This is a genomic window from Pseudomonas sp. S36 (assembly GCF_016647875.1).
GTDB lineage: Bacteria > Pseudomonadota > Gammaproteobacteria > Pseudomonadales > Pseudomonadaceae > Aquipseudomonas > Aquipseudomonas parafulva.
Genome location: NZ_JACVVG010000024.1, coordinates 1 through 57,671, shown reverse-complemented (window position 1 = coordinate 57,671; position 57,671 = coordinate 1). Strand labels below are relative to the sequence as shown.

The following is a 57,671-nucleotide window of genomic DNA, read 5'->3' as shown; positions in this document are numbered from 1 at the left end:
TGCGCTGGAGCCGCTGCGGGTAGCCAACCGCTTCCGCGGGCCGTTGTACCGGTGGCAGGTGCTGAGCCTGGATGGCGGGCCAGTGCAGGCCAGCAACGGCATGTCGGTGAACGCCGACGCAGCACTGGGGGCAGGTGAGCCCTGCACCATGCTGTTGATCGTGGCCGGGTTCGAACCCCTGGCCCGCTATGGCACGGCGCTGCAGCAGGCGCTACGCCGCCTGGACCACGGCGGGGTAGTGTTGGGCGGCATTGATACCGGCGCCGTGGTGCTGGCCCAGGCGGGCTTGCTCGACGGGCATCGCGCCACGGTGCACTGGGAGGCGCTGGATGCGTTTCGCGAGAATTACCCAGACCTGCAAGCCACCCAGGAGCTGTTCGAGATCGACCGGCGGCGCATCACCTGCGCTGGCGGCACGGCGTCGATCGACATGATGCTCGATCTGATCGCACAGGCTCATGGTGCCGAACTGGCGGTGGAGGTTTCTGAACAGTTCGTGCTCGGGCGTATCCGTCAGCGACAGGACCACCAGCGTATGCAGATTGCCAGCCGCTATGGCATCAGCAACCGCAAGCTGGTGAAGGTGATCGGCGAAATGGAGCGCAACACCGAACAGCCGCTCAACACCCAGGTGCTGGCTGAAAGCGTCCAGGTGACGCGTCGGCAACTGGAGCGGTTGTTTCGCTTGCATCTGGGCGATACCCCCAGCGGTTTCTACCTGCGTTTGCGTTTGGAAAAAGCGCGGCAGTTATTGCGCCAGACCGACATGAGCGTGCTGGAGGTGGGGGTGGCTTGCGGGTTTGAGTCGGCTTCGTACTTTACCCGCTGTTACCGGGCGCGGTACCAGCGTTGCCCGCGCACGGATCGGGCGGGCAGGGCAGTGTGATTTCCGCCTGAGGGCCGCATCGCGGATTTATCCACAATGAGGCCAGACCCGCTTCACTGCTGACCAATGGACTGCAGGTACTCCGAGCGGTCATCGCTGCGTTGTGCCACACAGGTATCCCACGCCGCCTGGAACGCCTTGCTGCCTTTCTTCTCGGCAAAGGTTTCCACCTTGCAGTCGGCATCGCGCAATTGGGCCCACAACTTCTGCGCCGCGTCCAGTTGCCCTACCAGGGCGCTCACCTGGCTGCCCTGGTCGGCGTACTGGTCGCGCACACGTTGGATCAGGTCATCGTAAGCCGCTTGCAGTTCCCGCTCGGCGGCCTGCTTGCTGAAGGCTGCACAGGCATAGGTCTGCTGGTCGGTTTCGACGTTGTCGCAAGGGGTGCTTTCTTCTTCCGCTGCGTGGGCGCCAGACACCGCCGCCAGCAGTACCATCCATGCCATTGCTTTCATCCGTATTCTCCTCGCCAAACTGATGAATGGCCGGATTCTCCCTCAGCCGCTCGCCCGGCGATAGCTCTTCGGCAAAATGTTCATCAACAGGGCTGCCGAGGTTGTTATCGAGACTGTCTCTCATTGCCGAAAACCCCGCCAGAGGGCGGCTGGTCGCGCATTGACGCTTTCGGCAAACCCCCTGTCGTTTTTGCATCGGGGCGCCTCGGGCCGCAGGCATATGCTGGCCCCAAAGCGCCGGCACAAGGTTTGGCGCCACCCATTCAATAAAAGGGGACGCCTGATGAGCCCAGCCGAATTACACGCCGACAGCATCGTCATCGATGGCCTGATCATCGCCAAGTGGAACCGCGAGCTGTTCGAGGACATGCGCAAAGGTGGCCTGACCGCCGCCAACTGCACCGTGTCGGTCTGGGAAGGCTTCAAGGCGACCGTCGACCAGATTGCCGCCAGCCAGAAGCTCATCCGCGAGAACAGCGACCTGGTGATGCCCGTGCGTACCACCGCCGACATTCGCAAGGCCAAGGAACTGGGCAAGACCGGCATCCTCTTCGGCTTCCAGAACGCCCATGCGTTCGAAGACCAGATTGGCTACGTCGAGATCTTCAAGCAGCTGGGCGTGGGCATCGTGCAGATGTGCTACAACACCCAGAACCTGGTAGGCACCGGCTGCTACGAGCGTGACGGCGGGTTGTCTGGTTTTGGCCGCGAGATCGTTGCCGAAATGAACCGCGTGGGCATCATGTGCGACCTGTCCCACGTTGGCTCGAAAACCTCCGAAGAAGTCATCCTCGAATCGAAAAAGCCGGTGTGCTACTCCCACTGTCTGCCGTCCGGGCTCAAGGAGCACCCGCGCAACAAGTCCGATGAAGAGCTGAAGTTCATCGCCGACCACGGCGGCTTCGTGGGCGTGACCATGTTTGCACCGTTCCTGGCCAAGGGTATCGATTCCACCATCGACGACTACGCCGAGGCCATCGAGTACACCATGAACATCGTCGGTGAAGATGCCATTGGTATCGGTACCGACTTCACCCAAGGTCATGGCAAGGAATTCTTCGAATACCTCACCCACGACAAGGGCTACGCCCGCCGGCTGACCAACTTCGGCAAGATCATCAACCCGCTGGGCATCCGTACCGTGGGCGAGTTCCCCAACCTCACCGAAACCTTGCTCAAGCGCGGCCATTCCGAGCGCGTGGTCCGCAAGATCATGGGCGAGAACTGGGTCAACGTATTGAAAGACGTCTGGGGCGAATAAGCCGCTCTCCAAGCCTGAAGCCCCAGCCAGCAACGCCGGGGCAACCCAATAAAAATTTTTCTGGAGTTGAGTTTCCATGGCCAAGATCGCCCCGCAATTGCCAATTGAAGTCGACAGCGAAACCGGTGTGTGGACCAGCGACGCCCTGCCGATGCTGTACGTACCGCGGCATTTCTTCGTCAACAACCACAAGGGTATCGAGGAAGTCCTGGGCGCCGACAAGTACGCCGAGATCCTCTACAAGGCCGGCTATAAATCTGCCTGGCACTGGTGCGAGAAAGAGGCCGAGTGCCACGGCCTGGAAGGCGTCGCGGTATTCGAGCACTACATGAAACGCCTGAGCCAGCGTGGCTGGGGCCTGTTCGAGATCCAGGACATCGACCTGGACAAGGGCACCTGCAGCGTCAAGCTCAAGCACTCTGCATTCGTGTACGTCTATGGCAAATGTGGCCGCAAGGTCGACTACATGTTCACCGGCTGGTTCGCCGGCGCCATGGACCAGATTCTCGCTGCCCGCGGCAGCTCGATCCGCACCGTTGCCGAACAGGTGTACGGCGGGTCGGAAGAAGGCCACGAAGATGGCCTGTTCGTAACGAAGCCGTTGTAAGCCGGAGATAGCGTCATGGCATTCGAAGCAATGTTCCAGCCGATTCAGATCGGCAAACTGACCATTCGCAACCGCGTGCTCAGCACCGCGCACGCCGAGGTCTACGCCACTGACGGCGGCATGACGACCGACCGCTATGTGAAGTACTACGAAGAAAAGGCCAAGGGCGGCATTGGCCTGGCCATCTGCGGCGGCTCGTCGGTGGTGGCCATCGACAGCCCGCAGGAATGGTGGGCGTCGGTCAACCTGTCTACCGACCGCATCATCCCGCACTTCCAGAACCTGGCCGATGCCATGCACAAGCATGGCGCCAAGATCATGATCCAGATTACCCACATGGGCCGTCGCTCGCGCTGGGACGGTTTCAACTGGCCCACCCTGATGTCGCCCTCGGGTATCCGTGAACCCGTACACCGCGCCACCTGCAAAACCATCGAGGTGGAAGAGATCTGGCGTGTGATCGGCAACTACGCGCAGGCTGCGCGCCGCGCCAAAGAGGGCGGCCTGGACGGCGTGGAGCTGTCGGCGGTGCACCAGCACATGATCGACCAGTTCTGGAGCCCGCGCGTTAACAAGCGTACCGACGAGTGGGGCGGCAGCTTCGAAGGCCGCATGAAGTTCGGCATGGAAGTGCTCAAGGCCGTGCGTGCCGAGGTCGGTGACGACTTCTGCGTGGGTATGCGTATCTGTGGTGACGAGTTCCACCCCGATGGCCTCAGCCACGAGGACATGAAGCAGATCGCTGCGTACTACGATGCCACCGGCATGCTCGACTTCATCGGCGTGGTAGGTTCGGGTTGCGACACCCACAACACCCTGGCCAACGTCATCCCGAACATGAGCTACCCGCCGGAGCCGTTCCTGCACCTGGCCGCAGGTATCAAGGAAGTGGTCAAGGTACCGGTGCTGCACGCACAGAACATCAAGGACCCGAACCAGGCCACGCGCATTCTCGAAGGCGGCTACGTGGACATGGTCGGCATGACCCGTGCGCACATGGCCGACCCGCACCTGATCGCCAAGATCAAGATGGGCCAGATCGACCAGATCAAGCAGTGCGTGGGTGCCAACTACTGCATCGACCGCCAGTACCAGGGCCTGGACGTGCTGTGCATCCAGAACGCCGCCACCTCCCGTGAATACATGGGTGTGCCGCACATCATCGAGAAAACCACGGGCGCCAAGCGCAAGGTGGTGGTTGTAGGTGCTGGCCCTGCCGGCATGGAGGCGGCCCGCGTGGCCGCTGAACGTGGCCATGATGTGACCCTGTTCGAGAAGAAAGACCAGATTGGTGGCCAGATCACCATCGCCGCCAAAGCGCCGCAGCGCGACCAGATTGCCGGCATCACCCGCTGGTACCAGCTGGAGCTGGCGCGCCTGAAAGTGGACCTGCGCCTGGGTACCGCCGCCGACGTGGACACCATCCAGGACCTGCGCCCGGACATCATCGTACTGGCCGTGGGCGGGCACTCGTTCCTGGAGCAGAACGACCACTGGGGCGCTGCCGAAGGGCTGGTGGTCAGCAGCTGGGACGTCCTGGATGGCAAGGTTGCGCCGGGCAAGAACGTGCTGGTGTACGACACCATTTGCGAGTTCACCGGCATGTCGGTCGCGGACTTCATCGCCGACAAGGGCTGCCAGGTGGAAATCGTCACCGACGATATCAAGCCGGGTGTGGCCATGGGCGGTACCACTTTCCCCACCTACTACCGCAGCATGTACCCCAAAGAAGTGATCATGACCGGCGACATGATGCTGGAAAAGGTCTACCGCGAGGGCGACAAGCTGGTGGCGGTGCTGGAAAACGAATACACCGGTGCCAAGGAAGAGCGCGTGGTGGACCAAGTGGTGGTGGAGAACGGCGTGCGTCCTGACGAGCAGCTGTACTACGCCCTGAAGGACGGCTCGCGCAACAAAGGCCAGATCGATGTGGAGGCGCTGTTTGCCATCAAGCCACAGCCGATCCTCAGCCAGCCAGGCGAGGGCTACCTGCTGTTCCGCATTGGCGACTGTGTAGCCCAGCGCAACGTGCATGCGGCGATCTACGACGCCTTGCGCCTGTGCAAGGACTTCTGAGGCAGCGGCAAGCTTCAAGTTGCAAGCTGCAAGGGAAGCGATCGATGTTGGCTTCACTTGCAGCTTTGGGCTTGAGAGTTGCTTGGGAATGATTCTGTAACGCAGCGGTGGGCTGCAAGATACAAGTAGGGGGCAGGGGCGACGCAGCTTCTTCTTGCCGCTTGTACCTTGCAGCTTGCAGCTCAAAGGTGCCTGCCATGTTGAACACCCTTCTACCCATCCTGCTGTTCGCTGCCCTTGGTCTGGCGGTGCTCGGCGCCCTGCGCCGGGTGCGCATGTGGCGCCGGGGCCGGGCCTCCAAGGTCGACCTGATCGGCGGCCTGCTGGCCATGCCGCGCCGCTACCTGGTGGACCTGCACCATGTGGTCGAGCGCGACAAGTACATGTCCAAGACCCACGTGGCCACGGCTGGCGGCTTCGTGCTATCAGCTGCTTTGGCGATCCTGGTGCATGGTTTTGGCCTGCAGAGCAAAATCCTCGGCTACGCGCTGCTGGTGGCCACCGTGATCATGTTCACTGGCGCCATCTTTGTCTTCAAGCGCCGCCTCAACCCGCCTGCGCGCCTGTCGAAAGGCCCGTGGATGCGCTTGCCGAAGAGCCTGCTGGTATTCGCCGCAAGCTTCTTCATTGCCACCCTGCCGGTCGCCGGCATCCTGCCCGCCAACACGGGTGGCTGGGTGATGGTCGGCATTCTGGGCCTGGGCGTGCTGTGGGGCGTGTCCGAGCTGTTCTTCGGCATGACCTGGGGCGGGCCGATGAAGCACGCCTTCGCCGGTGCCCTGCACCTGGCCTGGCACCGCCGCGCCGAACGTTTCGGGGGCGGCCGCAGCACTGGCCTCAAGCCACTGGACCTGGAAGACCCGAACGCGCCGCTGGGTGTGGAAAAACCAGTAGACTTCACCTGGAACCAGCTGCTGGGCTTCGACGCCTGCGTGCAGTGCGGCAAGTGTGAAGCGATGTGCCCGGCCTTTGCTGCCGGCCAGCCGCTGAACCCGAAAAAACTCATCCAGGACATGGTCATCGGCCTGGCCGGTGGTACCGATGCCAAGTTCGCCGGCAGCCCTTACCCGGGTAAGCCGATCGGCGAGCACGGCGGCCACCCGCACCAGCCGATCGTCAATGGCCTGGTGGATGCCGAGACACTTTGGTCGTGCACCACCTGCCGCGCCTGCGTTGAAGAGTGCCCGATGATGATCGAGCACGTGGACGCCATCGTCGACATGCGCCGCCACCTCACACTGGAAAAGGGCGCTACCCCGAACAAGGGCGCCGAGGTGCTCGACAACCTGATCGCCACTGACAACCCTGGCGGCTTCGCCCCAGGTGGCCGCATGAACTGGGCTGCCGACCTGAACCTGAAGCTGCTGTCCGAGGTGAAGAGCACCGAGGTGCTGTTCTGGGTGGGCGATGGCGCGTTCGACATGCGCAACCAGCGCACGCTGCGTTCGTTCGTCAAGGTGCTCAAGGCTTCGGGTGTGGACTTCGCCGTGCTGGGCCTGGAAGAGCGCGACAGCGGTGACGTGGCCCGTCGCCTGGGTGATGAAGCCACGTTCCAGCAACTGGCCAAGCGCAATATCAAGACCCTGGCCAAATACACGTTCCAGCGCATCGTTACCTGCGACCCGCACAGCTTCCACGTACTGAAAAACGAGTACGGGGCGCTGGGCGGCAACTATCAGGTGCAGCACCACAGCACCTACATTGCCGAGCTGATTGGCGCCAACAAGCTCAACCTCGGCCAGCACAAAGGTGGCAGCGTCACCTACCACGACCCGTGCTACCTGGGCCGTTACAACGGTGAATACGAAGCCCCGCGTGAAGTGCTCAAAGCGCTTGGCATCGAGGTTCGTGAAATGGAGCGCTCAGGCTTCCGTTCGCGCTGCTGCGGCGGTGGCGGCGGTGCGCCGATCACCGACATCCCTGGCAAGCAGCGCATCCCCGACATGCGCATGGACGACATCCGCACCACCGAGGCCGAAGTGGTGGCTGTGGGTTGCCCGCAGTGCACGGCGATGCTCGAAGGTGTGGTGGAACCGCGCCCACTGATCAAGGACCTGGCCGAACTGGTGGCTGACGTGTTGATCGAGGAAGACGCCCAGGCGACGGCGAGCAAACCAGCCAAGACCAAATGTGAACCTGCGGAGGTGCATTGATGAGCGACATCATCCGCCGTGACCCTCGCGCCGAGTGGATCGCCCGTAACCGTCTGCACCCGCTGCACGCAGCCATGCAGACCCAACAGACCAGCTGGATGGGGCCCAACGGCCTCATCCGCAAGAACCCGCACGCCAGCGCCGCAGGCTTCATCGGCCCGAACGGGCTCAAGCGCATCGACCGCAGTGGCGCCCAGCAGGGCACTGCCGGCGGGGCGCGGCGCACGGCGGCGGCCGAAGTGCAGTTGCCGCTGCATCAGGTGGCCGACCCTGCGTTCTACATTGCCGTGGTGCCGGACATGGTCGGTGGCCGCCTTGGCAGCCACGACCGCGACTTGCTGGGCCTGGCCCACAGCCTGGCCGGCAACGACGGTGCGGTGTTGGCAATCGTGTTCGGCGAGCACAAGGAAAGCAGCTTCGCCAATGCCGGCGTAGACCGCCTGCTGGTGATCGACGGTGATGAATACCAGGGGTATGCGCCAGAGCAACTGGTGCAGGGCCTGCGCGCGGTGGACAACCAGTTTGCCCCACGCCACTGGCTGCTGCCAGACAGCCGCACCGGCGGTGGTGAGCTGGGCCGGCGCCTGGGTGCGGCGTTGGGTGAACGCCCGGCTACCCGTGTGTGGCAAATCAAGGACGGCCAGTGCATCGGCCGTGCTGGTGCTGGCCAGCAAGACATGCAGCGTGCACTGCCGCGGTTGATCCTGGCCGCGGCCGAGTGTGCCGAGCCGGTCAGCGAGACGCGCCACGAAGCGTTGCCGGTCGAGCTGTCTGCCAACGTTGCCCGCAGCATTTCGCGTATCGAAGACCTGGGCTCGGTGGCGGTTGACCCAGCCAAGATCGCCATGGCGGAGGCCGAGTTCATTGTCTCTGGCGGCAACGGCGTCAAGGACTGGCCACTGTTCCACAAGGCCACCACCGCGCTAGGTGCTACCCAGGGCGCGTCCCGCGTGGCGGTGGACGACGGCCACATGCCGCGTGATCGTCAGGTGGGCGCCACGGGTACGTGGGTAACTGCACGGGTGTACATGGCGGTGGGTATCTCCGGCGCCATCCAGCACCTGCAGGGCATCGGCGCCTGCGACAAGGTGGTGGCGATCAACATGGACCCTGGTTGCGACATGATCAAACGCGCCGACCTGTCGGTCATTGGCGACAGTGCGGCGATTCTCCAGGCACTGATCGACGCTGTGGACAACTACCGCAACGGCGCCCAGCGCGACGCGGCATAAGGGCACGAGCATGAGTACGAAAGTCATCAGCCTGGTCTCGATCGGCGCCCACCCAAGCTCGGGTCGTGCGCGCCGCGCCGAGCAGGATTCACGTGCAGTGGAGCTGGGCCTGCAACTGGCCGGCGGGGATCTGCAGGTTGTGCATGCAGGCGACCCTCACGAGGAAGCCCTGCGCGGTTACCTGGGGATGGGCCTGGAACACCTGGATGTGCTTGAGCAACCCGATGGCGCCGATGTGCTGGGGGTGCTGGGTGATTACCTGCGCGGTGCCGGTGCACAACTGGTGCTTACCGGCAGCCAGGCCGAAACGGGGGAGGGGTCTGGCATGCTGCCGTTCCTGCTCGCCGAAAAGCTGGGCTGGCCGCTGGTGGTGGGGCTAGCCGAGGTGGAGTCCATCGAAAACGGCACAGCACAGGTGTTGCAAGCACTGCCACGCGGCCAGCGTCGGCGTTTGAAGGTACGCCTGCCGCTGTTGGCCACGGTCGACAACGCCGCGCCCAAACCGCGCCAAAGCGCCTTCGGGCCCGCACGCCGCGGTGTACTGGCGGCGCAGGACGTGCAGGTGGTGGACGATGAACTGCTGGGCGAAGAGGCCCTGCAGCCGGCGCGCCCACGGCCCAAGCGGTTGAAGGTGATCAAGGCCAAAAGCGGCGCCGACCGCATGAAGGCTGCAACGGCCAAGGCCAGTGGTGGTGGGGGCAAGGTGCTGAAGGACGTCACCCCGCAGGAAGGTGCCGAGGCCATTCTGAAGTTGTTGGTGGAGGAAGGTGTGCTGCGCTGATTGGCGTGGCTTGCCACTGAACCCGCGAGGCATCCAGCGCAGTGGCTGGCACCGGCTTTGCCGGTGATCGCGGGTAAACCCGCTCCCACAGGGAACAATTGCAGCTCGGGATGCGCCCCCTGCGCGACCTGTTATTTCTGCCAGTACGCGAACTTGCACACCCTCATTACGCTGTCCACATGGCCCTGAAAACTGTGGACGACATAACGTGAAAAACTGGCGTTGCACCGACAAGCAACAATCACTGGCAAATAGGCGACATTTCCAATCGGTGACCTACACACCCTATGGTGCTGTCAGTGCCAACCGATCGCCGACCCTTGCTTTCTGCGGTCAGGCTCTGGATCCGATTACACGTAGTTATCCGCTAGGGAATGGTCATCGCTTCTACAGCCCAACGCTGATGCGGTTCATAAGTCCCGACTCGCTAAGCCCATTTGGCAAGGGTGGAATCAGCACGTATGCCTACTGCAAAGGCGACCCGATAAATCATGTTGACCCTACCGGCCAGTACCCGGCAATCATTACGCCCATCAGAAGCATCGTTGCAGGTGTTGTCAACCTGACCATAAGCATAGTGAAAGTGTTCCGAAACTACCGTATGGAGCGAAACTTCGCGCCAAGTACCGGTTACCCGGCAAGCCGCTCTGGGGTCGTCACGTACGGCACGCCGGAAGAGAATATCTCAACATGGACTATTAAAGATAAGGTGTTGTCTGGCGTTGGTGTGGTCAGCGCCTCGGTGAGTATTGGCACTTCCATTGCGCGGTTGACGCCGCCGACGACTGAAGCATTGATGTGGGTCGACTTCGGAATGGCTACAGTTGCCACGACGCTGTCTGTGTATGAGCTCTATAACATGGCCACCTCACCAATCCCGCAACGCTATCCCATACAGCCGGTTGCTTATCAAGTGCGAGGAGGAACACCCCAAGGAGAGCTACGGGTGTGAAGAGGCCACGCTCCGGTCTGTTGCCGAAGCATGGCGGATGCAACAAATCTTACTGGGCCAACACTTCCTTCAGATACGGCGCAGGCTCTGCCCCCAGGTTGTTCAGCAAGCGCCCGCTGTACCAGTCGATGAAGTTCACCACACCAAACTCGTAGGTTTTGGAGTAAGGGCCCGGCTGGTAGGCCGTGGAGTTGATACCGCGCTGGTTCTCTTCGGCCAGGCGGCGGTCCTGGTCGTTGGTGGCGTCCCACACCTTGCGCATGTTCTCTGGGTTGTAGTCCACACCTTCTACGGCATCCTTGTGCACCAGCCACTTGGTGGTGACCATGGTTTCCTGGGCGCTGATCGGCCACACGGTGAACACGATCATGTGGTCGCCCATGCAGTGGTTCCAGGAGTGGGGCAGGTGCAGGATGCGCATCGAGCCCAGGTCTGGGTTCTTGATGCGGCCCATCAGTTTCTGGCAGGCCTGCTTGCCATCCATGGTCATCGACACGGTGCCCTTGAGCAGCGGCATGCGCACGATACGGTTACGCAGGCCATGGCTCTTGTGCAGGTACGGGATTTTCTCGGCTTCCCAGGCAGCGGCAGAGGCAGCCACGTGGTCCTTGAACTCCTGGCTGGCGCGTGGGTCGTTGGTGTCGTCCCATTCCAGCAGGGTTTGCAGCAGTTCTGGGTGCGAACCGTTGCAGTGGTAGCACTCACGGTTGTTTTCCAGCACCAGCTTCCAGTTGGCTTTTTCCATCAAGGTGGTTTGCACCGCCACCTTGGTGTTTTCCATGTCGTACGGTTCCATGTAGTGGTCCAGCGTGGCCAGGAACTCGTCGATGGCTGGCGGGTTTTCCGCCAGGCTGATGAAGATGTAGCCGCCAGCCACTTTCACATTGACCGGCTTGAGGCCGTACTGCTTCATGTCGAAGTCGGCGCCCATCTCGGTGCCGGCGAACAGCAGGCGGCCGTCGAGCTCGTAGGTCCACTGGTGGTAAGGGCACACCAGTTTCGCCACCTTGCCCTTTTCGCTGACGCACAGGCGCGAGCCGCGGTGGCGGCAAACGTTGTGGAAGGCATGCACCTTGCCCTCGGTACCCCGCACCACGATGATCGGGTTCTTGCCGATCTGCAGGGTGAGGTAGTTACCCTTGGCCGGGATCTCGCAGGTCATGCCAGCGATCAGCCACTCTTTGTGGAAGATCTCCTGCATGTCGATCTGGAACAGACGCTCGTCGGTGTAGAAAGGCTGGGGCAGCGAGTAGGTGCGCTCGCGGGTCTGCAGCATCTCGGCGGTGGCCTTGCGTGCAGGTTCCAGTGGATCGCCCAGGCTCAGGGTTGCGGTGACGTCCATCGTGTATTCCTCGGGGCCGTTTGCGGCCGGCAAAAGGTGGCTAATCGTTGTTGTGGTGCCGCAAGGCTGTTAACCATGAACAGCGTGTTGTTTTGCGGTGGAGTGTGCGTCCGAAGGCGGCGTGAACCGTATCCATGGGCGACATGGCCGAATTGAATTACGACGCCGCAGCCCTTGCAGTGCGGGGCTGGTCGCGATAAGTACGCCGATGTCGCTGGCAGGAATGTTCATGGCTTCAAGCTTGCGCATCATCCAAGCCATAAAAAGGCCAATAGTCGGCTGCTGGAGATGAACATGTCCGATACCTTTCTCAATCCGGTCACTACCCAGACCTGGGCCAACGGCCGCCACATCGTGCGCTGCGTCAAGGTCATCCAGGAGACCTGGGACGTGCGCACCTTCTGCTTCATGGCAGACCAGCCGATCATGTTCTTCTTCAAGCCCGGGCAGTTCGTGACCCTGGAGCTGGAAATCGAAGGCAAGCCGGTGATGCGTTCCTACACCATCTCCAGTTCGCCGTCGGTGCCGTACAGTTTCTCCATCACGGTAAAGCGCGTGCCGGGTGGCTTGGTGTCCAACTTCCTGCACGACACCATGCACGAAGGTGCCGAGCTGCCGGTGCACGGCCCGGTCGGCCTGTTCAACGCCATCGACTTCCCGGCCGCCAAGGTGCTGTACCTGTCCGGTGGCGTCGGCATCACCCCGGTGATGTCCATGGCCCGCTGGTTCTATGACACCAACGCCAATGTGGACATGGTGTTCGTGCACAGCGCCCGCTCACCGAAAGACATCATCTACCACCGCGAGCTGGAGCAGATGGCCTCGCGCGTGCCCAACTTCAGCCTGCACATCATTTGCGAGAAACACGGTTTGGGCGAGCCCTGGGCGGGTTACCGTGGCTACCTGAACCAACGGCTGATGGAGTTGATTGCCCCCGACTACATGGAGCGCGTGGTGTTCTGCTGCGGCCCCACCCCGTACATGACGGCGGTCAAGCGCATGCTCGAGGCGGTGGGCTTCGACATGGACAACTACCACGAGGAGTCCTTCGGGGCGACCCCGGCCGAGGCCAAGGCCGACGCCGTGGAGCACGCCGAAGCGGCGGCAGACGCGCCAGAAGTGGACGCTGCCGACCTCAACCTGGTGGAATTCATCGGCAGCGAGAAGAGCATCCGTATCGCCCCCGGCGAAACCGTGCACGCTGCAGCGGCCAAGGTCGGCCTGATGATCCCGAAAGCTTGCGGCATGGGCATTTGCGGTACCTGCAAGGTGCTCAAGCTGGGTGGCGAAGTGGAAATGGAGCACAACGGCGGTATCACCGAGGAAGATGAAGCCGAGGGATACATCCTGTCGTGCTGCAGCGTGCCGAAAGGGGATGTGCGCATCGATTATTGAGGGCCAGGCTGGGTTGGTTTTGTGCAGCCTGACTGACCGGTGGTTGACTCAGGTCGGAACAAGCAGGTGGATACCCTGTCAATCTGCGGGGCGGAAACCTTGTGAATCCGATATTTAATGGCGATGGGCGGCACTTTTCTTTATCGTGTGCGCCCCTCGCAACAACTGAGATAGACCCATGCTTGAAGCCTCCCTCAATCAAATCGAGCAGCTGGTCAGCGACCTGATGCAAAAGAACGCTCAACTCACCGAGCAGAACACCACCCTGGGCCAGGAACTGGCCAAGGCAAAGGAAGAGAACGAAACCCTGCAGCTGTCGCTGATGGAGCAGGAAGAGCAGAACGGCAGCACTGCAGCCCGCCTGCAGGCCTTGCTGGAGCGTGCCAACGCGGGTGCAGTGGGCGCATGACGCTGCAAGCGCAACCGATCAATGTTGTGTCGATCCTGGGCAACGACTATTCGATCAAGGCGCCTGAAGGCCAGGAGGCAACCCTCGCCCAGGCGGTACAGATGCTCAACACCGCATTGGCCCAGACCAAGCGCCAGTACCCCACGCTGATCGGTGACAAATTGCTGGTGCTGGCGGCATTGAACCTGTGTTCTCAGCAAATTCAGCTGAAGATCGATCACAAAAGTGACCTGGAGCGGGCTCAGGCACGTATCGACGCGACAGTCGATGTTATTGCTCGCACGATGAGTGAAAGCTGACTTACCGCTAAGCGACTAGGTCGGGCACTAGATTGCCTATTGCAGACCCTCGGTGGCAAGGGGGTTTGCTAACCATCATTTCTGTCAGTTTCAACATCGACTTGCTTTGCGCAAGAATAAGCATCTTGATGGCGAGGTTGTGAGATTTCATGATGGTCGAAAAAAATACAGTATCGAGGGCTGCCCGATCTGTGCCGGCATTGGAGGGTGGAGCCACGACCGTTGGCTATACGGCCTACGGCTATCTTCGACCCGGGGCAAGAGCCATCCATTTAGGTTTCAATGGCCAGGTCTTTAATCATGGCACTGGCGGGTATGCGCTCGGGAATGGATACAGAATTTACAGCCCGACCTTGATGCGTTTTCAAGCCCCTGATGAACTCAGCCCGTTCGAAGCCGGGGGTTTGAATAGCTATGCTTACGTCGCCAACGATCCGGTCAATCAGCAGGACCCGACCGGACGTGTAGCCGAGCGGAGAGCACTTCAGCGTCGCAATTCCACTGGCCGATCAACTCCAGATAAACGATGGAGCCGTCCAATTATCTCCAGCAGGGCATGGGATGTAGAGAATCAGCTGCCACAGCGTGGTCACGCTGGCCCTCAGCCAATTAGCGGTCATCCCCGCCCTGCATCCCTCTGGTATGAAGACGAATCGAGACCTCAGCCGTTTAGGTCTCTAAAAAAGGCCTCCCCACTCGAACGCCTTCTGTTGGAGCGCAGCCCTGCAACTGATGCGTTGCTGCAAAAATTGCCTGTTGGAGATCTGAAGAATTTAGGCGGCAGCTCCAGGACTACCGCGTCCTCGGTGGTACATCACCTGACCAGAAGCGGCGCCTCACCGCAACACATTCACCTCGCTCATCAGCTCGCATTTGAACCCTCTCTTAAATCTTGGGTGGAGCATGCGGCCCATCGAGTATTGATGAAGGCGGAGCCTGAATTGAGCAGAACTCCGCAACAAGCGGTTGAGCAAATTCGTCAACACATCGTTTAATGGCAGGTCAAACGCCGGGCACACGGGTTTAGCACTCAACCGTAACCAGCGTTACAGAGATACTGATGTAGTCTGCACGATGCTAACGTAGCCTTAGGCTGTGCTCACATAATTGTCAGCAGTTTAAGAAACTGCGTATATCTGCCGCCAACTCCCGCACCCGTGTTTCTTCGGTATCCCAAGAGCACATGAAGCGCGCGCCGCCGCTGCCGATGAAGGTGTAGAACCGCCAGCCCTTGTTGCGCAATGCTTCGAGGGCAGGTTCGGGCATTTGCAGGAACACGCCATTGGCCTCTACCGGGAACATCAGCTGTACACCTGGCAAATCGCTCACCAATGACGCCAGCAACTGCGCGCAGCGGTTGGCATGGGCGCTGTAGCGCAGCCAGGCGCCGCCTTCCAGCAGGCCGACCCAGGGGGCGGAGAGGAAGCGCATTTTCGACGCCAGTTGCCCGGCCTGCTTGCAGCGGTAGTCGAAGTCTTCGGCCAGTTGGCGATTGAAGAACAGGATGGCCTCGCCAACCGCCATGCCATTCTTGGTACCGCCAAAGCACAACACATCGACGCCGGCTTTCCAGGTGATTTCTGCCGGGCTGCACCCCAGAAATGCGCAGGCATTGCTGAAGCGCGCACCGTCCATGTGCAGGTTGAGGCCCAGCTCCTTGCAGGTGGTGCTGATGGCCTTCAGCTCGTCGGGCCGGTAGACGGTGCCCACTTCAGTGGCCTGGGTGAGGGTCACCACCCGAGGCTTGGGGTAGTGGATGTCCTGGCGCTTGAGGGCCACTTCGCGGATCGACTGTGGGGTCAGCTTGCCGTTCACACTGGGCGCGGTCAGCAGCTTTGAGCCGTTGGAGAAGAACTCGGGTGCACCGCACTCGTCGGTTTCGACGTGGGCAGTCTCGGAGCAGATCACGCTGTGGTAGCTCTGGCACAGCGAGGCCAGGGCCAGCGAGTTGGCGGCGGTGCCGTTGAAGGCGAAGAACACTTCGCAGTCGGTTTCGAACAGCTTGCGAAAGTGCTCGGCGGCGCGTTCGGTCCACTGGTCGTCGCCGTAAGCGCGGTCGTGGCCATGGTTGGCCTGCTCCATGGCGGCCCAGGCTTCGGGGCAGATGCCGGAGTAGTTGTCGCTGGCAAATTGTTGGCTCTTGTCTGTCATGGCACTGTCCTTTGAACGACGCAGAGCAGCACTCTAAACCATCGTTTTGGCAGTTGCCTATACAAGCTGTGCATTGTCGAGTATCTGGTTGTCTGGGCTGGCCTCTTCGCGGGTAAACCCGCTCCCACAGGGCCAGTACAACCTTCCAGAGCTCTGCTGTACCAGTGGGAGCGGCGGTGCGGCGATCCGATTTACCCGCGAAGAGGCCGGCAGCACCCGCAAAAAAACGAATGTCGTAAACGCGCCATTGCAAGGCGTGCGCAGGCATCTGACACGCCCCCGCCAGTCATACCATCGCCGCAAAGGGTCGTTGAACCCTCCGAACAAAAAATGATCGCTGCCGGGAGAGACAAGATGTTCAGCAAGCAAGACCAGATCCAGGGTTACGACGATGCACTGCTGGCGGCGATGAATGCCGAAGAACAGCGGCAGGAAGATCACATCGAGCTGATCGCCTCGGAGAACTACACCTCCAAGCGCGTGATGCAGGCCCAAGGCAGCGGCCTGACCAACAAATACGCCGAAGGCTACCCGGGCAAGCGCTACTACGGCGGCTGCGAGCACGTCGACAAAGTCGAGGCGCTGGCCATCGAGCGCGCCAAGCAGCTGTTCGGCGCCGATTACGCCAACGTCCAGCCGCACTCCGGCTCCTCCGCCAACAGCGCCGTGTACCTGGCACTGCTGCAGCCGGGCGACACCATCCTGGGCATGAGCCTGGCCCACGGTGGCCACCTGACCCACGGTGCCAAAGTGTCGTCGTCGGGCAAGCTGTACAACGCCGTGCAGTACGGCATCGACACCAACACCGGCCTGATCGACTACGACGAAGTCGAGCGCCTGGCGGTCGAGCACAAGCCGAAAATGATCGTTGCCGGCTTCTCGGCCTACTCCAAGACCCTCGACTTCCCACGCTTCCGCGCCATTGCCGACAAAGTCGGTGCGCTGCTGTTCGTGGACATGGCCCACGTTGCCGGCCTGGTAGCCGCTGGCTTGTACCCGAACCCGATCCCGTTCGCCGATGTGGTCACCACCACTACCCACAAGACCCTGCGCGGCCCACGTGGCGGCCTGATCCTGGCCAAGTCGAACGAAGAAATCGAGAAAAAGCTCAACGCCGCCGTATTCCCGGGCGCCCAGGGCGGCCCGCTGATGCACGTGATCGCCGGCAAGGCGGTGTGCTTCAAGGAAGCGCTGGAGCCTGAGTTCAAGAGCTACCAGAAGCAAGTCATCGAAAACGCCCAGGCCATGGCCCAGGTGTTCGTCGACCGTGGCTACGACGTGGTGTCTGGCGGTACCGACAACCACCTGTTCCTGGTCAGCCTGATTCGCCAGGGCCTCACCGGCAAAGACGCCGACGCTGCCCTGGGCCGCGCGCACATCACCGTCAACAAGAACGCCGTGCCCAATGACCCGCAGTCGCCGTTCGTGACCTCGGGCCTGCGTATCGGCACCCCGGCCGTGACTACCCGTGGCTTCAAGGTGGCCCAGTGCGTGGCCCTGGCCGGCTGGATCTGCGACATTCTCGACAACCTCGGTGACGCTGACGTGGAAGCCGATGTGGCGAAGAACGTCGCGGCCCTGTGCGCAGATTTCCCTGTTTACCGCTGAGTGGAGTCCCACACCATGCAACGTTACTCGGGCTTCGGCCTTCTCAAGCACTCCCTCAGCCACCACGAGAACTGGCAGCGCATGTGGCGCACGCCCACGCCGAAAAAGGTGTACGACGTGGTCATCGTTGGCGGTGGCGGCCATGGCCTGGCCACGGCCTACTACCTGGCCAAGGAGCACGGCATCACCAACGTGGCGGTGATCGAAAAAGGTTACCTGGGCGGCGGCAACACCGCCCGTAACACCACCATCGTGCGTTCCAACTACCTGTGGGACGAGTCGGCGCACCTGTACGAACACGCCATGAAGCTGTGGGAGGGCCTGTCCCAGGACCTCAACTACAACGTCATGTTCTCCCAGCGAGGCGTGTACAACCTGTGCCACACCCTGCAGGACATGCGTGACTCCGAGCGCCGCGTCAGTGCCAACCGCCTGAACGGCGTGGACGGCGAGCTGCTGAACACCGCCCAGGTGGCGGCCGAGATCCCGTACCTGGACTGCTCCAAGAACACCCGCTACCCGATTTTGGGTGCCACCGTGCAGCGCCGTGGCGGCGTGGCCCGTCACGATGCCGTGGCCTGGGGCTTCGCCCGTGCAGCAGACGCCCTGGGCGTGGACCTGATCCAGCAGACCGAAGTCACAGGTTTCCGCAAGGAAAACGGCGCGGTCATCGGCGTTGAAACCAACAAAGGTTTCATCGGCGCCAAGCGCGTCGGTGTGGTCACCGCCGGTAACTCCGGGCACATGGCCAAGCTGGCCGGCTTCCGCCTGCCGCTGGAATCGCACCCGCTGCAAGCCCTGGTATCCGAGCCGATCAAGCCGATCATCGACAGCGTGATCATGTCCAACGCCGTACACGGCTACATCAGCCAGTCCGACAAGGGCGACCTGGTGATCGGTGCCGGTATCGACAGCTGGGTCGGCTACGGCCAGCGCGGCTCGTACCCGGTGATCGAGCACACCCTGCAGGCCATCGTCGAGATGTTCCCCAACCTGTCCCGCGTGCGCATGAACCGCCAGTGGGGCGGCATCGTCGACACCTCGCCGGACGCCTGCCCGATCATCACCAAAACCCCGGTCAAGAACATGTTCTTCAACTGCGGTTGGGGTACTGGCGGCTTCAAGGCGACCCCGGGTTCGGGCAACGTCTTCGCCGCGAGCCTGGCCAAGGGCGAAATGCACCCACTGGCTGCGCCGTTCTCCATGGACCGTTTCTACAACGGCGCACTGATCGACGAACACGGCGCTGCCGCCGTCGCCCACTAACCGGAGACACCGTCATGTTGCATATTTTCTGTCCCCACTGCGGCGAGCTGCGCTCCGAAGAAGAGTTCCACGCCTCTGGCCAGGCGCACATCGCCCGCCCGCTGGACCCCAGCGCCTGCTCCGACGAGGAGTGGGGCACGTACATGTTCTACCGTGACAACCCGCGCGGTATCCACCATGAGCTGTGGGACCACGTTGCCGGCTGCCGTCAGTACTTCAACGTCACCCGCAACACCGAGACCTACGAGATTCTGGAAACCTACAAGATTGGCGAGAAGCCGCAGGTCAGCGCCCGTGAACACACGCCTGAGCGCTCGGCTGCTGTAAACGAACGGGGAGTCAACGTATGAGCCAGACCTATCGCCTCGCCAGCGGCGGCCGCATCGACCGCAGCAAGGTGTTGAACTTCACCTTCAACGGCAAGACCTACCAGGGCTATGCCGGCGACAGCCTGGCGGCCGCACTGCTGGCCAACGGCGTTGACATCGTGGGCCGCAGCTTCAAGTACTCGCGCCCCCGCGGCATCATCGCGGCAGGTACCGAAGAGCCGAACGCCATCCTGCAGATCGGCTCCAGCGAAGCCACCCAGATCCCCAACGTGCGTGCTACCCAGCAGGCCCTGTATTCGGGCCTGGTTGCCACCAGCACCAACGGCTGGCCGAACGTCAACAACGACGTCATGGGCATCCTCGGCAAGGTAGGCGGCAGCATGATGCCGCCGGGCTTCTACTACAAAACCTTCATGTACCCCAAGTCGTTCTGGATGACCTACGAGAAGTACATCCGCAAGGCTGCCGGCCTGGGCCGTGCACCGCTGCAGAACGACCCGGACAGCTACGACTACATGAACCAGCACTGCGACGTGCTGATCGTGGGTGCCGGCCCTGCTGGCCTGGCCGCTGCCCTGGCCGCTGCGCGCAGCGGTGCCCGGGTGATCCTGGCTGACGAACAGGAAGAGTTCGGCGGCAGCCTGCTCGACACCCGTGAAACCCTCGACGGCAAACCGGCTGCCGAGTGGGTCAGTGCGGTGGTGAAAGAGCTCGAAGGCCTGCCGGAAGTGACCCTGCTGCCACGCGCCACGGTCAACGGCTACCACGACCATAACTTCCTGACCATTCACGAGCGCCTCACCGACCACCTGGGTGACCGTGCGCCGATCGGCCAGGTACGCCACCGTGTGCACCGCGTACGCGCCAAGCGTGTCGTGCTGGCGACCGGTGCCCACGAGCGCCCGCTGGTCTATGGCAACAACGACGTGCCGGGCAACATGCTGGCCGGTGCCGTGTCTACCTACGTGCGTCGCTACGGCGTGGCGCCGGGCCGCAAGCTGGTGCTGTCGACCAACAACGACCACGCTTACCGTACCGCGCTGGACTGGCACGACGCCGGCCTGCAGGTGGTGGCCATCGCCGATGCGCGCCACAACCCGCGTGGCTCGCTGGTGGAAGAAGCACGTGCCAAGGGTATCCGCATTCTCACCTCCAGCGCCGTGATCGAGGCCAAGGGCAGCAAGCATGTTACCGGTGCCCGCGTGGCAGCCATCGATGTGCAGGCACACAAGGTCACCAGCCCAGGCGAAACCCTCGAGTGCGACCTGATCGCCACTTCCGGCGGCTACAGCCCGGTGGTTCACCTGGCTTCGCACCTGGGCGGTCGCCCGGTATGGCGTGACGACATTCTGGGCTTCGTGCCGGGCAAGGCCCCGCAGAAACGTGAATGCGTGGGTGGCATCAACGGTGTATACCCGCTGGGTGACGCCATTGCCGATGGCTTTGAGGGCGGCGTGCGCGCGGCCACCGAAGCCGGTTTCAAGGCCACCGTCGGCACCCTGCCAAAAACCGTGTCGCGCAAGGAAGACGCCACTGTGGCGCTGTTCCAGGTGCCGCACGACAAGGGCACTGCCCGTGCACCCAAGCAGTTCGTCGACCAGCAGAACGACGTCACTGCCGCGGCCATCGAGCTGGCCACCCGCGAGGGCTTCGAGTCGGTCGAGCACGTCAAGCGCTACACCGCACTGGGCTTCGGTACCGACCAGGGTAAACTGGGCAACATCAACGGCCTGGCCATCGCTGCCCGTTCGATGGGCATCACCATCCCGGAAATGGGCACCACCATGTTCCGCCCCAACTACACGCCGGTCACCTTCGGTGCGGTAGCGGGCCGGCACTGTGGTCACCTGTTCGAACCGGTACGCTTCACTGCCCTGCATGCCTGGCACGTGAAGAACGGTGCCGAGTTCGAAGATGTCGGCCAGTGGAAACGCCCGTGGTACTTCCCCAAGGCCGGCGAAGACATTCATGCAGCCGTTGCCCGTGAGTGCAAGGCCGTGCGTGACAGTGTCGGTTTGCTGGACGCCTCGACCCTGGGCAAGATCGACATCCAGGGGCCGGATGCCCGTGAGTTCCTCAACCGCATCTACACCAACGCCTGGACCAAGCTCGATGTGGGCAAGGCCCGCTACGGCCTGATGTGCAAGGAAGATGGCATGGTATTCGACGACGGCGTAACCGCCTGCGTTGGCGATAACCATTTCATCATGACCACCACCACCGGCGGCGCTGCACGTGTGCTGCAGTGGATGGAGCTGTACCACCAGACCGAATGGCCTGAGCTGAAGGTGTACTTCACCTCGGTCACCGACCACTGGGCCACCATGACCTTGTCCGGCCCCAACAGCCGCAAGCTGTTGAGCGAACTCACCGACATCGACATGGACAAGGAAGCCTTCCCGTTCATGACCTGGAAGGAAGGCAACGTGGGTGGGGTACCGGCGCGGGTGTTCCGTATTTCGTTCACCGGTGAGCTTTCCTACGAGGTCAACGTACAGGCCAACTACGCCATGGGCGTACTCGAGCAGATCATCGAGGCTGGCAAGAAGTACAACCTGACCCCGTATGGCACCGAAACCATGCACGTGCTGCGCGCCGAGAAGGGCTTCATCATCGTGGGCCAGGATACCGATGGTTCGATGAACCCGGACGACCTGAACATGAGCTGGTGCGTGGGCCGCAACAAGCCGTTCTCGTGGATCGGCCTGCGTGGCATGAACCGTGAAGACTGCGTGCGCGAGAACCGCAAGCAACTGGTAGGCCTGAAGCCGATCGACCCCACCAAGTGGCTGCCTGAAGGCGCGCAACTGGTGTTCGACCCCAAGCAAGCCATTCCGATGGACATGGTCGGCCACGTGACCTCCAGCTACGCCGCCAACTCCCTGGGCTATTCGTTTGCCATGGGCGTGGTCAAGGGCGGCCTCAAGCGCATGGGCGAGCGCGTTTACTCGCCACAGGCAGACGGCAGCGTGATCGAGGCGGAAATCGTGTCTTCGGTGTTCTTCGATCCGAAGGGTGAGCGGCAGAACGTCTAAGTCCCCGGATGGCAAACGGTGCCGGGCGGGTAATGAGGTCCCTGTAGGAGCGGGTAAATCCACTCCTACAGGATGCACCACCCGCCATGGCACCGTACGCGACCTACAGAATTCAAGGCAGGTAAGAAATGAGCGCTATCAACGTCTTCCAGCAAAACCCCGGCGCCGAGGCCAAGGCCCAGTCGCCGCTGCACCATGCCGACCTGGCCAGCCTGGTGGGCAAGGGCCGCAACAATGCAGGCGTGATCCTGCGTGAACGCAAGTTCCTCGGCCACCTCACCCTGCGCGGTGACGGCCATAACCCGGAATTCGCCGCTGGTGTGCACAAGGCCCTGGGCCTCGAGCTGCCGGTCGCGCTGACCGTGGTCGCCAGCAACGACATGTCGCTGCAGTGGGTGGGGCCGGATGAGTGGCTGCTGATCGTACCCGGCGGCCAGGAACTGGCGGTGGAGCAAAAGCTGCGTGCTGCCCTTGAAGGCCAGCACATCCAGGTGGTCAACGTCAGCGGTGGGCAGAGCCTGCTGGAGCTGCGCGGCCCGAACGTGCGCGAAGTGCTGATGAAGTCCACCAGCTACGACGTACACCCGAACAACTTCCCGGTCGGCAAGGCTGTGGGCACCGTTTTCGCCAAGTCGCAACTGGTGATCCGCCGTACGGCCGAAGACACCTGGGAACTGGTGATCCGCCGCAGCTTCTCGGACTACTGGTGGTTGTGGCTGCAGGACGCATCGGCTGAGTACGGTCTGGCCATCGAGGCCTAAGGAGAAACACCATGAGTCGGGCACCGGATACCTGGATTCTCACCGCCGACTGCCCGAGCATGCTCGGTACCGTCGACGTGGTGACGCGTTATCTCTTCGAGCAACGCTGCTACGTCACGGAGCACCACTCCTTCGATGACCGGTTGTCAGGGCGGTTCTTCATCCGCGTGGAGTTTCGCGTACCTGACGGTTTTGACGAACACGGCCTGCGTGCAGGCCTGGCCGAACGCAGCCAGGCTTTTGGCATGGCCTTCGAGCTGACCGCGCCCAACCACCGCCCCAAGGTGGTGATCATGGTGTCCAAGGCCGACCACTGCCTGAATGACCTGCTGTATCGTCAGCGCATTGGCCAGCTGGCCATGGACGTGGTGGCGGTGGTGTCCAACCACCCCGACCTGGAGCCATTGGCCCACTGGCACAAGATCCCTTACTACCACTTTGCCCTCGACCCCAAGGACAAGCCCGGGCAAGAACGCAAAGTACTGCAGGTGATCGAGGACACGGGTGCCGAGTTGGTGATTCTTGCCCGGTACATGCAGGTGCTGTCGCCCGAGTTGTGCCGGCGCCTGGATGGCTGGGCAATCAACATTCACCACTCGCTGTTGCCTGGGTTCAAGGGCGCCAAGCCTTATCACCAGGCCTACAACAAGGGTGTGAAGATGGTCGGTGCCACCGCGCACTACATCAACAACGACCTGGACGAAGGGCCGATCATCGCCCAGGGCGTCGAAGTGGTGGACCACAGCCATTACCCCGAAGACCTGATCGCCAAGGGGCGTGACATCGAATGCCTGACGCTGGCGAGGGCGGTGGGGTATCACATCGAAAAACGAGTGTTCCTCAACGCCAACCGGACGGTTGTGCTCTAGCCTGTACCGGCCTCTTCTCGGCTAACGCCGCTCCTGCAAGTTGACGCGGTCCCTGTAGGAGCGGCTTTAGCCGCGAAAAGCTGGTACAGCTCACCGCCTCCGTCTGAGCCCTCTCTTACCCGCCAACGACACCCCTGCCGCTAAAAGGCATCTCCCTGTCGCTCCCAGTCAGTGCACCCCGCTTTATCCGGCCCACAATTCCCTTCATTCCAGTAACACATGCCGCCCATGGATGGCGGCGCGTTCAACCACCGCTGCATAAGTACAAATCAAGCGAGGTAAGAGCATGTCTGGTAACCGTGGAGTGGTGTATCTCGGCGCTGGCAAGGTCGAAGTACAAAAGATCGACTACCCCAAGATGCAAGATCCGCGCGGCAAGAAAATCGAGCACGGCGTGATCCTCAAGGTGGTTTCCACCAACATCTGCGGCTCTGACCAGCACATGGTCCGCGGCCGCACCACTGCCCAGGTCGGCCTGGTGCTGGGCCACGAAATCACCGGTGAAATCGTCGAGAAGGGCAGCGACGTCGAGCGCATGCAGATCGGCGACCTGGTATCGGTACCGTTCAACGTGGCCTGCGGCCGTTGCCGCTCCTGCAAAGAAATGCACACGGGTGTCTGCCTCACTGTCAACCCCGCCCGTGCCGGTGGTGCCTATGGCTATGTAGACATGGGCGACTGGACCGGCGGCCAGGCCGAGTACGTGCTGGTGCCATACGCCGACTTCAACCTGCTGAAACTGCCTGAGCGCGACAAGGCCATGGAGAAAATCCGTGACCTGACCTGCCTGTCCGACATCCTGCCAACCGGCTACCACGGTGCCGTGACTGCGGGCGTTGGCCCTGGCAGCACCGTTTACGTCGCGGGCGCTGGCCCGGTCGGCCTGGCTGCCGCTGCTTCGGCCCGCCTGCTGGGCGCCGCGTGCGTGATTGTGGGCGACCTCAACCCTGCGCGCCTGGCCCACGCCAAGTCCCAAGGCTTCGAAGTGGTCGACCTGTCCAAGGACACCCCGCTGCACGAACAGATCGTCGACATCCTCGGCGAGCCAGAAGTGGATTGCGCTGTCGATGCCGTTGGCTTCGAAGCCCGCGGCCATGGCCATGAAGGCGCCAAGCATGAAGCCCCGGCCACGGTGCTCAACTCGCTGATGCAGGTCACCCGTGTTGCCGGCCAGATCGGTATCCCCGGCCTGTACGTGACGGAAGACCCGGGTGCGGTGGATGCCGCCGCCAAGATCGGCGCACTGAGCATCCGCTTCGGCCTGGGCTGGGCCAAGTCGCACAGCTTCCATACCGGTCAAACCCCAACCATGAAGTACAACCGTCAGCTGATGCAGGCGATCATGTGGGACCGCATCAATATCGCTGAGATCGTTGGGGTGCAGGTGATCAGCTTGGATCAGGCGCCGGAAGGGTATGGCGAATTCGATGCGGGCGTGCCGAAGAAGTTTGTGATTGACCCGCACAGCACGTTTAGTGCTGCGTGAGGCGTTGAATAAGGACCCCTTGGCTGGTTGAGGGGTCCTTGTACTGCAGTCTGTTCATACATCGCTGCAGGGTGAGCGCTATCTAACGGGCGGTGCGAATCTTGTCCACCCAGAACACGATGTGATCTCTATCCATTTCAAATTTCGTTATTTTATTTCTGTAATAATTGACCTCGATGGTGGCTCTCCGCTCCAGATAGCTCAGGGTTCCTTGCATCCTGTCATTCGAGGGATAAAGTTGTTGTCTCTGTATAATATCGGAGCGCTCTTTTAGAACTTTATCGACTTTTGCTGTTTGTCGTTCGATATAGTGATCGAATTGATCAATCCGTTTAGTAAATTTGTCCAGGTTTTTCTTCGCCCCTGGGAGAAAAGTCTCCAGTTCCTTCAGGTAAGTTGTAACTGTTCTATTGTAAGAAGGAGGGGGTGGTCCTAGATCTACCGAGTTGTAATTTGGAGGGTCTAGAGACAGCTCGTGCTCCAGCTCTGAGGACGGGAGGTTTTTAAGTGCCTTTGGAAGGCGCGGGCGGCCTCGGAGTTTGGAAAATATGCGAAAAGCGCCTGATGGATCCGTATAATTGATCGGGTCCCCCCCACAATAATTGAAGGGGTTAATGCCGCCCTCACGGAAAGGGCTGAGAATGTCTGGCGACAGAAAACGCATGATGGCGGGGCTGTAAAGTCTGTATCCGTCCCCGAGGAGGTATTTCGCTGAAGGCTGCTGCCACATTTCACCATTAAACGCAAACGTGAAGCTGTTCAGCGTTGAGCCATAGCCATAGGCGGAGTAGTTATGTACTGCTGAATCGGCAAGTGAAGATCTCAATACCGATCCCGACTGGCTTGTTGCGTAAAGGTGGGTGGCATTCGGCGTTTGCATGGGGCGTTCAGCTAAAATTGCTTCATTGCTTCGAAAGACGCAGCGTGTGCGATTATCTGATTTGACAGTGGTTATTTTTTTATTCCGGTAGAAGTACATCGTTGGCTTGTTATTCATCTTTAGCGCCTCGTGAAATTCGCTCTCTTACGCTTCGCTCTGGAAGTGGCTGCTGGCTCGCGTTCACGGCACTGATCGCAAACAGTGTGTCATGGAAAACGCAGTTCGCTGACCAGCCGTGTTCAACGCTGACTGGCGGCCCGCCTTGAAGCTACTACAGCGCTGTAGGTATACGCGTGATCATCGGCAGCTCCCTTTCTCGGTGGGTCACAGCAAAAGTGTCCATGGCCTGCTGAGAAGAGGCAACTGACAGAACTATCAGGTCTGTCATCGGGTAGCTCCCACCTGCCACGTCGGTCACTTGGAAGCTAGGGCCTCGCGTGCAGCGCCACGTTTGTGTGCCCTCAGCTACACTGCAATTGACTTCGGCTGCCCCTGCGGGCCGTATCGCTACCGGGTAGCACGCTGGGCTCACTGCGCGTGTCTCACTCTGTCTCTTCCCGAACTGGGGTTTAAAACTACACTGCTTCTGTTGTAGGACATTGTGGACCCGTCAGATAGCGTGTACCCGTTCGTTTGGACGGTGATTTCATGTGTTGGGTAGTGTGCTCGCACAAGAATCCCTCCACCCGTTCGATAGACAACATAGGTTCCCTCACGGGAAGTTTCATACCGTAAAAATTTGCGCGAACCGGCGTCAGGTGCACTGATCAATGTTGAAGTCGTTGTACCTGCGGTCCTCGAATCATTCGACATCGGAGTCATTACGGTTTGTGAAGCCAGCCGCGACGGACCAGGTTGTGGCGAGCGCTGCCGGTCGTTCACAATGGCCATCTCGAAATTTGCGTGTTGAGGTGGTGGGTTTTTACCCTTGCCGAAAAACTTCTGAACCCTTCGAAAGGTCTTGATCAGCCACGAGAACTGCCCGGACGGATCGACGCGGTTGACCGGGTCACCCGATACGTACCCATAGGCATTCACACCACCCTTCCCAAAGGGCGACAGCTCATCCGGTTGGAGAAACCGACTCATCCTTGGATCACGATAGCGTTTACCGTTGCCCATGCACATCAAGTGGGTGATGGCATCATGAAATTCGCCATCGAACCTCAGTAACAACTCGCTGTGCGACAAGGCATAGCCATACACATCATAAGTGATGGGCTGCCCCTGGCGGTTTTGCAGGGCGTTGAGCACAGACGCTTTCTCATCCGAAGCCAGTAGCAACGAGGCGTGCGGCGGCTCTGTGCTCAATTGGGCGAGCGGTAGTCGTCCAGCGCGTAGCAAGGATGTAGCGCCGCGTGCATGGACCACTGTGACAAGATGCTTGCCAGCATGGAACATCCGGTGATTGGTATCTTTCAACATGACACAGCTCCCCATTATGAACAGGATGATCGTTACAGCGGCTGCGTCGAGTGTTTGACGACTATCGGTGAGCCTCAACTGGCAAAAGTATCAGTGAGCCTCCGTAGGCGGTGGTTCGTTATGCCGTTTCAGCCGACGCGCGGCCTGAAACATTCCCCTGGACTTCCAGTCCAACACGTCGTTTCCGACCATTGTGGGCAACGAGGTCCGTTACGATGAAAGCACTCACCCTGGCAACCTTGATGACCCTGGCCGCTAGCCCGGTGTTCGCCTTCAACCTCAACGACGCTGCCAACGTCGTTTCGGCCATGCAGGGCGAGCAAGGCAACGTGCAGGCCCCGCAAGCGCAGGCCGACCTGCTCAACACCCTCGGCAGCGAACTCAAGATCAGCCCGGAACAGGCGCTAGGCGGCGCTGGCGCCATGCTGGGCCTGGCGCGCAACAACCTCAGTGGTGATGAATACGGCCAGCTGACCAAGGCGGTGCCCGGCCTGGACCTGCTGGCGGGCGCAAATGCACTGGGTAGCCTCAATGGACTCGGTGAACTGCTCGGTAAGCATACTGAGCAGCGCTCGGCGCTGAACAATGCGCTGGGCAATGTCGAAAACCGCAATGACCTGGACAGCGCGTTCAAGGCGTTGGGCATGGATACCGGCATGATCGGGCAGTTCGCGCCGTTGATTCTGCAGTACCTCGGGCAGCAAGGGATTGCCGGGTCGTTGTTGCAGCATCTGGGTAGCTTGTGGACGGCACCGGCGCCGTTAGTCCAGCCTTCGGTCTGACGGTCGGCGCGGGCACTGTGGGAGCGGGTTTACCCGCGAAGTTGCCCAAATCAGGCGGCGAATAGTTCAGCCCATTTCGCCCCGCAATTGCTCAATCCGCTGATCCTTCTCCACCCACAACCGGTTCACCCAGGCCTGCACAGTCTGGCGAAACTCCGGATCATTCTCATAATCCCCCGCCCACAGCGCCGGGTCCAGTTCGCGTACCTGAATATCAATGATCACCCGGCTGACACTGCCATTAAGCAGGTCCCAGAACCCTGGCGCCTTGTTGCCGGGGTACACGATGGTCACGTCCAGCAGGGCATCGAGCTGCTCACCCAGCGCCGCCAGCACGAAGGCCACACCGCCGGCTTTGGGTTTGAGCAGGTGGCGATAGGGCGATTGCTGTTCCAACCGCTTGGCTTCGGTGAAGCGGGTGCCTTCCAGGTAATTGACCACGGTCACCGGTTGGCGCCGGAACAGCTCACAGGCGGCCTTGGTGATTTCCAGGTCCTTGCCCTTGAGCTCGGGGTGCTTCTCCAAAAACGCCTTGCTGTAACGCTTCATGAAGGGGTAGTCCAGGCCCCACCAGGCGAGGCCCAGCAGCGGCACCCAGATCAGCTCTTTTTTCAGGAAGAATTTGAAGAACGGCGTGCGGCGGTTGAGGCTTTCGATCAGTGCGGGGATATCTACCCAGCTTTGGTGGTTGCTCACCGCCAGGTACGAAGTATCTTTGCGCAGGCTTTCGACACCGCGAATGTCCCACTGGGTAGGGATGCACAGGGCGAAGATGGCTTTGTCGATTTCCGACCAGGTTTCGGCCACCCACATCACTGCCCATGAGGCGTAGTCGCGGCCACGCCCTGGCAGCACCAGTTTGATCAGGGCGAATACCAGCAGCGGGCCGATCAACACCAGGGTGTTGAGCAGCAGCAGGGTGGTGGTGAGAATGCCGGTCAGCAGGCGACGCATAAGGAAACTCTTGTTGTGGGATGAAAACTGTTGGCAATGATAAGCAGGGCGTTGGCCTACGCCAAATGTCCAATGCGCTGCGATGAAGACAAATGTTTCACATTATGTTGGTTAGGCTTGCGACAGCGAACCTCTTCTGCCGGTGCAGTCTAAGCACCGACCCCTCTCAAGGAAGCTTGCCTGTGAAACCACTGTTTGCCCTGCTGTCACTGTTGGCGCTACCGGTGATGGCCGCCGAGCCTACCGTGTATGGACGTTACGAAAACATCGCACTGCCGGAGATCGGTGAAACGCTGAAAGCCAAGATGGACACCGGTGCCTACACGGCGTCGTTGTCGGCAAAGGACATCGAACGCTTCACCCGTGACGGCGAGGAATGGGTGCGTTTCCGCCTTGCCACCCAGGATGCGGACGGCAAGGTGTACGAGCACAAGGTATCGCGCATTAGCAAGATCAAGGCGCGCGCCGAAGAGGACGATGAAGGAGATGCGCCCGAGGCGACTAAACGGCCGGTGGTAGACCTTGAGCTTTGCCTGGGCGATGTGAAGCGTACGGTCGAGGTCAACCTTGTGGACCGTAGCCACTTCAACTACCCGCTGCTGGTGGGCGCCAAGGCCCTGCGCGAGTTCAAGGCTGCAGTCAACCCGGCGAAGAAATACACAGCGGGCAAGCCGGGTTGCTGAATAGGCTGAGGTTTGCGGCTTGAAAATGGGCTGGGGCCATCGCGGGCAGACCCGCGATGAGGCCGCTCACGCCACTGGAGCGGTCGCCACCATGGACGGCCGCAGGCTCACCTCGGCATACCACGCTGCCAACCCTGGCTGGCACTCCCGCCAGCCAAATTCGGGCTGGCGCAGGTCCAGATACCCCAGTGCACACGCCAAGCCAATGGCTGCCAGGTCGAACCCGGATGCCAACTCAGCCAGGTGCTCTCGCTCCAGGTTGGCAAGGCTGCGGCGGATTTTTTCGGCCTGAGCCTCCAGCCACCCACCCCAACGCTTGTCCTCAGGCCGCAAGAAGCTTTCGTAGCGGCTGGAAACCGCCGCATCCATGATTGCATCGGCCTGGGATGCCAGCGTCATGCGCCGCCAGCGGGCAGAGCCTTCCCGGGGCAGCAGCGGCTGGCCCACGTGCTGCTGGTCAAGGTATTCGCAGATGACCCGGCTGTCATGCAGCACGGTGCCGTCATCCAGGCGCAGGGCCGGGATCTTGCCGATCGGGTTGCCCTGGTTGAGCTGCGCATCACCGCTCACCGGGCTGATATCCACCGTGTGCAGTTTTACACGCTGCAGCTGGCCGGTTTCGTGCAACACCACCATGACCTTGCGCACGAATGGCGACAAGGGGGCGTGAAACAGGGTCATCGTGCTCATGCTTCAGTTACCCTGCAGGCTAGGCGGCAGGCACACGCCGGTACCGCCGATACCGCAGTAGCCCTGGGGGTTCTTGGCCAGGTACTGCTGGTGGTAGGCCTCGGCGAAGTACACCGTCGGTGCCTGGTCGATTTCAGTGGTGATTTCGCCGAAGCCAGCCTTGCTCAGTTCAGCCTGGAAGGCGTCGCGGCTGGCCTTGGCCTGTTCCAGCTGTTGCGGGCTGGTGCAGTAGATGGCCGAGCGGTACTGGGTGCCGACATCGTTGCCCTGGCGCATGCCTTGGGTGGGGTTGTGCAGTTCCCAGAACATGGCCAGCAGCTCACGGTAGCTGACCTTGTCCTTGTCGAACACCACCAGCACTACTTCGGTGTGGCCGGTCAGGCCCGAGCAGACTTCTTCGTAGGTAGGGTTTGGGGTGAAGCCGCCAGCGTAGCCAACCACCGTGCTGACCACACCTTCACGCTGCCAGAAGCGGCGCTCGGCGCCCCAGAAGCAACCCAGGCCGAAAATGGCGAAGTCGATAGCGCCTTCGAAGAAGGGGCCGAGTAGCGGCGTGCCTTCGAACACGTAATGGAATTCGGGCAGGCTCATTGGCGTTTCGCGGCCAGGCAGGGCCTGTTCCGCTGTAGGCATGACGTTTTTGTTCACCAGGATTTCCGAACGCAGGACCATGGCCGTTCCTCTGTGTTTTTTCAGTTGGATAGGGGCTGAGGCATTCGCGGGTAAACCCGCTCCCACAGGCCTTTAACAGTATTTGAAATCCGTGGTGGGCTTGTAGGCGAAGAGGCCCTCATGGGCTCTATAGTGCCCGAGGTTTATGCTGCTGTCAGGCCACCGGCCCGCGTGGGTAACGCTTCAATCGCTCGGCAAGCTCGCGCCCTGGAATCGGCCGGTCGAACAGGTATCCCTGGCCAATGTCGCAGCGGTGGCGGCGCAGAAACGCCAGCTGGGCGGGTGTTTCGATGCCCTCTGCCACCACTTTCAGCTTCAGGTTGTGCGCCATGGCCACCACCGCCGAGGTGATTTCCATGTCGTCCTGGTTGTCCGGGATATCATTGATGAAGCTGCGGTCGATCTTGAGGATGTCGATCGGAAACTTCTTCAGGTAGCTCAGCGATGAGTAGCCGGTGCCAAAGTCGTCCATGGCCAGGGTCAGGCCAAGGGCTTTCAGTTCATCCAGCTGGCGGTGCGTGTCGTCGCTGGCCTCCAGCAGCAGCCCTTCGGTCAGTTCCAGTTCCAGCAGGTGCGCCGGCAGCCCTTCCTCGCGAATGATGCTGCTGATCGAAGCCACCAGGTCCGGGTCGGAGAACTGCTTGGGCGACAGGTTGATGGCCACATGCAGGTTGCCCAGGCCGGCTTCGCGCAACGCTTTGCTCATGCGGCAGGATTGACGCACCACCCATTTGCCGATGGGGATGATCAGGCCGGTTTCTTCGGCCACGCTGATGAACTGGTCCGGGCGGATCATGCCGCGCTCGGGGTGGTTCCAGCGCAGCAAGGCTTCCAGGCCCAGCAGCCGGCCACTGCGCAGGCACAGCTTGGGCTGGTAGAACACCTCCAGCTCGTTCTGGGTCAGCGCGCGGCGCAGGTTGTTCTCGACGAACAGCTTGTAGCTGGCCTCGGCATTGAGCACCTCGGTGAACACCTGCACCTGGTGCTTGCCGTTGGCCTTGGCCTTGTGCAGGGCAAGGCCTGCGTTCTTCATCAGGCTGGTGGGGTCGGCGCCGTGCTGCGGCGCACTGGCCAGGCCCACCGAGGCGGTGACGTTGATCAACTGGTTGTCGACGAACATCGGTTTGTCGAGGGTATGCAGCAACTGCTGCGCCACGCTCTGGCCCGCTTCCAGGCTGGTGTCGTCGAGCAGCACGGCGAACTCGTTACTGGCGAAGCGCGCCAGGATGCCGCCGGCGTGCAGGCTGTTGCGCAAGCGCCTCGCCAGGCTGATCAGCAGCTTGTCGCCGGTGTGGTGGCCCAGGCTGTCGTTGATGCGCTTGAAGTTGTCGATGTCTACCAACAACAGGCACATGGCGTTTTGCACGTCGCGGGCGAAGCATTCGTCCAGGCTGCGGATGAAGGCAGGGCGGTTACCCAGGTTGGTCAGGTTGTCGGTGTAGGCCAGCCGCTCGATGCGCTGCTGCGCCAGCTTGGTCTGGGTGACGTCTTCGTAGATGCCGATGTAGTGAGTCAGCTCGCGGTTGTCGCCGTACACCTTGGAGATCGACAACTGGCCCCAGTAGGGCTCCAGGTTCTTGCGCCGGCTTTTGAATTCGCCCTGCCAGCTGTTGCCCATGGCCAGGCTGGAAGGGGAATCGAACAGCAGTTCGTTGAGGTTTTCCAGCGCGGGCAACTCACCCAGGTGGTGGCCCTGGACTTCATCGGTGCTGTACTGGGTAATGGCGGTGAAACTCGGGTTTACATATTCCACCTGGCCATCGCGGTTCACCAGCAGGAAGGCACTGGCACTTTGTTCCACCGCTCGCTGGAACAGGTGCAGCGCGCTGGTGGCTGCACGGCGGTTGTGGTTGGTGATCACTTGGGCGAACTGGTCGGCCAGCTCGCCGGCAAAGGCAATTTCGTCTGACTGCCAGGCGCGCGTCTGCCCGGTCTGCTCAAGGCACAGCACGCCTACCACCTGGCCGTCGACGCGGATACTGGCGTCTAGCATCGCCTTGTTGCCGGGGCCCATGCTTTGCAACAGGGCGCGGGTGCGGGGGTCGTGGCCGGCATTGTGGGCGTCGATGGCACGGCTGGCGTGCAGGGCGTCCAGGTAGTCGGGGAAGCGGCTGGCGTCAATGGCTTCGGGCTGGCGGTAGGCCTGCACGTCGCTGTACCAGGCGGTGATGGGTTCGAGGCGCTGGTCTTCCAGGTGCCAGATACCAGCGCAGTCGATCTTGTAGATTTCGCAAGCGCTGCGGGTGATCAGTTCGGCGGCTTCGAGCAGTGAGTTTTCGGCGCTGTACCGCTGGCGTGCCAGGCGCAGGATGAGGTCCTGCTGGCTGCGCACCCGCTCCAGGTGTTCCAGTTGTTCCTGCTGGGCACGCTGGTTCAGTTGCAGGGCCAATTGCAGACGGTTGTTGCGCGACTCAAGCTCACTGGCGGTCTCGCCGGTGTCTTCGGGGTGGTCGTCCAGCACGCTCAGGTAGCCGCGCAGCAGCTGACGGTTGTGTTGCTTGTAGCCTTCGCCCACTTCCAGCATGCGCAGTGAGGCGCTTGGGGTATGCAGGGTGTAGCGCACCCGGTAATAGGCACGCTGGGCCAATTGCAGTTGGATGTCGTCGTGCAGCCGGTAGCGGGCCTCAGGCTCCATCAGGCTGGCGTAGGGGGCATCCACCAGGGCGCACAAATCGCCGGCGTGCAGGCCAAACTGGCGTTCGCAGGCCGGGTCCAGGTACAGCAGCGACCAGCTTGCCTCGTTGAGCCTTTCGAACCGCAGCATACCCAGCCGCGACGGCACGGGTAACGGCGTGACGACCTCGGCCGCCACACGGCTGGCGGCATCGGTTTGGCTTTTCATCGAAGACTCGCTTGAAGAGGGAACGCGCCCGTTGGACCACGTCGAATCTGGCAAGGTTGCATCATGTCCCTATGGCTGGCAAGCGGCCATGTTTGAGGGTGTGTAATGGTTATCGGCCAGGTGGGCGGGAAAGTTAGATCGCCTCGGGTTTTTCGGCGGACAAAAAAAAGCCCCGCCAAACGACGGGGTTGAGGTACGAGCGTGGCAGCTCGAAAAAAGTCCTGCCCCTCGCCAGGAGGGGCAGTGTGCAGCGTTACAGCAGCAGGGTGCGGATGTCGCCCAGCACATCGCCCAGACGCTTGGTGAAGCGCGCGGCGGCAGCGCCATTGATCACACGGTGATCGTAGGACAGCGACAGCGGCAGCATCAGCTTGGGCTGGAAGGCCTTGCCATCCCACACCGGCTGCATGGTGGCTTTCGAGACCCCCAGGATTGCAACTTCCGGTGCGTTGACGATCGGCGTGAAGCCGGTGCCGCCAATGTGGCCGAGGCTGGAGATGGTGAAGCAGGCGCCCTGCATCTCGTCAGCCGACAGCTTCTTGGTGCGGGCTTTTTCGGCCAGCGCCGCGGCTTCGGCAGCCAGTTGCAGCAAGCTCTTCTGGTCGACGTTCTTGATCACCGGTACCAGCAGGCCATCCGGGGTGTCCACGGCGAAACCGACGTTGACGTACTTCTTGCGGATGATCGCCTTGCCGCTTGGGGCCAGCGAGCTGTTGAAGTCTGGCAGTTCCTTGAGCAGGAAGGCGCAGGCCTTGAGCAGCAACGGCAGCACGGTCAGCTTCACGCCTGCTTTCTCGGCCACAGCCTTCTGCGCCACGCGGAAGGCTTCCAGCTCGGTGATGTCGGCAGAATCGAACTGGGTGACGTGCGGCACGTTCAGCCAGCTGCGGTGCAGGTTGGCAGCACCGACCTGCATCAGGCGGGTCAGGGCCACTTCTTCCACTTCACCAAACTTGCTGAAGTCCACGGCAGGGATCGGCGGGATGCCTGCGCCACCGGTGGCACCGGCAGCTGCGGGTGCTTCCTTGGCCTTCTGCATCATGGCCTTGACGTAAACCTGCACGTCTTCTTTCAGGATGCGACCGTGTGGGCCGCTGGCCGCCACTGCGCCCAGCTCGACACCGAATTCACGGGCCAGCTGGCGCACGGCAGGGCCGGCATGAACCTTGGCGTTGCTGCCGGCAGCCGGCGCAGCGGCAGCAGGTGCAGGTGCAGCGGCAGGGGCGGCAGGCGCAGGAGCACTTGTCGCCGCGGCCTGTTCAGCCTCGGCCTTGGCCGGCGCCGCAGCCGCAGCCGCAGGGGCTGGAGCAGCGGCCGGCGCGGCGCCAGCCACTTCCAGCTTGAGGATCAGGTCACCGGTGCCAACCTCATCGTCCAGCTTGGCGATGACTTCCTTCACCACGCCGGCGGCGGGGGACGGGATTTCCATGGAGGCCTTGTCGGACTCCAGGGTGATCAGCGACTGGTCGGCTTCGACGGTATCGCCAGCCTTCACCAGCACTTCGATGATCTTGGCCTTGCCCGACGAACCGATATCCGGCACGTGAATGTCCTGCACGCTGGCCGCAGCCGGTGCAGCAGCGGGGGCCGGGGCAGCTTCTACGGCAGGCGCTGGCGCCGCTGCTTCTGCTGCAGGCTTCTGCTCGGCCGCCGGTGCCTCAGGGGCCGCAGCAGCGGCACCTTCGGCTTCCAGTACCAGCAGCTCGTCGCCTTCTTTCAGGCGGTCGCCCAGCTTGACCTTCAGTTCCTTGACCACACCAGCCTTCGGTGCCGGGATCTCCATGGAGGCCTTGTCGGACTCCAGGGTCAGCAGGCTCTGGTCCGCCTCGATACGGTCACCGACCTTGACGAACAGCTCGATGATTTCACCTTCACCGCTGCCGATGTCAGGTACGCGAATGAGTTCGCTCACTTAAAAATACTCCTCAGCAGTCCAGGGGGTTGCGCTTGTCCGGGTCGATACCGAACTTGACGATGGCGTCAGCCACAACCTTGGGTTCGATCTCGCCACGGTCAGCCAGGGCTTCCAGGGCAGCCAGCACCACGAAGTGGCGGTCGACTTCGAAGAAGTGACGCAGCTTCTTGCGGCTGTCGCTGCGACCGTAACCGTCGGTACCCAGGACCTTGAACTCTTTGCTTGGCACCCACTGGCGAATCTGTTCGGCGAACAGCTTCATGTAGTCGGTAGACGCGATCACCGGGCCTTTGCGACCGGTCAGGCACTGCTCGACGTAGGTCTGCTGTGGCTTCTGGCCAGGCTTGAGGCGGTTGGCGCGTTCCACGGCCAGGCCGTCACGGCGCAGTTCGTTGAAGCTGGTGACGCTCCACACGTCGGCACCGACGTTGAACTCTTCACGCAGGATCTTCGCTGCCTCGCGCACTTCGCGCAGGATGGTGCCCGAGCCCATCAGCTGCACATGGTGTGCGGCGTCACGGGTGTCTTCTTCCAGCAGGTACATGCCCTTGATGATGCCTTCCTCGGCACCGGCCGGGATGGCAGGCTGCTGGTAGGATTCGTTCATCACGGTGATGTAGTAGAAGATGTCCTGTTGCTCTTCGGTCATCTTCTTCATGCCGTCCTGGATGATCACCGCCAGCTCATAGCCGTAGGTAGGATCGTAGGTGCGGCAGTTCGGGATGGTACCGGCCATCATGTGGCTGTGACCGTCTTCGTGCTGCAGGCCTTCACCGTTGAGGGTGGTACGGCCGGCAGTACCGCCGATCAGGAAGCCACGGGTGCGGCTGTCGCCAGCGGCCCAGGCCAGGTCGCCAATGCGCTGGAAGCCGAACATCGAGTAGAAGATGTAGAACGGCAACATCGGCTGGTTGTGGCAGCTGTACGAGGTGCCGGCAGCGATGAACGACGACATGGCGCCGGCTTCGTTGATGCCTTCCTCGAGGATCTGGCCCTTCTTGTCTTCGCGGTAGAACATCACCTGGTCTTTGTCGACAGGCTCGTAGAGCTGGCCGACCGACGAGTAGATGCCCAGCTGGCGGAACATACCCTCCATACCGAAGGTACGGGCTTCGTCCGGGATGATCGGCACGATGCGCTGGCCGATTTCCTTGTCCTTGACCAGCTGCGCCAGAATACGCACGAAGGCCATGGTGGTGGAGATTTCGCGGTCGCCCGAGCCGTCCAGGATCGCTTTCAGCGTTTCCAGTGGCGGGGTAGGCACGCTGAAGCTCTTGGCGCGGCGCTGCGGCACGAAACCGCCCAGGGCTGCGCGGCGCTCGGCCAGGTACTTGGCTTCGGCGGAACCTTCTTCAGGCTTGAAGAACGGCAGGTTCTCCAGCTCTGCATCCTTGACCGGGATGTCGAAGCGGTCGCGGAATTTACGCAGGCTGTCGACGTCGACCTTCTTGGTGTTGTGCGCGGTGTTCTTGGCTTCGCCCGCACCGGTACCGTAGCCCTTGATGGTCTTGGCCAGGATAACGGTCGGCTGCTCTTTGTGGTTAACAGCCTGGTGGTACGCCGCGTAGACCTTGTACGGGTCGTGGCCGCCACGGTTGAGCTTCCAGATCTCGTCGTCGGACAGGTCTTCGACCATGGCCTTGAGCTCTGGGGTGTTGAAGAAGTGCTCACGCACGTAGGCGCCGTCTTTGGCCTTGTAGTTCTGGTACTCGCCGTCGATGACTTCGTCCATGCGGCGCTGCAGGGCACCGTTGGTGTCCTTGGCCAGCAGTGGGTCCCAGAAGCGGCCCCAGACCACCTTGTTGACGTTCCAGCCACCGCCACGGAACACGCCTTCGAGTTCCTGGATGATCTTGCCGTTGCCGCGCACAGGGCCGTCGAGGCGCTGCAGGTTGCAGTTGATGACAAAGATCAGGTTGTCCAGCTTCTCGCGGCCGGCCAGGGAAATAGCGCCCAGGGATTCCGGCTCGTCGCACTCGCCGTCGCCCATGAAGCACCAGACTTTCTGCTTGCCAGCCGGGATGAAGCCACGGGCTTCCAGGTACTTCATGAAGCGTGCCTGGTAGATGGCCTGGATCGGGCCCAGACCCATCGATACGGTCGGGAACTGCCAGAAGTCAGGCATCAGCCACGGGTGCGGGTACGAGGACAGGCCGTTGCCGTCCACTTCCTGGCGGAAGTTGTTCATCTGCTCTTCGCTGATGCGGCCTTCCATGAAGGCGCGGGCGTAGACGCCTGGTGAGGCGTGGCCCTGGAAGAACACCAGGTCGCCGCCGTGTTCTTCGGTCGGGGCCTGGAAGAAGTAGTTGAAGCCGATGTCGTACAGGGTGGCGCTGGAGGCGAAGCTGGAGATGTGTCCGCCCAGGTCCGAGTCTTTCAGGTTGGTGCGCATGACCATGGCCAGGGCGTTCCAACGCACCATCGAGCGAATGCGGCGTTCCATGAACAGGTCGCCAGGCATGCGTGCTTCGTGGGTGACAGGGATGGTGTTGCGGTATGGCGTGGTGATCGCATACGGCAGCTGAGAGCCACTACGGGTGGCCAGCTCGCCCATACGGGTCATCAGGTAATGAGCGCGGTCTTCGCCTTCTTTGTCGAGGACCGACTCCAGGGCATCCAGCCATTCCTGGGTTTCGATTGGATCGAGGTCTTGCATGGCTTGCTCCAGGGCGGAAAGGCAACCAGAATCGGTTGCCTGAGATTGCGACTGGCCTTATGGGCAGACGTCGTGAATTCTTGGAATACCGGGGTATCGTCCGGCGCCGTGTAGTTTTACTACATTTGCTTTCTCATTTCATGCCTTTGCACGCCATGGGTAGTAGTAAAACTACAGCTGTGCGACGTTCGGTCGCATCTCGGCTTGTGAGGAAAAACGTTCATGTTGGTTGGTAGTGAGTCGCGAACGGGTGGTCATTGATGTTTGTTGCCACAAAAACAGGCATTTCAGCTATTTCCAACCTTTGTACGACAGTCCAACCGTGGGCCGGTATCTACTTGGCCGCTTTCCCTCTCCCTTTTCACGCCGATCAAGGATAGACCATGCGCCTACCTTTGCCCTCCGATCTGCCACCTGCCCTGCAGCCACTGGCCACGCGCAATGGGCAGTTTTTGCAAGATGCCGTGGCTGCCCACCCCGGCCTGGACCTGAACCTCTGGAGCTCGTTGCACCGCCAGCAGTTCGATCAGGTGGCCGCCGCCAGCGATTTCGTGCTCGGCCTGGCCCAGCGTGACCCTGCCATGCTCTTCGGCCTGCTGGCCGCGGGCGCGATGGACCGGCGCCACGCGCCCGGCGAGCTGCGTGCCCAGGTCGCCGAGGTAGCCCAGGCGGCGCAAACAGAAGAAGAACTGGCGCGTAACCTGCGCCGTGAGCGCAACCGCCAGCAACTGCGGATCATCTGGCGGGACATCACCCGCCAAGCCGACCTGGCTGAGACCTGCCGCGACCTGTCCGACCTGGCCGATGCCGCCATCGATGAAGCGTACCAGTGGCTGTACCCGTGCCACTGCCAGCAGTTCGGCACGCCCATCGGTAACCGCAGTGGCCAGCCGCAGCACATGGTGGTGCTGGGCATGGGTAAGCTAGGGGCCGGCGAGCTGAACCTGTCGTCGGACATCGACCTGATTTTCGCCTTCCCGGAGGGTGGCGAAACCGAAGGCGTGAAGCGTTCGCTGGATAACCAGGAATTCTTCACCCGCCTGGGGCAGCGCCTGATCAAGGCGCTGGATCCTGTCACCGTCGACGGCTTCGTGTTCCGCGTCGACATGCGCCTGCGGCCCTACGGCTCGTCTGGGGCACTGGTGCTTAGTTTCAATGCGCTGGAGCAGTACTACCAGGACCAGGGCCGCGACTGGGAACGCTATGCCATGATCAAGGCGCGGGTGGTGGCCGGGGACCAGGCAGCCGGGGCGCAGTTGCAAGACATGCTGCGCCCGTTCGTGTACCGACGGTACCTGGATTTTTCGGCGATCGAAGCCCTGCGCACCATGAAACAGCTGATCCAGCAGGAAGTGCGGCGCAAGGGCATGGCCGACAACATCAAGCTGGGTGCGGGTGGTATCCGCGAGGTTGAGTTCATTGCCCAGGCCTTCCAGCTGATCCATGGCGGGCGGGACCTGAGCCTGCAACAGCGGCCGCTGCTCAAGGTGCTGGCAACGCTGGAGGGGCAGGGCTACCTGCCGCCCGCGGTGGTGGCGGAGCTGCGCGAGGGCTATGCGTTTCTGCGCTATACCGAGCATGCCATCCAGGCCATTGCCGACCGCCAGACGCAGATGCTGCCCGACAGCGACACCGACCAGGCACGGGTTGCGTACATGCTCGGGTTCGCTGACTGGCAGGGCTTCCAGGCCCAGCTCAGCCACTGGCGGAGCCGTATCGACTGGCACTTCCGGCAGGTGATCGCCGACCCGGATGACGAGGACGGTGAAAGCGAGCTGGTGGTGGGCGGCGAGTGGTCGCCGCTGTGGGAGCAGGCCCAGGACGAGGAAGCAGCGGGTCGCCAGCTTGAACAAGCCGGCTTCCGGCAACCCGTTGAAGCCTTGCGCCGCCTGGCGGCACTGCGCTCCAGCCCGCAGTTGCGCTCGATGCAGCGTATCGGGCGCGAGCGCCTGGATGCCTTCATCCCGCGCCTGCTGGCCCAGGCCATCGAACACGAAAACCCCGACCTGGTGCTGGAGCGGGTGTTGCCGCTGGTCGAAGCCGTGGCGCGGCGTTCGGCCTACCTGGTGCTGCTGACGGAAAACCCCGGGGCGTTGCGGCGGCTGTTGACGCTGTGTGCGGCCAGCCCGTGGATTGCCGAGCAGATTGCCCGCTACCCGTTGCTGCTCGATGAGCTGCTCAACGAAGGGCGCCTGTTCAGCCCGCCGTTGGCGCCGGAGCTGGCCAGCGAGCTGCGTGAAAGGCTGACCCGTATCCCCGAGGACGACCTGGAGCAGCAGATGGAGGCCTTGCGCCACTTCAAGCTGGCCCACAGCCTGCGCGTGGCAGCCTCGGAAATCAGCGGCAACCTGCCGCTGATGAAGGTCAGCGACTACCTTACCTGGCTGGCCGAAGCCATCCTCGACCAAGTGCTGGCCCTGGCCTGGCGGCAGACTGTGGCCCGCCACGGCCAGCCCGTGCGCAGCGACGGCAGCCCCTGCGACCCGGGCTTCATCATCATTGGTTACGGCAAGGTCGGCGGCCTGGAGCTGGGTCATGGCTCGGACCTTGACCTGGTGTTCATCCACGACGGTGACCCGCAGGCGGAAACCGACGGCGCCAAACCTATCGACAGCGCGCAGTTCTTCACCCGCCTGGGCCAGCGCATCATTCACCTGCTGACCACCCAGACCAACTCGGGGCAGCTGTACGACGTGGACATGCGCCTGCGGCCTTCTGGCGCATCCGGGCTGCTGGTCAGCTCACTGGGGGCGTTCCAGCGCTACCAGCAGAACGAAGCCTGGACCTGGGAACACCAGGCCCTGGTACGCGCCCGGGTGCTGGTGGGTTGCCCGCAGGTAGGCGCGGCCTTCGAGGGCGTACGTGCCCAGGTACTGGGCCAGCCTCGGGACCTGGAAAAGCTGCGCATCGACGTGAGTGAAATGCGCGCCAAGATGCGTGACAACCTGGGCACCAAGGCAACCGCCGCCGGCACGGCGGCCAATGCCTTCGATGCCGGCATGCCCTTTGACATCAAGCAGGATGCGGGCGGTATCGTCGATATCGAATTTATGGTGCAATACGCCGCTTTGGCCTGGTCGCACGACCATGCGGCCATACTGCGATGGACCGATAACATCCGCATCCTGGAAGAGCTGGAGCAGGCGAACCTGATGCCGGCCAGCGACGCGGCGTTGTTGCGTGAAGTGTACAAGGCGTTCCGCTCGGCCTCGCACCGCCAGGCATTGCAGAAGCAGGCCGGGGTGATCGACGCGGCGCAGTTTGCCGATGAACGCCGTGAGGTACGGCGTATATGGGGTGAGCTGGGCCTTACGTGAAAGGCCAATCGCCTGTAGGCGGGCTTGCCCGCGAATGGCCCACGTGGGTGGTACACTGTCCGCCACATAGCCTGAATATAAAGAGGGGAGGCCAGGCTTACCGCAGCCTGCAGCCTCCCCGAGTGTTTCTGGACTAAGCATGAGAATACTGATCATTGGCCCCAGCTGGGTCGGCGACATGGTAATGGCGCAGACCCTGTTCCAGTGCCTGAAACAGCAGCACCCCGACTGCATGATCGATGTGCTCGCCCCCGAGTGGAGCCGGCCTATCCTCGAGCGCATGCCTGAGGTGCGGCAGGCGCTTAGCTTCCCGCTTGGCCATGGTGCGCTGGAACTGGCCACCCGCCGGCGCATTGGCAAGTCATTGGCCGGTCAGTACGACCAGGCCATCCTGTTGCCTAATTCGCTCAAGTCGGCGCTGGTGCCGTTCTTTGCCGGTATCCCCAAGCGCACCGGCTGGCGCGGCGAGATGCGCTTTGGCCTGCTGAATGATGTGCGCAAGCTGGACAAGACCCGCTACCCACTGATGATCGAGCGTTTCATGGCCCTGGCCTACGCGCCGGGGGCAGCGCTGCCGCAACCTTACCCGCGCCCCAGCTTGCAGATCGAAGCCCAGAGCCGCGACGCTGCCCTGGCCAAGTTCGGGCTGGAGCTGGACCGCCCGGTGCTCGCACTGTGCCCAGGTGCCGAGTTTGGCGAGGCCAAACGCTGGCCTGCCGAGCATTACGCTGCAGTCGCCGACGCGATGATCCGCCAGGGCTGGCAGGTATGGCTGTTCGGCTCGAAAAACGACCACCCGGTGGGTGAGCAGATCCGTGACCGGCTAATCCCTGGTTTGCGTGAAGAATCGTCCAACCTGGCCGGTGAAACCTCCCTGGCCGAAGCCATCGACCTGATGTCCTGTGCCCAGGCCGTGGTGTCAAACGATTCTGGCCTGATGCACGTGGCAGCTGCCCTCAACCGCCCGCTGGTGGCGGTGTACGGTTCGACATCGCCTGGCTTCACACCGCCGCTGGCCGAACAGGTGGAAGTGGTGCGCACCGGCATCGAGTGCAGCCCGTGTTTCGACCGGACCTGCCGGTTTGGCCACTACAACTGCCTGCGCCTGCTGCAGCCAGGCAGCGTCATCGCGGCCTTGCACAGCCTGAGTGGCCCGGGGTTGATTGATGCTGTGGTCGAGGTCGAATAAGTGCGGGTACTGATCATCAAGACTTCGTCGCTGGGTGATGTGATCCACACCCTGCCGGCCCTTACCGATGCGGCCCACGCCATACCCGGCATCCGCTTCGACTGGGTGGTGGAAGAAGGCTTTGCCGAAATCCCCAGCTGGCACCCGGCCGTGGACCAGGTAATCCCGGTGGCGATCCGCCGTTGGCGCAAGAACCTGTGGCAGACGCTGCGCAGCGGCGAATGGAAGGCGTTCAAGCAGCGCCTGCGCGCGCGCAAGTACGACCTGGTGATCGATGCCCAGGGCCTGGTCAAGTCGGCCTGGCTTACCCGCTATGTCAAGGCGCCCATCGCCGGGCTGGACCGCTATTCTGCCCGTGAAGGCTGGGCCAGCCGCTTCTACGACCGGCGCCTGTCGGTTGCCGTCGGCCAGCATGCCGTGGAGCGTGTTCGCCAGTTGTTCGCCATGGCCCTGGCCTATGACCTGCCGGAAGGGATCGGCCAATACGGCCTGGACCTCGACCGCCTGCAACTGCCACCGGCTGCACCCTACGTGGTGTTTCTGCATGGCACCACCTGGGCCACCAAGCATTGGCCCGAAGCCTATTGGCGCGAGCTTGCCGAGCGCATGGGCCGTCGCCGGCTGCAAGTGCGCCTGCCTTGGGGCAACCCGGCGGAAAAGGCCCGGGCCGAGCGCATCGCCCAGGGCTTGAACAACTGCCAGGTGCTGCCCAAGTTGAACCTGGCAGGTGTGGCCCGCGTGCTTGCCGCTGCCAAGGCTTGCGTCGCGGTCGATACCGGCCTGGGCCACCTGGCCGCAGCGCTCGATGTGCCTACCTTGTCGCTGTTTGGCCCAACCAACCCCGGCCTTACCGGGGCCTACGGGCGGACCCAGGTGCACCAGGCCAGTGACTGGCCGTGCGCGCCCTGCCTGCAAAAAAAATGCACCTACAAACCGAGCGCCGAAGACCTGCGCCGGTACGATCCGAACCGCGAGTGGCCGCTGTGCTTCACTCGCCTGAATCCCGAGCATGTGGCGAGCCGCTTGAGCGCGCTGCTGCTGGCTGAGGATGTCCGTTGATGCAATTGGCTTTCGTGCTTTACAAATACTTCCCCTTCGGTGGGCTGCAGCGCGACTTCATGCGCATCGCCCTGGAGTGCCAACGGCGCGGCCACCAGATCCGTGTGTACACGCTGATCTGGGAGGGCGACATCCCCGCAGGTTTCGAAGTACTGGTGGCGCCGGTCAAGGCGATCTTCAACCACCGCCGCAACGAAAAGCTCACCGCCTGGATGCAGGCCGACCTGGCCGAGCGCCCCGTCGACCGCCTGATCGGCTTCAACAAAATGCCGGGGCTGGACGTTTATTACGCTGCCGATGGCTGCTTTGAAGACAAGGCCCAGACCCTGCGCGGTGGCCTGTACCGCCGCTGGGGCCGTTACCGGCACTTTGCCGAGTACGAGCGGGCCGTGTTCGACAAGCACGCCAGCACCGAGGTGCTGATGATCTCCGAAGTGCAGCAGCCGCTGTTCATCAAGCATTACGGCACCCCGGTCGAGCGTTTTCACCTGCTGCCGCCGGGTATTTCCCAGGACCGCCGGGCCCCGGCCAACGCCGCCGAGATTCGCGCGGGTTTCCGCCAGGAATTCAACCTGGCAGATGACGAACTGCTGCTGGTGCAGATTGGCTCCGGCTTCAAGACCAAAGGTGTGGACCGTAGCCTGAAGGCGCTGGCTGCGCTGCCTTCGGCCTTGCGCAAGCGCACCCGGCTAATGGTGATCGGCCAGGATGACCCCAAGGTGTTCCAGCTGCAGAGCGCAACCCTGGGCCTGGGTGACCAGGTGCAGTTCCTGAAAGGGCGCAGCGACATCCCGCGTTTCCTGTTGGGTGCCGACCTGTTGATCCACCCGGCCTACAACGAGAACACCGGTACGGTGTTGCTCGAAGCGCTGGTAGCAGGCTTGCCGGTGCTGGTGTCGAAGGTGTGCGGCTACGCGCATTACATTGCCGAGGCCGAGTGTGGCCTGGTGCTGGACGAGCCGTTCGAACAAGAGCAGCTCAACGGCTACCTGCAGCGCATGCTCGAAGACCCACAGGCCCGCGCCGACTGGTCGCGCAACGGCCTGCGCTTCGCTGATACCGCCGACCTGTACAGCATGCCGCAGCACGCTGCCGACGTGATCCTGGGGCAGGAGGGCGTATGAAGCTGATACTGGCCGAACCCTTCAAAAGCCTGTGGGCCGGGCGTGATGCCTTCGACGCCGTGGAAGCCTTGCAAGGCGAGGTGTACCGGGAGCTGGAAGGGCGTCGCACGCTGCGTACCGAGGTGGCTGGCGAAGGCTTTTTCGTCAAGATTCACCGCGGCATCGGCTGGGGTGAGATTGCCAAGAACCTGCTCACGGCCAAGCTGCCGGTGCTCGGTGCAGGCCAGGAATGGCGAGCCATCCAGCGCCTGCATGAAGTGGGTGTACCGACCATGACCGCCGTTGCCTACGGTGAGCGCGGCAGTAACCCGGCCACGCAGCACTCGTTCATCATCACCGAAGAACTGGCGCCCACCATCAGCCTGGAAGACTTCAGCCTCGACTGGGTGAAGCAACCACCCCAGCCGCGCCTGAAGCATGCGCTGATTGCACGGGTGGCCGAGATGACCGGTGGCATGCACCGCGCCGGGGTGAACCACCGTGACTGCTACATCTGCCATTTCCTGTTGCACACAGACCGGCCGGTGACGGCGGATGGCTTCAAACTGTCGGTGATCGACCTGCACCGTGCGCAGACACGGGCGAAAATCAGCCGGCGCTGGCGCGACAAAGACCTGGCCGCCCTGTATTTCTCGGCCCTGGACATTGGCCTGACCGCCCGCGACAAGCTGCGCTTTTTGCGCGCGTACTTCCAGCGCCCGTTGCGCGAGGTGCTGCGGGACGAGGCCGCGCTGCTGGCCTGGCTGGAACGCAAGGCGCAGAAACTCTACGACCGTAAGCAACGCTATGGGGATGCACTCTGATGGCGAGTTGGACACTGGCGCCAGGTTATCAACATCTGGCGGCGGACTTCGGCAGCCTCGATGCGGTGTTTGCCATCCAGGGCGAGCGCCTTACCCGCGACCCGCTCAGCGAGGTGGTGCGGATCGAGCGTGACGGGGTCAACTACTACGTCAAACGCTACACCGGTGCCGGCAAGCACATGCGCCGTTACCTGGGCCGGCCGCGTATCAAGGCCGAATGGCAGAACCTCAAGCAGTTCGACAAGTGGGGCATTCCCACGGCCGAAGTGGTGGCCTGGGGGCTTGAGCGCAACGGCCTGGCCTTCGGCCGCGGTGCCATGATTACCCGCGAGCTGCCCAACACCGAAGACTTGTCGGCCTTGGCCGAGCGCCATGATGCGCGCCTGGCCGACCGCGCGTGGGTCGACCATATCAGCCGCCAGCTGGCCCGCCACACCCGGGTCATGCATGAGCACCGCTTTGCCCACAACGACCTGAAATGGCGCAACCTGCTGGTCGACGACCAGGGCACGGTGTTCTTCATCGACTGCCCCACTGGCGACTTCTGGCGGGGCTTCATGTGGCGTCACCGGTTGATCAAGGACCTGGCCTGCCTGGACAAAGTGGCCAAGTATCACTTGTCTGCCACCCAGCGCCTGCGCTTCTACCTGCAGTACCGTGAGCGCAACCGGCTGAACGACCGGGACAAGAAGCGTATCCGCCAGGTACTGGGCTTTTTCGAGGGAAGGGAATGACCGACTACGTGGCCAGCGACGACAGGGCGCTGCTCAAACGCCATGGCCTGGACGATTTCGAGGCGCTGTGGGCGTTGCAACTGGACGCGGTGGACGAGCCCAATACCGGCCGTGGTGGCTGGAGCAGCGTGTTCCGCCTGGAGCTTGAGGGCAAGGGTTACTACCTCAAGCGGCAAAGCGACTACCTGACCCGCACCCTGCACCGGCCGTTCGGCGAACCCACCTTCGCCCGCGAATTTCGCAACATCGTGCGTTACCAGAAACTGCACATACCGGCCCTGCAGGCGGTGTTCTACGGCGAACGCAAACAGGCTGGCCAGCACCGGGCGGTGCTGATGACCCGTGCGCTGGACGACTGGAGCGACCTCGACAGCCAACTGGCGCAGTGGGCGCAGGTGGGCGCCGCTGCGCGCGACGGCATGCTGATAGCGTGCGGCCAGTTGGCGCGTACGCTGCACGCCGCCGGCCAGGTGCATGGGTGCTTTTATCCCAAGCACATCTTCCTGCGCCAGCGCCGGGAAGGCTGGGACGCACAGCTGATCGACCTGGAAAAAACCCGGCCGTTGCTGTTCGGCATGCGTGACCGCCTGCGCGACCTGGAGCCATTGCTGCGCCGGGCGCCGGTGTGGGGTGAGCACGACGTGCGCACGCTGCTGGCGGCCTACCTGGCGCAGCCTGCAGGCAGCACGCTGGTCGACACTTGGCTGCAACGGTTGATGCAACGCCGCCATCACAAAGAGGCACGCTGATGCACCTGTCTGAACTGAAAGCGGCAGGTCGCCACCCGTCGCTGCCCCTGAGCCTGACCCTGGCAGATGCTGCCGGTGGTGCCGATTTGCAGTTGCTGAGCCTGCTGCGTGTGCTGCCAGGCCAGCGTTACGTAGGCGCGGGTATCTGGCGGGGCATTCCGGTGCTGGCCAAGCTGCTGGTAGGCAGCAACGCCGCACGCCAGTTCCAGCGTGAGCTGCAAGGGGTGAAACTGCTGGCCGAGCAAGGCCTGACGACACCGAAGCTGCTGGCTGATGGCCTGGTGGAAGGTGAAGGCGGCTGGTTGCTGTTCGAGTTTCTCGATGGCGCACAGAGCCTGGCTGATGCCTGGGCTGGCGTGGAACAACTGCCTGCACTGGCCGACGAACAACAGGCCGTGTTGGGCGAGGCGCTGACCGCCGTGGCACACATGCACCGGCAGGGCTTGTGGCAGGAAGACCTGCACCTGGACAACCTGCTGCGCCACGGCGGTAAGCTGTACCTGATCGACGGCGCCGGTATCAAGGCTGAAACGCCTGGCCAGCAGCTCTCGCGGCCACGGGTGCTGGAAAACCTCGGGGTGTTCTTTGCCCAGTTGCCCAAACGCCTGGAGCCCTTCATCGAAGAGCTGCTGGTGCATTATCTGCTGGCCAATGCCGAACATGCGCTGCCCCTGGAAGCCTTGCAGAAGCAGGTAGACAAGGTGCGCGCCTGGCGCCAGAAGGACTACCTGGAAAAAGCCGGCCGCGAATGCAGCCTGTTCAGTGTGCAGCGCAGCCTGGCTGGCCTGCGCGCAGTGGTGCGCAGTGAGGCCCAAGCCATGCTGCCGGTGCTCGAACAGGCCGATGCACTGATCGACCGAGGGCACCTGTACAAGACCGGCGGCGCCGCCAGTGTGGCGCGCATCGAGGTCAATGGCCGCCCGTTGGTGCTTAAACGCTACAACATCAAGAACACCGCGCACTGGTTCAAGCGGTTCTGGCGCCCGAGCCGTGCCTGGCATTCATGGATCGAAGGGCACCGCCTGCGTTTTCTGGATATCGCCACGCCGCGCCCCCTGGCGGTGCTGGAGCAGCGGGTGATGGGCTTGCGCAGCACGGCCTACCTGGTGACCGAATACATCGACGGGCCAGACCTCAGCGCCTGTTTCGCGCCGCACGTTGAAACGGGGCAGGCCCCTGAAGAGCAGGTTCAGGCGCTGGTACAGCTGATGCAGCGGCTGATCGCCGAGCGCATCAGCCATGGCGACTTCAAGGGCCATAACCTGTTCTGGCAGGGCAGCCAATGGTCGCTGATCGACCTGGATGCCATGACCCAGCATGCGACCCAGCTGAGTTTTGCCCCGGCCTATGCCCGCGACCGCGCACGGCTGCTGCGCAACTGGCCCAGCAGCAGCGCCCTGTACCAACGCCTGGATCAACTGCTGCCCACGCTGACCGCGTAGCCCTGCGGTAGCGCCAGCCAGGCGCTGCTGCGCCCGGCCTGGCGCACACGCATGCGCCACTGCTGGCCCTGCCAGCGCAGGATGGCCCAGGCGTGAACGGCCGCCGCTGAGGCACTTTCCAGTTGCAGGTGGTAGTGATCAAGCAGCAGGTGCCTGCGCAGGGGGAAGGCGTGTCCACCTGCCAGCAGGTAGAGCTGGCCAGTGCTGAGGTACAGGCCCGGGGTACCCGCAGGGGTGCCGAGTGGCACTTCGGCCAGACGACAGCCGTCCAGCAGCGCTCCCAGGTCAGGCAGGCCGTCGTACCAGAGCACGGGCGAATCCACCACCCACTCACCGTCCTTGCGGCGCTTTACCGGCACCTTGGTGTACGCGTCGGGCTGGCGAGGGTCGACCACGCGCCATCGATAGCCGTCGAAGGCGACCTGATACGTGCGGCCTGCCGAGTCCTTGATGAAGTAGAACGTGACCCCAGGATAGGGGGATTTCTGTTCGTAGATGCCTTCCTTGTGAATACCGTCTACCCGGTAATGCAGCTTCTGGGTGTCTACGCGCAGGGCCAGGGCTGGCGGCAAAAGCACAGGCGGGGTCGGTGGCATGCCCCTGATCGCCCTGCGCACTACGGTGGAGCCACCGATGCTGTTTATACCGTCGTTGACATGGGTAAAGGCTTCTACCAGATGCTTCAGTACACCCACACGATCTTCCTGCTTGTAGGCCTGGGTCATGTCCAGAACAGAGATCACCGCACGGCCGAATGACAGTGGTGTCAGCGCGCGGTTTGGCAGTACCAGGCTAACCAGGTCGAGCAGCACCCACAGGGCATGAAGGCTGAACTCGCCAAGCAGCTCCAGCTTGGTATTGGTGCTGGCATCCACCATGGCGAGTGCTGCCCGTACTTCGGCCAGGTAGCGGGCCTGCTGAAAATTGCCAGTGATGACCGGCGTGGCGATTCTTGGCCCCATGCGGCCTTTCAGCAGGCCCCGCTCCAGCTGGGCATGGTCTGCCAGTGGCAGGCGCTCCTTGAGGTAGTCACGCAACAAGGGCTGAGCGCGCAGTGTGCGCAGCAGGTGGCGGGCGTTGCGGTACTCGCGCCAGGCCCGTCGGTCCGGTGCGTCGGGGGTGTACACCACGAACCGCTGCAGGCCCGGGGTATCCGGTGTGATCAACATGACGCCCATGACTGTGTGGCTGTCGATCAGGCACTGACGAACACTCAACCGGTGGCCATGGCTGTGCCGCTGTTCGCTGTCCGGGTGATCGATGACCGCCCTGCTCCAGGCGTAGCCCCGTTCGAACACGTCTTCAAGATAATGCCCGGCGTAACGGGCCTTCGCTGCCTCGGCCTGCATGCGTGCCGTGCTGATCGCAATGTATTGCTGTTCACGCCACTGTGCATCGGGTGAGGCCAGCAGGTGGGCACGCAGGTACCGGCTGTAGGTTTCACCCACGTTCAGGTCGCGGACCAGTTGCTTGATCTGTGCGGGGGTAACCTGCGGGACGGCGCTGTTGTCTTTGCGGTGTACGCGTGCGGTGAGCCAGTAGTCGATGTCCAGCCAGGCAACATTGAGCGCTGCCAGCTGGTCGAGGCGGTAGGTTTTGCCCACCAGCTCGATGGTGTCGCCGACCTGGGGGCGGCTTGCCGCCGGGATGTAGCCTGTGGCAAGGCCTGGGTGCAATACAGGGCCGCGCTGACGGGCCATGGTCACGCTGACATACAGCTCGAGCGGGTCGGCGTCGAACTGGTGGCGCTGGCGCAGGGCCGCGCGCAGGCGCTCACACGTCCAGGCGTTCAGGCTGTTCTGGTCCAGAAACTGCTCGTGGCTGAGGATGCCAGGGGCGGCGGCGCGGTCGATGGCGATGACCAGTTCCTGCATGGTCTGCATCACATGGGTGAGGGCTTGTGGCGAGGCGTTCTTCAGCCAGGCCGGAGAATTGCGTTCCAGCAACAGGCCATAGCGGGTATGCAGGGCGGGCGGGCTGCCCGCCAGGGGTAGCAGGTCGGCAGCGTGTTCCAGGCGCTCGGCCAACTCGGGCCAGTTCACCTGGCCCGCTGGCACGGCTGCCTCCCATACGTGGGTCAGGCGTACACGCTGGCCATCTATCAGCACTTGGGCCTGGTGCTGCACCAGGTCGTCGTTGAACCACTCGTAGCGCAGGCGCCCGGCGTTGCGCGCCAGGTCGCGCGTTTGCTCATCAGGCAGATGACGCAACAGCGGTTGGCTCTGCAGTGGGTCATCCAGCCGTTCGCACAGCTCCACATGCAACTCCGCCAGGTCATCGAACGCCTCGATGCCGTGGGACAAACTGCACAGCAGCGCATATTCACTGGGTTGGGCCGGGTCTGGCATGCGCCCTTCAGGGCCACCTTCGATGATGATGAAGGTGCCGGGCAGGTAGCCACGCCAGTTAGGGGCGCTGATATCCAGCATGGGCCGGTAAACCTGTGGCCGCGTGGGGCTGGGCAGGTGCTGGCGCTGCCACGGCAGCGGCAACTCGATGCAGGTTTTCATCAACTCGGCGTGGTTCGAACCCAGGGTATGGTCGCCAATGCGCAGGTTGATCTGCGCCAGCAGCTGGGCGCGTAACACGGCGGCCAGCCTGGCTTGGCGTGTTGAGGGGGTGGCGCCGGTGTCCAACCAATAGGCGGCGAGGTCGGCAAAGTAACGCTGGCGTGCCTCCAGCCAGGGCAAGCGGGTGTCGGGTTGGGGTAGCGGGGTGAGCAGGTCGGCTAACTGCTGGTCGTAGGCGATGAATTGTTGCAGGCTCATGGGCGGCACTCTGTGGGTTGGCGCCATAGCCTGGTGGGCCTGGCAGGCTCAGGCGCGTTACCCGGGTACCTCAACGTTTGCCGAGGCCGTACACTCCCAATACCGCCGGCAGGCCAAGGCCCAGCCAGGCCAGCATGTCCCATACGCCGTCACCGAGCAGTGCGGCGAACAGCCCCGCCGCGCCAAGCACCGCGATCAGCCCTGGCCAGGCGAAGATACGCCAGGTACTGCGTGAGCTGTGGCTCATGGTTTTTGCTCCCGCGCTCTGCGCTGCTTGCCCCACCACAGGTACAGGCCACTGAGCAGTACCACGATGGTCAGGGTATCGAGTACCGCCCACAGCACCTGCATGGGCCGCCCGCCGTAATCGCCGAAGTGCAGCGGCTGCGAGAGCCCCATGGCATCCATGTACCAGGGGCGCTCACCAACGGCGGTCACCGTTAGGTTGCGGGCGTCGATCAGGACCGGGGTGAGCAGGTGCGACGTCAGATGGCTGGCACCCTTCATGAACACGGCGTAGTGGTGCTCGCTGGAAAAGCGCGTACCCGGGAAGGCGATGAAGTCTGCCTGCATGCCGGGTGCAGCCTGCTCGGCGATGTGCAGCAGGTGACTGGCCGGCGCCCGCTCGGTCAGCGGCGGGGCATCACGGTAAGGCGCCACCATGGTCACCAGGCTGTCGTTGCGCCAGGCGGCGATCACCAGGTCGGACAGCGCGCTGATCACACCCGTTACCCCGACCACCAAGGCCCAGGTCAACGTGACGATGCCAATCAGGTTGTGCAGGTCGAGCCAGCGCAGCCGGGTGGATTTGTCCCGGCGCACTGCCGCAAAGGGCAGCCGGCGCATGAACGGTGCGTACAGCACGGTGCCGGAGACGATCGCCACGATGAACAGCACCCCCATGAAAGCGAGCAGCAGCTTGCCCGGTAGCCCGGCGAACATGTCCACGTGCAGGCGCAACATGACCATCATGAACCCGCCATTGGCGGCGGGCATGGCCACGGCCTCGCCGGTGCGGGCGTCGAGCATGAAGGTGTGGGAGGCATTGGGCTCGGTGCCGGCCGTGGCGGCGGTAATGGCAACCACACCGTCGGGTTCGTCGGCATCGAAGCCGAAGTACTGCACGACGTCACCCGGGCGGTGCTGTTCTGCCTTGAGCACCAGTTGCTGCAGGTCCAGGTGTGGAGTACCCGCAGCCATCTGGCGCAGCTCGGGCGCATCGCCCAGCAGGTGTTCCAGTTCGTGGTGGAAGATCAGCGGCAGGCCGGTAATGGCCAGCAACAGCAGGAACACCGTGCAGACCAGGCTGCTGTAAGTATGAACCGTCGACCAGCGGCGGATGGTTGGGCTTTTCATCGGGGTACCGGTTGGGGCGTTCAAGCTGGGGGGCCGCAACGCGGCCGCCCCGTTACTCAGAACTGGTAGGAAGCGCTGGCCACCACGCTGCGTTCGTCACCGTAGTAGCAGTAGTAGCTGTCGCAGGTGGACAGGTAGTCCTTGTTGAACAGGTTGGTGGCATTGACCGCAACCGACGCACCTTTGAGGCTGTTGGCAAGGCGGCCCAGGTCGTAATGCATGGAGGCATCGAACACGGTGTAGGCATTCGCCTTGCCCAGGTAGGTGTTGGCCTGGTCGCCGTAGGTGTTGCCGGTGTAGCGCGCGCCCAAGCCGATGCCGAACCCATCGAGTGCCCCTGCGTGCCAGGTGTAGTCGCCCCATACCGATGCCTGCTGGTTAGGCATCAGTTGCAGGCGGTTACCTTTGTAGTCGCCTTTCTGGACATCAGATTTGGCCAGGGTATAGGTGGCGATCACCTTCAGGTTGTCGCTCACATCCGACACGGCTTCCAGTTCCAGGCCACGTACTTTCACTTCACCTGTCTGGCTGGTGATGGTGATGCCGCCGACGGTGTTGGTTACTGACACGTTCTTCTGGGTCAGGTCGTACACAGCAGCAGAAAGCAGGGTGCTGGAGCCTGGCGGTTGATATTTCACCCCCAGCTCCCACTGCTTGCCTTCGGTGGGCTTGAACGACTCGGTAGGTGATGCCGTTGCGTTGAGGGTGGGCTGGAAGGACTCGGCGTAGGACAGGTAAGGCACGAAGCCTGAGTCGAACACGTAGCTGAGCGCGGCGTTGCCGCTGAACTGCTTGTCCCGCTGGGTATGGGTGGCGTCGTCTTTATTGAAGAACTTGGTGCCCGTGTGCACCCAGTCTTCACGACCGCCCAGGGTCAGGCGCCAGTTGTCCAGTGCCATCTGATCCTGCAAGTACACGCCGGTTTGCCGGGTTTTCTGGTTGTAGTCGTAGAACGCAGTGGAGCGGGGCGGGCGGGTGATGGGCAAGCCATACACCGGGTTGTTGACGTTGCTGTCCGGCACGTCAAAGCCGAAGATCGACAGGTAGTTGGTGTTGATTCGCTGGTGGTCCAGGCCTATCAGCAAGGTATGGCTGAGGGCGCCGGTGTTGAAGTCCGCCTGGAAGTTGTTGTCCACCGCAAACTGGCTGATGTCTTCATCGGTGTTGGTGGACATGCGCCGAACGGTGCCATCGTCACTCACAGGCGGGCTCTCGCGGTTGTAGCTGCCGGGGGTGATGGTCTGGAACGCCAGGTCGGACTTGGTGTAGCGCACGTTCTGGCGGAACTGCCACACGTCATTCAACCGGTGCTCGAAGGCATAGCCCAGCGCGTAGTACGTGCGGTCGTAGTATTCGTAGCCTGGGTCGCCCAGGTTCTTGTGGTGCGACACCTTGCCGAACGGCATGTCGATCTTGGTGCCTTGTACGGGCCGGAACTGGCTGGTGGCACCGGTATCGTCGCGGGTGAACTGGCTGAGCAGGGTCAGCGAGGTGTCTTCGTCGATGTTCCAGGTCAGGCTGGGCGCAATGTTGTAGCGCTTGTCGTCGATATGATCGATGGGCGTACCGCCATCGCGAACCACACCGCTGATGCCGTACAGCCATTGCCCCTGGTCGTCGATCTTGCCCGTGCTGGCAAAGTTGATCTGGCGATGGTTGTCGCTGCCATATTGCAACTCGATTTCATGACTGCTCTCGGCCTGCGGGCGACGGCTGACCATGTCCAGCAGGCCGCCGGGCGGGGTCTGGCCATACAGCGATGAGGCTGGGCCGCGCAGCAGGGCCAGGCGGTCGAGGTTCCAGGTTTCTGCCTTTGGGTTGGCATACACGCCCCGCGGCAGTGGCAGGCCGTCGAGGAACTGGGTGGGTTCGAAGCCGCGCACGCGCATCCAGTCATAGCGGGTGTCACTGCCAAAGCTCGCCGAGACGATGCCCGGCATGTAACGCACCGCATCATCCAGGCTGTGAACGCCACGGTCTTTCATTTGCTCACGGGTGGCCACAGAGATGGAACGGGGCACCTCGACCAGTGCGGTATCGGTCTTGGTGCCTGCCGCGGTGCGTTTTGCCACGTAGCCTTCCACCGGGCCCCAGGCATTTTCGCTGACGCTGGCGGCATCCACGGTGGTGGCCGGCAGGGCCAGGCTGCCCTGTGCAACCGCTACCAGGCTGTAGCTGCCCACGCTGCTCTGCTGCAACTGCAGGCCACTGCCTTGCAGCGCGGCCTGCAGGGCGCCCAGGCCGTTGTACTGGCCATTGACCGGTGCCGACCTGCGGCCGCTGACCAGCGCCGGGTCGATGGCCAGGGCGATGCCGGCCTGGCTGGCGATCTGGTTCAGGGTAGCGGCCAGCGGCCCGCTGGGCAGCGCGTAGGCACGGGTGGTGGACTGCTCGGCGGCCAGTAAGGCGGGGCTTGCCAGGGGCGCGCTCACGGCGATGGCCAGGGCCATCAGGCTGGGGCGCAGGATACGATCGACAGCTCGGGACATGCAGCGGCTCCTAAACGGATAAGTGCTAACTGCTTCCTTGCCGGGCGAGGTTTGAAAAGTGACAGGGGTAGGGCAAAAAATAATGGGCCGGTGCAATGCCTGGCCAAGTTACCGGGGTGTGACGTTGACCCACCAATGGGTATGTCGCTCGATCTTGACCGGCAGCGCGGGTACCAGTGACTCCAGTGCCAGGTCAGTATCGGCCAGCGGGAAGCTGCCGCTTACCCGCAGGTCGGCGACCTTGTCGTCCACGCCCAGGTAGCCGCTGCGGTAGCGCCCCAGGGTGGCCAGCAGGTCGGCCAGGCGCATGTCTTCCACCACCAGCATGCCGCGGGTCCAGGCGTCTGCGCCGGGCGCCACGGCGCCGATCTGGCCCAGGCCATTGGCGTTCATCAGCACCTGCTGGCCCTCGCTCAGCACCTGCTCATCACCGCTGTTGGAGGGCCGGGCGCCTACCGAGGCCTGCAACACCTCCAGGCGCGTGCCTTCGGCCTCCCGGCGTACCAGAAAACGCGTGCCCAGTGGCCGCAGGCGGCCGTCATCGGTGCGTACCAGCAGTGGGCGCGGGTCTTCGTGGCCGGTCTCGATGGAGATTTCACCCTGATGCAGCACGATTACCCGCTGCTGGCCTTGGTAATTGATATCCACGGCGGTGTGGGTATTGAGGCTGAGCATGGTGCCGTCTTCCAGGCGCAGGGTACGCAACTCGCCGGTGGCAGTGCGTTGGTCTGCCAGCCAGTAGCTCGGCGCCAGCGAGGGCGCGCCCACCCACGCCAGCAAGGAACCGAGCAGGAACAGGCCGGCCAGCCCCCCGCCAAGCTTGCTGACACGCTGGCGCAAACCTGCCCGCGATTGCAGCAGGGCCTGGCGTGCCGGGCCTGCGGCCGCGCTGACGCGGGTATCCAGGGCCGCAAGTTGGCGCCAGGCACGGGCATGTTCATCGCTGGCGGCGTGCCAGCGCATGAAGGCACTGCGCTCATCCGGGGCTGTGCCAATGTCGTCCAGGCTGAGCTTCCAGGCAATGGCGGCCTCCAGCACCTTGGCTGACACCGGTGCGTTGTTCACGTAGGTTCCCCATACAGAGCCACGTAGCACTGGCGCATGCCCTGGGCGATGTACTGGCGTACCCGGGATACCGATACCCCGAGGCGTTCGGCGATTTCGGCGTGGCCCATGCCGTCGAGGCGGTTGTGCAGGAAGGCGGTGCGGGCCTTGCTGGACAGCTTGCCCAGCAGGCGGTCGATGGCTTTGAGGTCTTCGAGGATCAGGTGCTGCACCTGGGGCGAGGGGTGTTCGGCAGGGGGCAGCTGCGCAAGCTCGGCCAGGTAGGCTTGCTCCAGGGCAGCGCGGCGGAAGTGATCGAACATCAGGCCCTTGGCCACCGCAGCCAAGAACGCCCGTGGCTCACGCGGGGTTTGCAGCTGCTCACGGCCGAGCAGGCGCACGAAAGTGTCCTGGCTGAGGTCTTCGGCACGTTGGCGGCAGGCCATGCTGCGTTGCAGCCAGGCGAGCAGCCAGCCGCGATGGTCGCGGTACAACGCACCGACCAGATCGGCGTGTGGGCTCTGAGCAGGCAAGCAGCGTCCCCCCTGGAACGTATGCACTAACTAACGATAACTATTCGCGATTGTTACAGAGGCGCGGGGGGATGTGCAATGGACGGTCATCGGGTACCCAGCCTTTAGGTTTGCGATGCCGCGCAGTTGATTTATTTCGCAAGCAGGTCACATCACCCTGAGGGAGCGGGTTTACCCGCGAAACAGACAGCGCGGTGCATGGCACCGGCTTC

Annotated in this window: 46 protein-coding genes (1 of these 46 running past the window's edge); 29 read left to right on the top strand and 17 right to left on the bottom strand. The window is 62.5% G+C overall.

The genetic code is table 11. The annotated features are described in order from the left end of the window. Positions 1 to 886, top strand: the 3' portion of a protein-coding gene (locus IAE36_RS14815; protein WP_201213162.1) for a GlxA family transcriptional regulator. Its footprint begins 59 nt before the window's first position; only the last 886 of its 945 coding nucleotides appear in the window; its start codon lies beyond the left edge, outside the window; its stop codon occupies positions 884 to 886. A gap of 53 nt (positions 887 to 939) precedes the next feature. On the opposite strand, the gene IAE36_RS14810 is transcribed toward IAE36_RS14815, so the two are convergent. Continuing rightward, positions 940 to 1,341 carry a lysozyme inhibitor LprI family protein gene (locus tag IAE36_RS14810; protein WP_201213161.1) on the bottom strand — a complete coding sequence of 134 codons (402 nt, stop codon included), beginning with the start codon at positions 1,339 to 1,341 and terminating at the stop codon, positions 940 to 942. Positions 1,342 to 1,624: 283 nt separating this feature from the next. Here IAE36_RS14810 and IAE36_RS14805 point away from each other — a divergent pair, with 283 nt between their 5' ends. From IAE36_RS14805 to IAE36_RS14775, 7 genes are all read left to right on the top strand, one after another. Beyond that, positions 1,625 to 2,602 carry a dipeptidase gene (locus IAE36_RS14805; RefSeq protein ID WP_028635289.1) on the top strand — a complete coding sequence of 326 codons (978 nt, stop codon included), beginning with the start codon at positions 1,625 to 1,627 and terminating at the stop codon, positions 2,600 to 2,602. Between the two features lie 76 nt (positions 2,603 to 2,678). Further along, entirely contained in the window at positions 2,679 to 3,209 is a 531-nt protein-coding gene (locus tag IAE36_RS14800; protein WP_060482832.1) for a DUF5943 domain-containing protein, read from the top strand. 15 nt (positions 3,210 to 3,224) lie between these two features. After that, positions 3,225 to 5,285, top strand: a complete 2,061-nt coding sequence (gene dgcA, locus IAE36_RS14795) for a dimethylglycine demethylation protein DgcA (protein WP_060482833.1) — start codon at positions 3,225 to 3,227, stop codon at positions 5,283 to 5,285. A gap of 197 nt (positions 5,286 to 5,482) precedes the next feature. Beyond that, on the top strand, positions 5,483 to 7,438 hold the full coding sequence (dgcB, locus tag IAE36_RS14790; RefSeq protein ID WP_201213159.1) for a dimethylglycine demethylation protein DgcB: 1,956 nt from the start codon (positions 5,483 to 5,485) through the stop codon (positions 7,436 to 7,438). Next, positions 7,438 to 8,670: an electron transfer flavoprotein subunit alpha gene (gene etfA / locus IAE36_RS14785; protein ID WP_201213156.1), complete on the top strand. Its 1,233-nt coding sequence runs from the start codon at positions 7,438 to 7,440 to the stop codon at positions 8,668 to 8,670. Before dgcB ends, etfA begins: the two co-directional genes overlap by 1 nt. 10 nt (positions 8,671 to 8,680) lie before the next feature. Continuing rightward, positions 8,681 to 9,451 carry an electron transfer flavoprotein subunit beta gene (gene etfB / locus IAE36_RS14780; RefSeq protein WP_201213154.1) on the top strand — a complete coding sequence of 257 codons (771 nt, stop codon included), beginning with the start codon at positions 8,681 to 8,683 and terminating at the stop codon, positions 9,449 to 9,451. A gap of 208 nt (positions 9,452 to 9,659) precedes the next feature. Continuing rightward, positions 9,660 to 10,403 (top strand): RHS repeat-associated core domain-containing protein, encoded by a 744-nt coding sequence (locus IAE36_RS14775; protein ID WP_328822868.1) that lies wholly within the window; start codon positions 9,660 to 9,662, stop codon positions 10,401 to 10,403. A gap of 49 nt (positions 10,404 to 10,452) precedes the next feature. On the opposite strand, the gene gbcA is transcribed toward IAE36_RS14775, so the two are convergent. Next, positions 10,453 to 11,745, bottom strand: coding sequence for a glycine-betaine demethylase subunit GbcA (gene gbcA / locus IAE36_RS14770; protein ID WP_028635283.1), 1,293 nt, complete (start codon positions 11,743 to 11,745; stop codon positions 10,453 to 10,455). A 294-nt stretch (positions 11,746 to 12,039) separates the two neighbouring features. Here gbcA and gbcB point away from each other — a divergent pair, with 294 nt between their 5' ends. From gbcB to IAE36_RS14750, 4 genes are all read left to right on the top strand, one after another. After that, positions 12,040 to 13,140, top strand: coding sequence for a glycine-betaine demethylase subunit GbcB (gbcB, locus tag IAE36_RS14765; RefSeq protein ID WP_028635282.1), 1,101 nt, complete (start codon positions 12,040 to 12,042; stop codon positions 13,138 to 13,140). Between the two features lie 178 nt (positions 13,141 to 13,318). Next, positions 13,319 to 13,549 carry a hypothetical protein gene (locus IAE36_RS14760; protein WP_028635281.1) on the top strand — a complete coding sequence of 77 codons (231 nt, stop codon included), beginning with the start codon at positions 13,319 to 13,321 and terminating at the stop codon, positions 13,547 to 13,549. Beyond that, positions 13,546 to 13,848 carry a cell division protein ZapA gene (locus IAE36_RS14755; RefSeq protein ID WP_028635280.1) on the top strand — a complete coding sequence of 101 codons (303 nt, stop codon included), beginning with the start codon at positions 13,546 to 13,548 and terminating at the stop codon, positions 13,846 to 13,848. Before IAE36_RS14760 ends, IAE36_RS14755 begins: the two co-directional genes overlap by 4 nt. A gap of 149 nt (positions 13,849 to 13,997) precedes the next feature. After that, positions 13,998 to 14,843: an RHS repeat-associated core domain-containing protein gene (locus tag IAE36_RS14750; RefSeq protein ID WP_080667910.1), complete on the top strand. Its 846-nt coding sequence runs from the start codon at positions 13,998 to 14,000 to the stop codon at positions 14,841 to 14,843. A 115-nt stretch (positions 14,844 to 14,958) separates the two neighbouring features. On the opposite strand, the gene IAE36_RS14745 is transcribed toward IAE36_RS14750, so the two are convergent. Next, positions 14,959 to 15,999: a threonine aldolase family protein gene (locus IAE36_RS14745; protein WP_201213153.1), complete on the bottom strand. Its 1,041-nt coding sequence runs from the start codon at positions 15,997 to 15,999 to the stop codon at positions 14,959 to 14,961. Between the two features lie 354 nt (positions 16,000 to 16,353). Between IAE36_RS14745 and IAE36_RS14740 the strand changes: the two genes are divergently transcribed. The 7 genes from IAE36_RS14740 to fdhA all read left to right on the top strand — a co-directional run bounded on the left by IAE36_RS14740 (position 16,354) and on the right by fdhA (position 25,353). Beyond that, on the top strand, positions 16,354 to 17,607 hold the full coding sequence (locus tag IAE36_RS14740; RefSeq protein ID WP_028635278.1) for a serine hydroxymethyltransferase: 1,254 nt from the start codon (positions 16,354 to 16,356) through the stop codon (positions 17,605 to 17,607). Positions 17,608 to 17,622: 15 nt separating this feature from the next. After that, a complete protein-coding gene (locus IAE36_RS14735; protein WP_028635277.1) occupies positions 17,623 to 18,873 on the top strand; it encodes a sarcosine oxidase subunit beta family protein in 1,251 nt (416 codons plus the stop codon). A 14-nt stretch (positions 18,874 to 18,887) separates the two neighbouring features. After that, positions 18,888 to 19,223 carry a sarcosine oxidase subunit delta gene (locus IAE36_RS14730; RefSeq protein WP_028635276.1) on the top strand — a complete coding sequence of 112 codons (336 nt, stop codon included), beginning with the start codon at positions 18,888 to 18,890 and terminating at the stop codon, positions 19,221 to 19,223. Continuing rightward, entirely contained in the window at positions 19,220 to 22,237 is a 3,018-nt protein-coding gene (locus tag IAE36_RS14725; protein WP_028635275.1) for a sarcosine oxidase subunit alpha, read from the top strand. The genes IAE36_RS14730 and IAE36_RS14725 overlap by 4 nt, the downstream gene beginning before the upstream one ends. Before the next feature lie 128 nt (positions 22,238 to 22,365). After that, the gene (locus IAE36_RS14720; RefSeq protein WP_028635274.1) at positions 22,366 to 22,998 is read left to right on the top strand and encodes a sarcosine oxidase subunit gamma; all 633 of its coding nucleotides are present in this window, start codon (positions 22,366 to 22,368) and stop codon (positions 22,996 to 22,998) included. Positions 22,999 to 23,009: 11 nt separating this feature from the next. Further along, positions 23,010 to 23,867, top strand: a complete 858-nt coding sequence (gene purU / locus IAE36_RS14715) for a formyltetrahydrofolate deformylase (RefSeq protein ID WP_028635273.1) — start codon at positions 23,010 to 23,012, stop codon at positions 23,865 to 23,867. A 286-nt stretch (positions 23,868 to 24,153) separates the two neighbouring features. Next, the gene (gene fdhA / locus IAE36_RS14710) at positions 24,154 to 25,353 is read left to right on the top strand and encodes a formaldehyde dehydrogenase, glutathione-independent (RefSeq protein WP_201213152.1); all 1,200 of its coding nucleotides are present in this window, start codon (positions 24,154 to 24,156) and stop codon (positions 25,351 to 25,353) included. Between the two features lie 82 nt (positions 25,354 to 25,435). On the opposite strand, the gene IAE36_RS14705 is transcribed toward fdhA, so the two are convergent. Continuing rightward, on the bottom strand, positions 25,436 to 26,350 hold the full coding sequence (locus IAE36_RS14705; RefSeq protein ID WP_201213151.1) for an RHS repeat-associated core domain-containing protein: 915 nt from the start codon (positions 26,348 to 26,350) through the stop codon (positions 25,436 to 25,438). A gap of 411 nt (positions 26,351 to 26,761) precedes the next feature. Further along, positions 26,762 to 27,658, bottom strand: a complete 897-nt coding sequence (locus IAE36_RS14700; RefSeq protein ID WP_201213150.1) for an RHS repeat-associated core domain-containing protein — start codon at positions 27,656 to 27,658, stop codon at positions 26,762 to 26,764. Between the two features lie 215 nt (positions 27,659 to 27,873). On the opposite strand from IAE36_RS14700, the gene IAE36_RS14695 reads away from it, so the two are divergent. Continuing rightward, on the top strand, positions 27,874 to 28,440 hold the full coding sequence (locus IAE36_RS14695; protein ID WP_201213149.1) for a DUF2780 domain-containing protein: 567 nt from the start codon (positions 27,874 to 27,876) through the stop codon (positions 28,438 to 28,440). A gap of 66 nt (positions 28,441 to 28,506) precedes the next feature. Here IAE36_RS14695 and IAE36_RS14690 read toward each other — a convergent pair whose 3' ends face one another. Then, positions 28,507 to 29,394, bottom strand: coding sequence for an acyltransferase (locus IAE36_RS14690; protein WP_028635272.1), 888 nt, complete (start codon positions 29,392 to 29,394; stop codon positions 28,507 to 28,509). Between the two features lie 182 nt (positions 29,395 to 29,576). On the opposite strand from IAE36_RS14690, the gene rloA2 reads away from it, so the two are divergent. Next, positions 29,577 to 30,077, top strand: coding sequence for a retropepsin-like aspartic peptidase RloA2 (gene rloA2 / locus IAE36_RS14685; protein ID WP_201162164.1), 501 nt, complete (start codon positions 29,577 to 29,579; stop codon positions 30,075 to 30,077). A gap of 66 nt (positions 30,078 to 30,143) precedes the next feature. Here the strand turns inward: rloA2 and IAE36_RS14680 are convergent, their stop codons facing one another. From IAE36_RS14680 to aceE, 5 genes are all read right to left on the bottom strand, one after another. Continuing rightward, positions 30,144 to 30,767 carry a glutathione S-transferase gene (locus IAE36_RS14680; protein WP_201213147.1) on the bottom strand — a complete coding sequence of 208 codons (624 nt, stop codon included), beginning with the start codon at positions 30,765 to 30,767 and terminating at the stop codon, positions 30,144 to 30,146. 3 nt (positions 30,768 to 30,770) lie between these two features. Next, positions 30,771 to 31,439 (bottom strand): peptide-methionine (S)-S-oxide reductase MsrA, encoded by a 669-nt coding sequence (gene msrA / locus IAE36_RS14675; protein WP_201162160.1) that lies wholly within the window; start codon positions 31,437 to 31,439, stop codon positions 30,771 to 30,773. 154 nt (positions 31,440 to 31,593) lie between these two features. Beyond that, positions 31,594 to 34,281, bottom strand: coding sequence for a putative bifunctional diguanylate cyclase/phosphodiesterase (locus IAE36_RS14670; protein WP_060483591.1), 2,688 nt, complete (start codon positions 34,279 to 34,281; stop codon positions 31,594 to 31,596). A 253-nt stretch (positions 34,282 to 34,534) separates the two neighbouring features. Beyond that, a complete protein-coding gene (aceF, locus tag IAE36_RS14665) occupies positions 34,535 to 36,193 on the bottom strand; it encodes a dihydrolipoyllysine-residue acetyltransferase (RefSeq protein ID WP_201213144.1) in 1,659 nt (552 codons plus the stop codon). Positions 36,194 to 36,206: 13 nt separating this feature from the next. Then, entirely contained in the window at positions 36,207 to 38,852 is a 2,646-nt protein-coding gene (gene aceE / locus IAE36_RS14660; RefSeq protein ID WP_028635266.1) for a pyruvate dehydrogenase (acetyl-transferring), homodimeric type, read from the bottom strand. A 383-nt stretch (positions 38,853 to 39,235) separates the two neighbouring features. Between aceE and glnE the strand changes: the two genes are divergently transcribed. From glnE to IAE36_RS14620, 8 genes are all read left to right on the top strand, one after another. Next, positions 39,236 to 42,169: a bifunctional [glutamate--ammonia ligase]-adenylyl-L-tyrosine phosphorylase/[glutamate--ammonia-ligase] adenylyltransferase gene (gene glnE, locus IAE36_RS14655; RefSeq protein WP_201213142.1), complete on the top strand. Its 2,934-nt coding sequence runs from the start codon at positions 39,236 to 39,238 to the stop codon at positions 42,167 to 42,169. Between the two features lie 139 nt (positions 42,170 to 42,308). Next, positions 42,309 to 43,358 carry a lipopolysaccharide heptosyltransferase II gene (gene waaF / locus IAE36_RS14650; RefSeq protein ID WP_201213141.1) on the top strand — a complete coding sequence of 350 codons (1,050 nt, stop codon included), beginning with the start codon at positions 42,309 to 42,311 and terminating at the stop codon, positions 43,356 to 43,358. After that, positions 43,359 to 44,417, top strand: coding sequence for a lipopolysaccharide heptosyltransferase I (gene waaC, locus IAE36_RS14645; RefSeq protein WP_201213140.1), 1,059 nt, complete (start codon positions 43,359 to 43,361; stop codon positions 44,415 to 44,417). Then, positions 44,417 to 45,541, top strand: a complete 1,125-nt coding sequence (locus tag IAE36_RS14640) for a glycosyltransferase family 4 protein (RefSeq protein ID WP_201213139.1) — start codon at positions 44,417 to 44,419, stop codon at positions 45,539 to 45,541. Before waaC ends, IAE36_RS14640 begins: the two co-directional genes overlap by 1 nt. Beyond that, entirely contained in the window at positions 45,538 to 46,344 is an 807-nt protein-coding gene (gene rfaP / locus IAE36_RS14635) for a lipopolysaccharide core heptose(I) kinase RfaP (protein ID WP_028635261.1), read from the top strand. The genes IAE36_RS14640 and rfaP overlap by 4 nt, the downstream gene beginning before the upstream one ends. Then, positions 46,344 to 47,078, top strand: coding sequence for a lipopolysaccharide kinase InaA family protein (locus IAE36_RS14630; protein WP_028635260.1), 735 nt, complete (start codon positions 46,344 to 46,346; stop codon positions 47,076 to 47,078). Before rfaP ends, IAE36_RS14630 begins: the two co-directional genes overlap by 1 nt. Continuing rightward, a complete protein-coding gene (locus tag IAE36_RS14625) occupies positions 47,075 to 47,827 on the top strand; it encodes a lipopolysaccharide kinase InaA family protein (RefSeq protein WP_201213138.1) in 753 nt (250 codons plus the stop codon). The genes IAE36_RS14630 and IAE36_RS14625 overlap by 4 nt, the downstream gene beginning before the upstream one ends. Then, positions 47,827 to 49,269 carry a lipopolysaccharide kinase InaA family protein gene (locus IAE36_RS14620; RefSeq protein WP_201213137.1) on the top strand — a complete coding sequence of 481 codons (1,443 nt, stop codon included), beginning with the start codon at positions 47,827 to 47,829 and terminating at the stop codon, positions 49,267 to 49,269. The genes IAE36_RS14625 and IAE36_RS14620 overlap by 1 nt, the downstream gene beginning before the upstream one ends. Here the strand turns inward: IAE36_RS14620 and IAE36_RS14615 are convergent. The 6 genes from IAE36_RS14615 to IAE36_RS14590 all read right to left on the bottom strand — a co-directional run bounded on the left by IAE36_RS14615 (position 49,242) and on the right by IAE36_RS14590 (position 57,459). Further along, positions 49,242 to 52,037 (bottom strand): dermonecrotic toxin domain-containing protein, encoded by a 2,796-nt coding sequence (locus IAE36_RS14615; RefSeq protein ID WP_201213135.1) that lies wholly within the window; start codon positions 52,035 to 52,037, stop codon positions 49,242 to 49,244. The two genes, IAE36_RS14620 and IAE36_RS14615, sit on opposite strands and share 28 nt — an antisense overlap. A gap of 70 nt (positions 52,038 to 52,107) precedes the next feature. Next, entirely contained in the window at positions 52,108 to 52,284 is a 177-nt protein-coding gene (locus IAE36_RS14610; RefSeq protein ID WP_177331223.1) for a hypothetical protein, read from the bottom strand. Then, positions 52,281 to 53,393 (bottom strand): PepSY-associated TM helix domain-containing protein, encoded by a 1,113-nt coding sequence (locus IAE36_RS14605; RefSeq protein ID WP_201213133.1) that lies wholly within the window; start codon positions 53,391 to 53,393, stop codon positions 52,281 to 52,283. Before IAE36_RS14605 ends, IAE36_RS14610 begins: the two co-directional genes overlap by 4 nt. A 56-nt stretch (positions 53,394 to 53,449) precedes the next feature. Further along, entirely contained in the window at positions 53,450 to 55,882 is a 2,433-nt protein-coding gene (locus IAE36_RS14600) for a TonB-dependent siderophore receptor (protein ID WP_201213131.1), read from the bottom strand. Between the two features lie 108 nt (positions 55,883 to 55,990). Next, on the bottom strand, positions 55,991 to 56,947 hold the full coding sequence (locus tag IAE36_RS14595) for a FecR domain-containing protein (RefSeq protein ID WP_201213129.1): 957 nt from the start codon (positions 56,945 to 56,947) through the stop codon (positions 55,991 to 55,993). Further along, positions 56,944 to 57,459: an RNA polymerase sigma factor gene (locus IAE36_RS14590; RefSeq protein ID WP_201213127.1), complete on the bottom strand. Its 516-nt coding sequence runs from the start codon at positions 57,457 to 57,459 to the stop codon at positions 56,944 to 56,946. The genes IAE36_RS14595 and IAE36_RS14590 overlap by 4 nt, the downstream gene beginning before the upstream one ends. Between the last annotated feature and the right edge of the window lie 212 nt (positions 57,460 to 57,671).

What these genes read in the sequence shown, in the direction of transcription:
- gbcA (WP_028635283.1), bottom strand. Translation starts at nt 11,745, where the DNA reads ATGGACGTCACCGCAACCCTGAGCCTGGGCGATCCACTGGAACCTGCA.
- IAE36_RS14750 (WP_080667910.1), top strand. Translation starts at nt 13,998, where the DNA reads ATGATGGTCGAAAAAAATACAGTATCGAGGGCTGCCCGATCTGTGCCG.
- IAE36_RS14725 (WP_028635275.1), top strand. Translation starts at nt 19,220, where the DNA reads ATGAGCCAGACCTATCGCCTCGCCAGCGGCGGCCGCATCGACCGCAGC.
- dgcB (WP_201213159.1), top strand. Translation starts at nt 5,483, where the DNA reads ATGTTGAACACCCTTCTACCCATCCTGCTGTTCGCTGCCCTTGGTCTG.
- IAE36_RS14760 (WP_028635281.1), top strand. Translation starts at nt 13,319, where the DNA reads ATGCTTGAAGCCTCCCTCAATCAAATCGAGCAGCTGGTCAGCGACCTG.
- fdhA (WP_201213152.1), top strand. Translation starts at nt 24,154, where the DNA reads ATGTCTGGTAACCGTGGAGTGGTGTATCTCGGCGCTGGCAAGGTCGAA.
- IAE36_RS14615 (WP_201213135.1), bottom strand. Translation starts at nt 52,037, where the DNA reads ATGAGCCTGCAACAATTCATCGCCTACGACCAGCAGTTAGCCGACCTG.
- IAE36_RS14680 (WP_201213147.1), bottom strand. Translation starts at nt 30,767, where the DNA reads ATGAGCACGATGACCCTGTTTCACGCCCCCTTGTCGCCATTCGTGCGC.
- IAE36_RS14600 (WP_201213131.1), bottom strand. Translation starts at nt 55,882, where the DNA reads ATGTCCCGAGCTGTCGATCGTATCCTGCGCCCCAGCCTGATGGCCCTG.
- IAE36_RS14625 (WP_201213138.1), top strand. Translation starts at nt 47,075, where the DNA reads ATGACCGACTACGTGGCCAGCGACGACAGGGCGCTGCTCAAACGCCAT.
- IAE36_RS14730 (WP_028635276.1), top strand. Translation starts at nt 18,888, where the DNA reads ATGTTGCATATTTTCTGTCCCCACTGCGGCGAGCTGCGCTCCGAAGAA.
- dgcA (WP_060482833.1), top strand. Translation starts at nt 3,225, where the DNA reads ATGGCATTCGAAGCAATGTTCCAGCCGATTCAGATCGGCAAACTGACC.
- IAE36_RS14630 (WP_028635260.1), top strand. Translation starts at nt 46,344, where the DNA reads ATGGCGAGTTGGACACTGGCGCCAGGTTATCAACATCTGGCGGCGGAC.
- glnE (WP_201213142.1), top strand. Translation starts at nt 39,236, where the DNA reads ATGCGCCTACCTTTGCCCTCCGATCTGCCACCTGCCCTGCAGCCACTG.
- IAE36_RS14690 (WP_028635272.1), bottom strand. Translation starts at nt 29,394, where the DNA reads ATGCGTCGCCTGCTGACCGGCATTCTCACCACCACCCTGCTGCTGCTC.
- IAE36_RS14810 (WP_201213161.1), bottom strand. Translation starts at nt 1,341, where the DNA reads ATGAAAGCAATGGCATGGATGGTACTGCTGGCGGCGGTGTCTGGCGCC.
- rfaP (WP_028635261.1), top strand. Translation starts at nt 45,538, where the DNA reads ATGAAGCTGATACTGGCCGAACCCTTCAAAAGCCTGTGGGCCGGGCGT.
- IAE36_RS14700 (WP_201213150.1), bottom strand. Translation starts at nt 27,658, where the DNA reads ATGTTGAAAGATACCAATCACCGGATGTTCCATGCTGGCAAGCATCTT.
- etfB (WP_201213154.1), top strand. Translation starts at nt 8,681, where the DNA reads ATGAGTACGAAAGTCATCAGCCTGGTCTCGATCGGCGCCCACCCAAGC.
- IAE36_RS14695 (WP_201213149.1), top strand. Translation starts at nt 27,874, where the DNA reads ATGAAAGCACTCACCCTGGCAACCTTGATGACCCTGGCCGCTAGCCCG.
- IAE36_RS14640 (WP_201213139.1), top strand. Translation starts at nt 44,417, where the DNA reads ATGCAATTGGCTTTCGTGCTTTACAAATACTTCCCCTTCGGTGGGCTG.
- waaF (WP_201213141.1), top strand. Translation starts at nt 42,309, where the DNA reads ATGAGAATACTGATCATTGGCCCCAGCTGGGTCGGCGACATGGTAATG.
- gbcB (WP_028635282.1), top strand. Translation starts at nt 12,040, where the DNA reads ATGTCCGATACCTTTCTCAATCCGGTCACTACCCAGACCTGGGCCAAC.
- IAE36_RS14740 (WP_028635278.1), top strand. Translation starts at nt 16,354, where the DNA reads ATGTTCAGCAAGCAAGACCAGATCCAGGGTTACGACGATGCACTGCTG.
- IAE36_RS14670 (WP_060483591.1), bottom strand. Translation starts at nt 34,281, where the DNA reads ATGAAAAGCCAAACCGATGCCGCCAGCCGTGTGGCGGCCGAGGTCGTC.
- IAE36_RS14720 (WP_028635274.1), top strand. Translation starts at nt 22,366, where the DNA reads ATGAGCGCTATCAACGTCTTCCAGCAAAACCCCGGCGCCGAGGCCAAG.
- aceE (WP_028635266.1), bottom strand. Translation starts at nt 38,852, where the DNA reads ATGCAAGACCTCGATCCAATCGAAACCCAGGAATGGCTGGATGCCCTG.
- etfA (WP_201213156.1), top strand. Translation starts at nt 7,438, where the DNA reads ATGAGCGACATCATCCGCCGTGACCCTCGCGCCGAGTGGATCGCCCGT.
- purU (WP_028635273.1), top strand. Translation starts at nt 23,010, where the DNA reads ATGAGTCGGGCACCGGATACCTGGATTCTCACCGCCGACTGCCCGAGC.
- IAE36_RS14800 (WP_060482832.1), top strand. Translation starts at nt 2,679, where the DNA reads ATGGCCAAGATCGCCCCGCAATTGCCAATTGAAGTCGACAGCGAAACC.
- IAE36_RS14605 (WP_201213133.1), bottom strand. Translation starts at nt 53,393, where the DNA reads ATGAAAAGCCCAACCATCCGCCGCTGGTCGACGGTTCATACTTACAGC.
- IAE36_RS14745 (WP_201213153.1), bottom strand. Translation starts at nt 15,999, where the DNA reads ATGACAGACAAGAGCCAACAATTTGCCAGCGACAACTACTCCGGCATC.
- msrA (WP_201162160.1), bottom strand. Translation starts at nt 31,439, where the DNA reads ATGGTCCTGCGTTCGGAAATCCTGGTGAACAAAAACGTCATGCCTACA.
- IAE36_RS14755 (WP_028635280.1), top strand. Translation starts at nt 13,546, where the DNA reads ATGACGCTGCAAGCGCAACCGATCAATGTTGTGTCGATCCTGGGCAAC.
- IAE36_RS14735 (WP_028635277.1), top strand. Translation starts at nt 17,623, where the DNA reads ATGCAACGTTACTCGGGCTTCGGCCTTCTCAAGCACTCCCTCAGCCAC.
- IAE36_RS14705 (WP_201213151.1), bottom strand. Translation starts at nt 26,350, where the DNA reads ATGAATAACAAGCCAACGATGTACTTCTACCGGAATAAAAAAATAACC.
- IAE36_RS14610 (WP_177331223.1), bottom strand. Translation starts at nt 52,284, where the DNA reads ATGAGCCACAGCTCACGCAGTACCTGGCGTATCTTCGCCTGGCCAGGG.
- IAE36_RS14620 (WP_201213137.1), top strand. Translation starts at nt 47,827, where the DNA reads ATGCACCTGTCTGAACTGAAAGCGGCAGGTCGCCACCCGTCGCTGCCC.
- IAE36_RS14805 (WP_028635289.1), top strand. Translation starts at nt 1,625, where the DNA reads ATGAGCCCAGCCGAATTACACGCCGACAGCATCGTCATCGATGGCCTG.